Raw genomic sequence first — 55092 nt, 5'->3', positions numbered from 1 at the left:
GCTGGCCATGCGCTGCGCGCAGTTGGACCATCTTCGCCCGCTGCAAGCGGAAGGAAAATTACGCCGCGTAGTGGGGCTCACGCTGGAAGCCGTCGGCTGCGAGGCCCCGGTGGGCGCGCGCTGCATGGTGTCCGGCGCCGACGGCAACGAACTTGAAACCGAGGTCGTCGGCTTCGCCGATGGTCGCCTGCTGTTGATGCCCACGGGCCAGTTGCACGGCGTGCTGCCCAATGCGCGCGTGCGTCCGGTCGCCGGCACGTCCGGCGTGCCGGTGGGCGATGAACTGCTCGGCCGCGTGATCGGCGCCGATGGCGCGCCGCTGGACGGCAAGGGACCGCTGATGGTGCGCGAGCGCGCGCCGCTGCGTCGCGAGCCGATCAACCCGATGTCGCGCCAGCCGATAGACACCCCGCTCGATACCGGCGTACGCGCGATCAACGCCCTTTTGACCGTTGGCCGCGGCCAGCGCATCGGCCTGTTCGCCGGCTCCGGCGTGGGTAAATCAACGCTGCTGGGCATGATGACCCGCTTCACCGACGCCGACGTGGTCGTGGTGGGGCTGATCGGCGAGCGCGGTCGTGAAGTGAAGGAGTTCGTCGATCACACGCTGGGCGAGGAAGGCCGTCGCCGCGCCGTGGTAGTGGCGGCGCCCGCCGACGCGCCGCCACTCTCGCGGCTGCGCGGCGCACAGTTGGCCACCGCGGTGGCCGAGCATTTTCGCGACCAGGGCAAGCGGGTGTTGCTGCTGATGGATTCGCTCACCCGTTATGCCCAGGCACAGCGCGAGATCGCGCTGGCCATCGGCGAGCCGCCGGCGACCAAGGGATATCCGCCGTCGGTGTTCGCCATGCTGCCGGCGCTGGTGGAACGCGCCGGAAATGACGCTACCGGGACCGGTTCCATCACCGCTTTCTATACCGTGCTGACCGAGGGCGACGACTACCGCCACGATCCGATCGCCGACGCGTCGCGCGCGATCCTGGACGGCCATATCGTGCTCTCGCGCGACCTGGCCGAAGCCGGCCACTACCCGGCCATCGACATCGAAGCCTCGATCAGCCGCGTCATGCCCGCCGTGGTGTCGCGCGAGCACATGCGGTCGGCGCAGCGCTTCCGCCAGGTGTATTCGGCCTACCGGCAGCAACGTGACCTGATTGCCGTGGGTGCCTACCAGAAGGGCAGCGACCCGCGCACGGACGAAGCCATCGCCCTGTACCCGCAGTTGTCGGCGTTCCTGCAGCAGGAGACCGAAGAATCGGTGGGCCTGGCGGAAGCCGAAGCGGGCCTCGGCGCCGTGGCCCAGGTTGAGCGCGCATGACCTCGCGTGCCGATCGCCTGCAGCCGGTGGTGGACCTGGCTGAAAAACGCGAGCAGGAAGCCACGCTTGCCATGGCCGGCCAGCGTAACCAGCTGGCCATGGCCCAGCAACAGCTCGATGAACTGCGTCGCTACCGCGACGACTACGGCAGCATCCCTTCCGGCAGCAACGTTGCCGGCATCCTCAATCGCCAGAGTTTCCTGCAGCGCATCGACATGGCCATCGTCCAGCAGATGGCCGAGGTGGCCCGACGCGAACGCGCCGTGGCGGCATCGCAGCAGGCATGGATGGAAGCGCGTGGCCGGGCCAAGGCCCTGGACACCGTCACCACCCGCTACCGCGATGCCGAACGCAAGGCCGAGGACCGCCGCGAACAGAACCAGGCCGACGAGCGCTCGCAGACCAAGCGCAAGCCGGCCTAACGACGATGAGAACCTCATGAACACCCAGACGCCTTCCTCCATCCAGCTCAATCCGCCGCAGCGGGCGTCTACGCGGCAATCTGCGTCCACGCCCGACCGGGACGACGCACCGAGCTTTGGCGATGCGATGAAGCATGCTTCATCTGCGCTTGCGCCAAAAGCAGATCCGCCGCAGCATTCTGCGCCGGTACGCACGCAAGACGACACAACTGGACAGGCACAGTCACAAGCACAAGCGCCCCAGCAGGGCGGTGGCGCTCACCACGCCAAGGCCAAGGGCGACCGGGCCGACGCTGGCGATGCTGCTGATGCCACGGCTGCCGACGGCACCGGCGGCGTGGCCGTGGCTCTGGCCGACGCAGCTTCCGCGGCCGCACAAAACCCGGGTCCAGGTGCCGATGCCGACGAAGAACCCGCAGCCGACGCCAAGACGGCCAAAAGTGACCAGACATCCGGACCCGCACAGCCCGCGACCGACCCCGCCAACGGCCAGGCGATCGCCGCTGCCATGCTGGCGTTGATCCAGCAATCCGCGGCACCGGCGCCAGCTGCCACTACCGCTGCTGCGCCGGCCACAACGTCGGCCACGGCTACGATGGTCACGGCCACAAACGACAGCAAGTCCGCCATCGCCGACGACATCGGTGCAGCCATCACGGCGTCGTCGAAGATGGCCCAGGCCCTCACCAGTTCGCTCGGTGGTGCGGTGGCAGGTACCGTTGCCGATGCCGCCACGGGCGTGGTCGGCAAGGCAGTCGGCCTGGTCGGCGACGCCATGGCAGGGTTGCTGGGCAGTGGCGACAAGGCCGATGCGACCAAGGCGTCCCTGTTGCCTGACCCGTCGCTATTGGCCACGGGCCAGGTACCGCAAGCGTCCATTCCGGTATCGGCGCCGGCTGCCTTGCAAAGCACCCAGGTAGCCGGCACCCCCGCCTTTGCCAACGAGCTCGGCCAACAGATCGCCTGGATGAGCAATGGCGACATCAAGGAAGCGTCCATCCGCCTGCATCCGGAAGACATGGGCCAGCTGGACGTGAAGATCAGCGTGCACCAGAACCGCGTGGACGTGGCCTTTGCCGCCCAGCATCCCGCCGCCGTGCAGGCGGTGAACCAGACCCTCACCCAGCTGGACACCATGCTTGCCCACCACGGCCTGCAACTTGGCCAGGCGCAGGTCGGCCAGCAGCAGTCGGGGCAGGGCGGCCAGGACCATGGCAGGTCGTTCGCCCAGGTTGCGCAGGGCAGTGGCGAGCCTGGCGATGTGCCGGACGTGCAACAGGCGACCGTCCGGGCGCCCAACGCCCTGGTCGACGACTTCGCCTGACCGGCGGCCCCGGCAACGGAATATCGACACGCGTCGGGAAACCGGCGCGTCTGCTTTAAGGCAAACCCGCATTGCAAAGCCCTTCAGGGCGTGGCACGCGGCTTGCAACGAACATCATGACCGGCGTGGACGTTCCGCGCGAACGCTTTCGCCATTGCTATAACGCTTGAGGTTTTCCATGTCCGCAACCGCTGAAAACGCCGCTCCCGTCGTCAAGAAAAAGGGCAAGGGCGGCCTCCTTGCCATCCTCGCTGTGGCCGTCATTGCCATGGGTGCCGGCGGCTTCTTCCTGCTTCATAAGAAGGGCGCGGAGGAAGCGGCCAAGCCCGTCCATCGCGAGGCGCTGTACCAGGCGCTGGAGCCGGGTTTCGTGGTGAACTTCCAGGATGACCGCGCCCTGCGCTTCCTGCAGGTGGGGATCACCGTGATGTCGCACGATCCGGAAGCCATCCAGGCGGTGAAGGACACCGATCCTGTGATCCGCAACGCACTGGTGATGCTGTTTTCCGGCCAGGACGCCAGCACCCTGACCGACGCGAAGGGCAAGCAGAAGCTGCAGGCCGAGGCACTGGCCGCGGTGCAGAAGATCGTGGCTGACAAAACCGGCAAGCCCGGCGTCGACGCGGTGTATTTCACCAGCTTCGTGATGCAGTAACCCAAGGACCCGCCATGAGCGACCTGCTTTCCCAGGAAGAAATCGACGCACTGCTGGCCGGTGTGGAAGGCGGTGCGGTAGAGACCGAGGTCAACGAGCCTCTGCCGCCGGGCATGGCCGTCGAATACGACTTCACCCAGCAGGACCGCATCGTCCGCGGCCGGCTGCCTACGCTAGAGATGGTCAACGACCGATTTGCCCGCTATTTCCGCGCCAACCTGTTCAATGTGCTGCGCAAGGCATGCGAGGTATCCGTGCTGGGCGTGCGCATGGTGAAGTTCAACGAGTACGTGCATTCGCTAGCGGTGCCGTCGAATCTCAACCTGGTCCGCATCAAGCCCCTGCGAGGCACCGCCCTGTGCGTGCTGGAGCCGCGCCTGGTGTTTACCGTGATCGATAATTTCTTCGGTGGCGACGGCCGCTATCACGCGCGCATAGAAGGCAGGGATTTCACCCCGACCGAAAACCGCGTGATCCAGATCGTGCTGGGCGAGATTTTCACCGCCATGGGCGAAGCCTGGGCCCCGGTGTTGAAGATGGATTTCGAGTTCCTGAACTCCGAGATCAACCCGCAGTTCGCCAATATCGTCAGCCCCACGGAAACCGTGGTGGTCTCGCGCTTCCATATCGAACTGGACGGCGGCGGCGGGGAAATCCACCTCACCCTGCCGTATTCGATGGTCGAGCCGATCCGCGAACTGCTCGACGCCGGTGTACAGAGCGACCGCGCCGAACGTGACGACCGCTGGATCCATTCCCTGCACGAGGAAATTCTCGACGCCGAGGTGGAGCTGTCGTCGCTGATGGCCGAAACCCGCATCAGCATTGGTGATTTCCTGCACCTGCGCCCCGGCGACGTCATTCCCATCTCCGTGCCGGAATTCGCCTCGGTCTTCGCCGAGGACGTGCCGGTGTTCCGCGGCCGTCTGGGCAATGCCAATGGCCACAAGGCGATCCGCTTTGAGCAATTGATGCGTACGCGCGTGGCCAGGCACCAGGCCGAGCTGCTGCCGGATCCGATCCCGGCGTAACCGGGGGGTTGGCACACCCATTGCATTGCCTCTCGTGAGCCGCCGATAAACCGTCGCGCGGCAATGAACCATCACGAGAAGAAGCGCACATGAACAGTGAAGCCACCGCCCTTGCGGACGAGTCGAACGCCGGAGTCCTGGCCCAGGCCGGCATCTCCTCCGACGTCAGCCTCGACGTCATCCTGGACGTGCCGGTGACCATGGCCATGGAAGTGGGCCGCACCAAGATCTCCATCCGCAACCTGCTGCAGCTGAACCAGGGCTCGGTGGTGGAACTGGACCGCGCCGCCGGCGAACCGCTGGACGTGTTCGTCAACGGCACCCTGGTCGCCCACGGCGAAGTGGTGGTGATCAACGAGAAGTTCGGCATCCGGCTGACCGACGTGATCAGCCCGGCCGAACGGGTGCGCAAGCTGCGATGAAAACCGTGTTTGCCTCTTTCGGCGCCCTGCTGATGGCAGCCGCGCCGGGCATGCTGCGGGCCGCTCCCGCCGCCATGGCCGCTCCCGCCCCGATCAATACCGGTGCGGAGTTGCTGCGGGTGGTGCTGAGCCTGGCCGGCATCGTGGCCATGATCTTCGTCGCCGGCTGGCTTACCCGCCGTGCGCAGGCCCGGGTGCGTCCCGGTGGCCGGAAGATTCGCGTGATCGAGACGATGCCGGTGGGCGTGAAGGAAAAAGTGATGCTGATGGAAGTGGGTGGCACCCAGTTGCTGGTGGGTGCCTCGCCGTCGGGCCTGCGCACGCTGCATGTGCTGGCCACGCCGATCGTGGAGGACACCACCATCGCGTCCACGCTGCCGCCAAGCTTCCGCGACATCCTGGGCCAGTGGGGCAAGCGCTGATGAAGACGCTGCGCTGGATCCTGCTTGGCCTGCTGGTCTTGCTGCCGGGCCTGGCCGCCGCCGACCCCATCGGCATTCCGCTGGTGAACGTGGCGCCGGCCGCCAACGGCGGTTCGAACTGGACGCTGTCGCTGCAGATGCTTGCGCTGATGACGGCATTGACAGTGCTGCCGGCGATCCTTCTGATGATGACCTCGTTCACACGCATCATCATCGTGCTGGGCTTCCTGCGCCAGGCGCTGGGCACCAATACCACGCCGCCCAACCAGGTGATCCTGGGCCTGTCGCTGTTCCTCACCTTGTTCGTGATGGGGCCGGTGCTGAACCACTCCTACACCGAAGGCGTGAAGCCGTACATGGATGGCACGATGACGGCCGAAGCGGCATTGCCCGCCGCAGCCGCGCCGTTCCACCGCTTCATGCTGGACCAGACCCGCGAGCCGGACCTTCAGCTCTTCACCCGCCTGGCCGGCGATACGCCCTACGCCAGCAAGGAGGCCGTGCCTTACCGCGTGGCGCTGCCTGCGTTCGTCACCAGTGAGCTCAAGACCGCTTTCCAGATGGGCTTCCTGCTGTTCATCCCGTTCCTGATCATCGACCTGGTAGTGGCCTCGGTGCTGATGTCGATGGGCATGATGATGGTCTCGCCGATGATCATCTCGCTGCCCTTCAAGATCATGCTGTTCGTGCTGGTCGATGGGTGGACATTGCTGCTGGGCACGCTTGCCGGGAGCTTCTACACATGACGCCGGAAAGCGTGATCAATTTCGGCCAGCAGGCGCTGTACATCGCCATGCTGATCGGTGCCCCGTTGCTGCTCACCGCGTTGGCGGTGGGCCTGATCATCGGCATGGTGCAGGCGGCCACGCAGATCAACGAACAGACCCTGAGCTTCATCCCCAAGCTGATCGCCATGTCCCTGGTGCTGGTGGTTACCGGCCCCTGGATGCTGCGCACGCTGGTGCAGTTCACCCGGCAGCTGATCGAAAACCTCCCGGCCACGGTGCGCTGACCATGCCCGTCCAGGCCGCCCAGATCACCGCATGGATCGCCGCCTTCGCCTGGGCCCTCTCGCGCGTGGGCGGGCTGTTCCTGGTGGCTCCCGTACTCGGTGCCACCACGATCCCGGTGAATATCCGCGTCGGCATCGCCCTGGCGCTGGTGGTGGTGATCGCGCCGATGGCACCGATGGGCCTGGAGCCGATGTCAGGGCAGGGCATCGGTGTGCTGGCGCAGCAGATGCTGCTGGGCGCGCTGATCGGCTTCGTACTGAGAATTGTCTTCGAGGCGGTGGCCTTCGGCGCGCAGCTGATTTCCACCTCGATGAGCCTTTCCTACGCCGAGACGGTGAACCCGCTTGGCGGCGGCAGCTCGACGGTGGTGAGCCAGTTCTACACCGGCATGATCACCTTGCTGTTCCTGGCAATGGATGGCCACCTGCAGCTGATCGGCCTGCTCGCCGATAGTTTCCAGACCACGCCCATCGGCGGCGCGGGCGTGGGCACCGATGAAATCTGGGGCGTGCTTATGTGGACGGGACACCTGTTCTCCGGTGCCCTGCGCGTAGCCCTGCCGGCGCTTACCGCCTTGCTGGTGGTGAACCTGGGATTCGGCGCCATCAGCCGCTCGGCGCCATCGATGAACCTGTTCGCCGTGGGCTTCCCGATCACGGTGAGCCTTGGCCTGGTTGCCATCTGGCTGGCCCTGCGCCAGCTCCCCGGTGCCTTCGATTCGCTCTCTGCCGACGGATGGGCAACCATGCGCGGCCTCATTGGCGGAGGTTCGCCATGAGCGAGGAGAGCGACCAGGACCGCACCGAAGAAGCCAGTGAAAAGCGCCTTCGCGAAGCCCGCGAGAAAGGCGAGCTGCCGCGCTCGCGGGAACTCTCCACTGGCGTGGTGGTGCTGGCCGGCGTGTCCAGCGTGCTTGCCACGCGGGACGAACTGGCCGTGCATGCACGCAACATCATGATGCTGGGCGTGCACTACAACCGCGAGGACCTCTTCGCCGCCAACGGCATTTCCCATGTGATGTCCACCGCGGCGCTCGAGGCCTTGCGCATGCTCGGGCCGATGTTCGTGGTGACGATCGTTGCCGCCTTCGCCGCCCCGGCGTTGCTTGGCGGCCTTAATTTTTCCGGCCAGGCGCTGATACCGAAGTTCGACCGGTTGAACCCGATCTCAGGCTTCGGCCGCATTTTCTCCACCAACGGTTTCGTCGAGCTGGGCAAGTCGTTGCTCAAGCTGATCCTGATCGGCGGCGTGCTGGTCTGGTACATGATGAAAAGCCGTGCCGACATGCTGGGCACCGGCGCAGGCGACGTCGTTGCCGGCATCCACCGCTCGCTGGGCACCATCGGCCAGGCCTGCATGTACTTCGCCTGCGTGCTGGGTTTTCTCGGCCTGCTGGACGCGCCGTGGCAGAAATTCTCTTTCGCGAAAAAAATGCGCATGACCAAGCAGCAGCTCAAGGACGAGCACAAGGAAAGCGACGGCAATCCTGAGATGAAGGGACGCGTCCGCAGCATGCAGATACAGATGTCCCGCCGCCGCATGATGCAGGACATCCCCAAAGCTGACGTCGTCGTGGTCAATCCGAGCCACTTCGCCGTGGCGCTGTCCTACCAGGATGCCATGCGCGCGCCGAAGGTAGTGGCCAAGGGCATGGATGTGATCGCCATGCAGATTCGCTCGGTGGCCGGCGCGCACAAGATCCCGCTGGTGGAAGCCGCCCCGCTGGCGCGCGCGCTCTACAACACCACCGAAGTCGGCCATGAGATCCCCTCGCAGCTATTCGTGGCGGTGGCGCAGATCCTGGCCTACGTGTATCGCCTGAAGACCGCGCTCGCCCAGGGCGACGTAATGCCTGACAAACCGAACCCGGACGTCGATCCCGACCTGCTGGGCCGTTACCGCATGAACGACGAGAACTAAGCCATGGCCTCCCCGTCCACTTCAGGTTTCGCCGTGTTCGGCCAGATGGCCCGCCGCGGCATCGGTGCACCGATTGCCTTGCTGCTGGTGCTGGCGATGCTGATGCTGCCGTTGCCGCCGTTCATGCTGGACCTGCTCTTCACCTTCAACATTGCGCTGTCGCTGGTGATCCTGCTGGCGGTGGTGTACGTGATGCGGCCGCTGGAATTCGCAGCCTTCCCGACCGTGGTGCTGGGTGCCACCCTGCTGCGCCTGGCGCTTAATATCGCGTCGACCCGCGTGGTGCTGCTGCACGGCCACATGGGCCCGGGCGCGGCGGGCAAGGTGATCGAGGCCTTCGGCGAATTCGTCATCGGCGGTAATTTCGCCGTGGGCCTGGTGGTGTTCTGCATCCTCACCATCATCAACTTCGTGGTGGTCACCAAGGGCGCCACGCGCGTGTCGGAAGTGACTGCGCGCTTCACCCTCGATGCCATGCCCGGCAAGCAGATGGCCATCGACGCCGATCTGAATGCCGGCCTTCTCACCCAGGAACAGGCCCGCGAGCGTCGCCAGGAAGTACGCGAGGAAGCGGATTTCTACGGTTCGATGGACGGCGCCTCGAAGTTCGTGCGCGGCGATGCCACCGCCGGCATTCTTATCCTGATCATCAACATCGTTGGCGGCTTCTTCGTCGGCATGTTGCAGCATGGCCTTTCCGCCAGTGAGGCGGCGCGCAATTACACGCTGCTGACCATCGGCGATGGCCTGGTCGCCCAGGTGCCCGGCCTGATGCTTTCCATCGCCGCCGCGGTGATCGTTACCCGTGTGTCGAAGTCGCAGGACATGGGCCGGCACGTGGTGGGCCAGTTGTTCGGCCAACCCAGGGCGCTGGCGGTGGCCGGTGTGGTGCTGGCGGTGATGGGGCTGATCCCCGGCATGCCGAATATTGCCTTCCTGATGCTCGGCGCAGTCTGTGGCGCCGGTGCCTGGGCCTTGAACAAGCGCCGCCAGGAGGTGGCCGCGGCCACCCGGCGCGCCCTGGAGGCTCCGCCCGAGGCGCCGGTGTCCGGCGAGAAGCTGGAGCTGTCGTGGGAAGACGTGGCAAGCGTCGACACCATCGGCCTTGAGGTGGGTTATCGCCTGATTCCGCTGGTGGACAAGAACCAGGGCGGCGAGCTGATGGGCCGGATCAAGTCGGTCCGTCGCAAGCTCTCGCAGGAACTGGGTTTCCTGGTGCCGGCGGTGCACATTCGCGACAACCTGGACCTGGGCCCGCATTCGTATCGGATCAGCCTGATGGGCGTACCGATGGGCGAGGCGGAGATCCACAACGAACGGATGCTGGCGATCGACCCGGGCCGCGTGCACGGCGCGTTGAACGGTATCGCCACCACCGATCCTGCCTTCGGCCTGCCGGCGGTGTGGATCGAGCCGGGCCTGCGCGAACATGCGCAGTCGCTGGGCTACACGGTGGTGGATCCGGCCACCGTGATCGCCACCCATCTTTCGCACATCCTGGGCGGTCATGCCCATGAGCTCCTGGGTCACCAGGACGTGCAGCAGATGCTCGACCGCCTGGCGGCCACAGCGCCGAAGCTGGTGGAGGACCTCGTGCCCAAGCGCCTGTCGCTGGGCGTGGTTGTGAAGGTGCTGCAGAACCTTCTTGCCGAGCGCGTGCCGGTGCGCAACATGCGCGGCATCGTCGAATCCTTGGCGGAACACGCCGGCCAGAGTCAGGATCCCGGCGTGCTTTCGTCCGCCGTCCGCGTAGCCCTGGGGAGGCAGATCGTCCAGGAGATCGCCGGCATGGGGTCGGAGATCCCCGTCATTACCCTGGCGCCGGACCTGGAACAGATCCTCCTGGGCTCACTGCAAGGTGGTGGCGTGGCTGGCGCGGCGGTAGAGCCTGGCCTGGCCGAGCGCCTCCAGCAGAGCGTCGCCGAGGCCGCCCGGCGGCAGGAAATCGCGGGTGAACCTGCGGTTTTGCTGGTCGCCCCGAACCTGCGGCCGTGGCTCGCCCGCTTCACTCGCCACGTGGCACAGAACCTGCACGTACTTGCCTACAACGAGGTGCCGGACAACCGCCGCGTGCGGCTGGTCACGGCACTGGGACGCTAAGAGAAGGGGTAGGGCGAGCAATGAACGGCACACGACGGAAAACCCACGAGATGCGACGGAACGCCGCCGTTGCCGCCATTAACGCCAACGCCTTGACCCCCGCCACGCATTCCGGATCCACGCCATGAAGATCAAACGATTCGTTGCCGCCGACATGCGCCAGGCCATGCGGGAAGTGCGTGAGGAACAAGGTCCCGATTCGGTGATCCTGTCCTCCCGCCGCATCGCCGAGGGCATCGAGATCATCGCCGCGCTCGACTACGACGAGGCGCTGGTGCGCGAGGCTGCGGGACACAGCGCCGAGCGCGAGCCGGCTCCCTCGCCCCGGGCCGAGCTGCCGCCGATCGTCGCCCCGAAAGCGGCCCCCAGGGGCCAGGCCGAGGCCGAACCCGCCGCTGAGCGTCACCTTGCGCCCACCACCCCGCGCTCCGGGGCGACCCGCTACGGCACCGCGGCCCTGGCCGCTTCCGTCGCCGACGCCGTCCGCGCCGCTACCCGGGTGCCGGGTCAGGACATCGCCGTCAACGGCATGCGCGAAGAACTGAACCAGCTGAAGGAAATGCTGCAGATCCAGCTGTCCAGCCTGGGCTGGAACCAGCTCGACCGCGAGCAGCCCCTGCAGGCCCGCGTGCTGCGCGAGCTCACCCGCATGGGCCTGGATTCAGACGTGGCGCGCATGCTCACGGCGGAACTACCCGCCAAGATGACGGTTGAACAGTCGCGGTACCTGCCGCTGGGGCTGCTGTCCCGGCACATTACCGTCAGTGGCCGCGAGATCGACCAGCTCGGCGGCATCGTCGCCCTGGTCGGCCCCACGGGTGTTGGCAAAACCACCACTATTGCCAAGCTTGCCGCCCGCGCGGTGCTTCGCCATGGCGCGAATAACGTCACCCTGATCACCACAGACCAGTACCGCATCGGCGCCGCGGCCCAGATGGAGCACTACGGCCGCCTGCTTGGCGTGCGGGTGCACGCCGCCCACGACGCGGCAAGCCTGCGCACGGTGCTCGGCCAGTTGCGAGGCCACCACACCGTGCTGGTGGACACCGCCGGCCTTGCCGGCACCGATCCGCGCCTGCAAAGCCAGTTCGAGACGCTGAGGGCGGCGTCCGATGTGCGCGTTTGCCTGGTACTGGCGGCCAATGCCCAGGCCCAGGCCATGGAACATGCGGTACGCGCCTACCAGCCGTTGAAGCCCCAGGCGGTGATCCTGACCAAGCTCGACGAGTCCCCCCTGCTCGGTGGCGCGCTTTCTGCATTGATTCGCAGCGGGCTGCCCCTGGACTACACCACGGACGGTCAGCGTGTACCCGAAGACATCGCCACGGCGGATGCGCGAAAGCTCGTCCTCCGCGCGGCCCAACTGGTCAAGACCGGCCAGGCGGAACCCGACGATGTCCTGCTTGCCGACCGCTTCGGCGTCGCCCAACCCGCCCTGGCGTGAGCAACGGAATCCCCATGAACCTCGCAATCGGAAGTTACCTGCAGATGTCTTCGCCGCCCAGCAGCAACGACCTCGCCGTCGCCGCCCACCAGGCCGCGGGACTGGCCTTTATCGGCGACCGCCAGCCCTGCCGCACCATCGCGGTGGCCGGCGGCAAGGGCGGTGTCGGCAAGACCACCACGGCGGTGAACCTCGCCATGGCCCTGGCCATGGGTGGCCGCGACACCTTGTTGCTGGATGCCGACCTTGGCATGGCCAACGTCGACGTACTGCTGGGCCTGCAGCCCACGCGCCACCTGGGCCACCTGCTCGAAGGCAGCGCCCGGCTGGAGGAACTGATCACCGATTCACGCCACGGCCTGAAGGTGATCCCGGCCACCTCCGGCACCCGGCGCATGGCGCAACTGCCCAATGTCGAGCACGCCGCGGTGATCCGCGCCTTCGACGAGCTCACCGTCCGCCCTGAATTTCTCATCGTCGATACCGCCGCGGGCCTGTCCGACAGCGTGTCGATGTTCGCCGCCGCCGCCGACGACGTGGTGGTGGTGGTCTGCGACGAGCCGACCTCGCTCACCGACGCCTATGCCCTGATCAAGGTGCTCTCGCGCGAATTCGACGTCCCCCGTTTCCGCATCGTGGCCAACATGGTCCGTCATGCACAGGAAGGTAAACAGTTGTTCGAGAAGCTTTCCCGGGTGACCGGACGCTTCCTGGACGTGTCCCTGGACTTCATGGGGATGGTCCCCCACGACGAATACCTGCGCCAGGCGATCCGTCGCCAGGCGGCGGTCGTCGAAGCATGGCCAAGCAGCCGTTCGGCGCTCGGATTCAAGAATCTGGCACGTGCGGTCGATACATGGGGCGAACCCGAGCGTCGCGCCCAGGGTCGCATCGGCTTTTTCAGCGAGCGCCCCCGTCCGATGGGAGGGTTGCCGTCATGAGCGTCGCCACCGAATACCTGGAGGTTTCGCGTATCCCGGCGGATGAGCTGGTGCGTATCCACGCGCCGCTGGTCCGCAGGATCGCCTACCACTTGATGGGGCGCCTGCCGGCGAGTGTGGACGTGGGCGACCTGATCCAGGCCGGCATGATCGGCCTGCTCGAGGCGGCGAGGAATTTTTCGCCGACGCGCGCGGCCAGTTTTGAGACATACGCGGGCATCCGCATCCGTGGCGCCATGCTCGATGAGCTGCGCAAGACGGACTGGACGCCCCGCTCGGTCCATCGCAAGGTACGTGAAGTAGCGGAGGTGACGCGACAGATCGAGAACGAGACCGGCGCCGACGCCGACGACGCGGAAGTGATGAAGCGTCTTGGCATCGATGCGCTCGAATACAACCAGATCCTCGCCGATGCCGCGGGCGCCCGCCTGCTGTCGCTGTCGGCCCCCGAGGGTGACGAAGGCTCGGCCATCGATGTGGCCGACCCCGACGCCCAGGGTCCGGATGCGCTCTTCGAGCGCGAAGGCATGCGCGAGGCCCTGGCCGACTCGATCGACTCCCTACCCGAACGCGAAAAACTGGTCATGTCGCTCTATTACGAGCAGGAGCTGAACCTCAAGGAGGTCGGCGCCATCCTCGGCGTAAGCGAGTCGCGCGTGTGCCAGATCCACGGACAAGCCCTGATCCGCCTCCGCGCCCGCATGGGTGGCTGGCGCGAGCGGGCCTGAAAAGCCCCGACGAACAAAGAAGTAGCGCGAACGCATCGCGGAGAGACGTTTTGGACAAGAACATGAAAATCCTGGTGGTGGACGATTTCTCCACCATGCGCCGTATCGTCAGGAACCTCCTGGTCGAACTCGGCTTCACCAATACCGCCATCGCCGAGGCCGAGGACGGCGTCACCGCGCTCGCATCACTGCGCGCGGCCTCGTTCGACCTGGTGGTGACCGACTGGAACATGCCCAACATGACCGGCATCGAGCTGCTGCGCGCCATCCGCGCCGACGCCGCGCTCAAACACCTGCCGGTGTTGATGGTCACCGCCGAAAACAACCGCGACCAGATCATCGCGGCAGCGCAAAGCGGTGTGAACGGCTATGTGGTCAAGCCGTTCACCGCCGTCACGCTGAAGGAAAAACTCGACCGCATCTTCGAACGCCTCGCGGCCGCGAGCTAAGGCCAGCCATGAACACGATGATCTCCCCGTTGGGCCATGACGTGCCCCCGGCGTTGCGCGAACTGCTCGACTCAGGCGACCGCGCCGACTTCGAACAGGCCCTGGATACCCTCATCCGCAGCCGTGAGCAGCATCTTTTCCGTGCCATGGGTTGCCTTGCCCGCGACCTGCACGACGCCGTTCGCCGCCTGTCCTCGGACATATCCTCCAACGGCGAGCCCGGCAACATGGGTGACGCCCGCAAACATCTCATCGACGTGCTGGAGATGAGCGCCACCGCAGCCCATCGCAGCCTGGACTTCTCCGAACAGCTTCGCCCGCAGGTGCAGGCGCTTTCGCGCGAGGCCGACGAGTTGATGGCCGTGGACCCGGCCAGCACCGATTTCTCCGCCGCCGCTTTCGCCCTGGCTTCCCACGTCGATGAATTCGCCGTGGCCGCCGACGCGGGCCTGGGCGAGATGGTGGAAGCGCAGTCCTGGCAGGATCTTTCCGGCCAGCGCGTGCGCAAGGTTGCCGATTTCCTGGGCAAGGTCGACGCCTCGCTGCTCGAACTGGTGCGCCTGACCGGCACCCTTGCCGGCGCGGCCGCCGCGCCGGCGAACGACCGTGTCGCCCAGGACGAGGTCGATCGCATGCTCAGTGAATTCGGCTTCTAAGGAATAGAAGATGAGCGTCGAGCTGGACAGCGAGTTGGTCAATGTTTTCCTGGTCGAGGCCGGGGAGCTGTTGGACCGTCTCGGCGAACAGCTGGTGGAACTGGAAACCATGCCGGGCGACACGGAGTTGTTGAACGCGGTATTCCGTGCCTTCCACACCGTGAAGGGCGGCGCGGGATTCCTCGGTTTCGATCCGATGGTGGCGCTTTGCCATCGCGCCGAGGATCTGCTGAACCAGGCCCGTAACCACACCTTGCTCCTGAACTCAGCGCACATGGACGCGTTGCTGGAATCGCTTGACCTGCTCAACGACATGATGCGCGCCTGTGATGCGGGCGAGACCCTGCGCGAGGCACCGGCGAGCCTGTTGCGCCGCCTGGAGTCGCAGCAGGATGTCGACGCGGTAAGCGTGCCTGAGCCCGTGGCCGGGGCGGTGGCCGGCCCTTGTGCGGATCCGGTCTGCGTGGACCCGATCGACGATGAATTCGAGGCCCTGATCGCCGCCGCGCGCGTGGGCCGAGGCCACGAAGCAGCGGTCGCGCTCGTGCCAGCCAAACCGGTATCGGCCACCGGCGACGCGCCGATCGGTGACGATGAATTCGAAGCGTTGCTCGATTCCCTTTATGGCGCCGGTGGCGCACCAGGCACGGTCGAGGCCATCGCCGACGCGGCCCCTGCACCCGTGATGCCGGCCGCGAAGGCCCCGTCCAGCACCGCCATCGACGATGATGAATTTGAAGCCATGCTAGACGCCCTGCATGGCACGGGGAAAGGTCCGGGTAGTGTGGCTCCTGCCGCCGGTGCTGTTTCCCCCGCCGCGACGGCCGCGCCGGTGGATGCAGCCACGCCCGCGCGCGCTGCGGTCACCCCGGCCGCTTCCACCCCGGCTCGTTCAACCGCGACGGCCGATAGCACCGTCCGCGTCGATACCGCCCGCCTGGACGGCCTGGTCAATGCTGCCGGCGAACTGGTCCTGGTGCGCAACCGCCTTTCCATGCTGGCAGGCGGTGGCCAGGGCGAGGCGATGAACCGCGCCGTCGCCGAACTCGAACGAGTGGCAGCTGACCTGCAGAACGCGGTGCTGCGCATGCGGATGCAGCCGATCGGCAAGCTGTTCCAGCGTTTCCCGCGCATCGTGCGCGACCTTGCCCGCCAGCTGGGCAAGGACATCGAATTGAAGACCGAGGGTGAGGAAACCGATCTTGACCGCACCGTGGTCGAGGCGTTGGCCGATCCACTCATCCATCTGTTGCGCAATGCCGTCGACCACGGCATCGAGGATCCTGCCGACCGCACGCGGCTGAAGAAGCGCGCGCAGGGTACCGTGCGTCTAGCCGCAGCCCAGGTAGGCGACCGCATCATCATCACGGTGGCCGACGACGGTCGTGGCATGGACCCGGAAGTCCTGCGTCGCAAGGCGGTGGAAAAGGGTCTTCTGGACGAAGAACAGGCCGCACGCCTGGACACCACCGAATGTTTCGAACTGATTTTCCGCCCGGGGTTCTCCACCCGTGCCCAGGTGTCGGACATCTCCGGCCGCGGCGTGGGCATGGACGTGGTCAAGACCAAGATCGTCGAGCTTGGCGGCACCCTGGCGATCGATTCACTGGCCGGACGTGGCAGCGAAATCCGCCTGTCGGTCCCCCTGACCCTGGCCATCCTGCGCGTGTTGATGGTGCGCGTGGGCAACCGGCGGCTGGCGCTGCCGTTGTCCAACATCGCCGAGGTATTCGAGCTCGTGGCAGGGCAAGTGAGCGTGGTGGATGGTCGCGTCGTGGCCAGCCACCGCGGCCGTGCGCTGCCGCTATGCGATCTCGCCCAATGGGCCAACGCGCCCATCGGCGGCCGCCACGTGGTAGTGGTGCACATCGGTAGCCAGCGCGTGGGTTGCCTGGTCGACGACGTGCTGGGCCGTGAAGATGTCATGGCCAAGCCGCTGGGCAGCCTGCTGAAGGATGTCCCGGGCATTGCCGGCGCCACCATCACCGGCGATGGCGCCATCGCGCTGGTACTGGACCTTTCCTCGCTTGCCGATGGCAGCCAGTCGTGGCTGCCTGCACCGCGGGGGCTCACCTGATGAACCTGGTCAGCCTCGGCGGCACGATCCTCGCGTTCGTCGTCATCATCGTCGGGACCATCCTCAAGGGCAGCACGCTCGACGCGTTGTGGAACCCGGCAGCCTTCGTCATCGTCTTCGTCGGCACCACGGCTGCGTTGCTCGTGCAGACCTCCAGCGAAACGCTCAAGCGCGCCATGGCCATGCTGCCGTGGGTGTACCGCCCGCCTGTGGACGAAGCCCGTGAACTGGTCGGGCGTATTGTCAGCTGGAGCGAAGTGTCACGTCGCCAGGGCCTGCTGGGCCTGGAAAACGGCATCGAGCGTGAAACGGATCCGTTCGTGCGCAAGGGCCTGCAGTTACTGGTGGATGGCACCGAGCCCGACGCCATGCGCAGCGTGCTGGAAGTGGAAGTGCTCACGCGCGAACACTCCGATCTTGACGCTGCAAAGGTGTTCGAGAACGCCGGCGCCTATTCACCTACCATGGGCATCATCGGCGCGGTGATGGGCCTGATGGCCGTGATGCAGAACCTCACCGACCCGAGCAAGCTCGGCCATGGCATCGCCGCGGCATTCGTGGCCACCATCTACGGCATCGGCCTGGCAAACCTCCTGATGCTGCCGATCGCCTCCCGGTTGAAAAGCATTTCCCGCGGCCGGTCGCAGATGCGCGAGATGCTGGTGGAAGGATTGGTCTCCATTGCGCAGGGCGACAATCCGCGCCATATCGAGAGCAAGTTGCAGGGCTACCTGCCATGAAGCGCCGCCACCACGAAGAACACATCAACCACGAGCGATGGGCCATCCCCTATGGCGACCTGATCACCTTGCTGCTGGCCCTGTTCGTTGTGATGTACGCGGTCTCGGCCGTGAACGAAACCAAGTTCCGCGTCATGGCGGCATCGATCAACGAAGCCTTTCATGGCACCCCCCAGGTGATCCAGGCGCCGCGCGCGGGTGATCCTTCGGCCCAGGTGCCGTTGCCGAATAAATCACGCGTGGCCCAGGCCGCGCCCGTGGCGCGCATCGATGTGCCCATTCCGCCGCGCGACCTGCCGCTGCCGGGCCACGAGGGTGCCGCTGCCCAGGCCGGACCCACGGCCGACAACCTGCAGGCGGCAGCCGGTGCGAAGACGGGTGAAGCGGCCAACCTCGATGCCATCGCCGAGCAGGTACACAAGGCTTTGCAGCCCCTGATCGACAAGGATCTGGTGACGGTGCGGCGCACCGATGACTGGCTCGAGATCGAAGTGCGCACCGATATTCTCTTCGCCAGCGGCGCCGCGCGGCTTTCCGCGCCCGCTGAAGACGTGCTGCGCCACGTGGCTGGTATCCTCACGCCGTTCCCGAACCCGATGCGCATCGAGGGATACACCGACACCACGCCCATCGCCAGCGCGATTTTTCCGTCCAACTGGGAATTGTCCGCGGCACGTGCGGCCAGTGTGGCGCGGTTGCTTACCGGAAGCGGCATCGACCCGCACCGGGTGGGCATCATCGGCTGGGGCGAATTCCGTCCCGCAGCCGACAATGGAACCGTCGACGGCCGCAATCGCAACCGCCGCGTGTTGATCGTGGTGATGAGCGACAAGGCGGCGCCCGCGCGCTTCTACAGCGACGACGATCGCGTGGCTGGCAAGCTCGCCCAGGCGCCTGCCTCTTCACCTTCTGCGCCTCACGCGGCCAGCAATGAGCCAGCGGTGGTTGTCCCGGCCAGGCTCGAGGCCGCGTCCGAGGCCAGGACAACGGCCAGTGGCGCAGGTCTTGTGGCCCCCGTTGCGGCCACCATGGCGACCAGCCCTTCGTTGGGAGTCCACTGACGGTGCGTATCTGGGCCATCGCCAACCAGAAGGGTGGGGTAGGCAAGACCACTACCACGGTAGCCCTTGGTAGCTTGCTCGCCGAATCGGGCCAGCGCGTGCTGCTGGTGGACATGGATCCGCATGCATCGCTCAGCGGCTATGTTGGCGTGGAGGGCGGCGCCGGTGGCAGCGTCTACGATCTCTTCGGCGTCAACGGCGACGTGGTGGAGGCCGCGAGCCTGGTGCAGGCGACGACATTCGAGCGTCTTTCGGTACTTCCCGCTTCACCTGCCATGATCACGCTCGACCGCCAGCTGGGTGCCCGTTCGGGCATGGGCCTGGTGCTCAGTACGTCACTGGGCATGCTGGCTAACGATTTCGACTATGTGTTGATCGACTGTCCGCCGACACTCGGCGTGTTGATGGTCAACGCGCTGGCGGCCTGCCAACGCATGCTCATTCCCACGCAGACCGAAGCACTGGCCCTGGCGGGACTGGGCCGCATGCTGCGCAGCCTGTCGATGATCGAGCGCTCGCGCGGCATGCCGCTGCGGCGGCGAATCGTGCCCACCTTGTTCGATGCGCGCACGCATGCTTCGCGCGCATGCCTTGAGGAGCTGCGTGAGGTCCACGGCGACCTGGTGACGCAGAGCGTGATCCCGGTGGATACGCAGATCCGCGAGGCCAGCGCCGCCGGTGTGCCCCTGGCCTGGTGGCCTGCGGCGCGCCGGGGTGGCGAGGCCTATCGCAGATTGCTGCAGGAATTGCTTGCCCTCCAGGCAGCCCATGAGGTCTCCGGCGATGCACGCGCGGAGGATGCAGCATGAACTTGCGCGCCTTCCATGATGCCGATGAGCTGGTGGCCGATTATCTTTCAGCGCTGCTCAAGCCCGCGCCGTCCAGCCTGATCGAGCCTCCGCCGAAATCGCACGCCCCGCCACAGGCGAGGGCAGCCGTCCCTCTAACGGCGTCACCGGATCCTGTGTCACCTGAAAACGCCTCGCGCTATCTGCTGTGCGAGGCCGCCGGGGTGCGGCTGGCTCTGCCGATGGGCGAGGTGCGGCACATGGTGCCGTTGCCGCCGCTTCGGCCGGAGCCGGGTGACCCCGACATCTGCCTGGGACACTGGCGGCATCCCGGTGGCGAGGCGCGCGTGATCGACCTTGCCGCGCTGCTTGCCCCCGACATGGCCGGCGCCGAGGCCGATACCCTGCTATTGCTGCACGACCGTACCTGGGCGCTGGCCTGCACCGTCTACGAAGAATCAGTGGTGCTGGACGCCGAAGGCATCGCCTGGCGCACGCCGACGCAGTCGCGTCCGTGGCTGGTAGGCATGATGCGGGAGCTGCGCTGTGGCGTGATCGACGTGCCGGCACTGATCCATTCCTTCCGCACCCTGGCCGGGGAGGCCCCATGAGCATGCTCGCCGCCTCCACCGATGACAGCGTCTGGCTGGGTTTTGTCCTTGAAGGACAGCACTATGCGGTGCCGTTGCCTGCTGTGCGCGAAGTGATCCGCCTGGGTGACGTTACGCCCGTGCCGGGCGCACCGGATGAAGTGATGGGCGTGGTGAACCTTCGTGGCCAGATTGTCAGCGTGCTCGATGGCCGCCGCCGCTTCGGCCTGGTTGCCATCGATACCGGCCACGACGACGAACGCATCATGGTGATCGAGCACGGTGAGGAAACCATCGGCATGCGAATCGATGCCGTCGGCGACATGCTGGTGGCGGATCCTGCCGATATCGCCGCCCCACCGCCGGGCCGCGCCAGCCGCCGCGGCGATCCGGTCAGCGGCATCATTCCCCGTGCCGACAGTTTCGTCGCGCTGGTCGATGTCGAGCGGCTCTGCCGACTTTAGTACCTGCTGTCCCGGCATGGATTCTGCATGGAACCGGTTGTCCAACCGGAGCCCTGTCATGAACTACCCGCTTACCATCGCATTCGGCCTCATTTCCCTGGTCCAGCTGGCCATGCTGGTGTTCGTCTACCGTCGCCTGGGCCAGCTCAACGTCGGAATTCCGGCGCAGGCGCCTGCCTTCACGGCGCCCGAGCCTGATCTCGCTACCGATGTCATGGTCGGTGCCCTGCGCAAGCTCGACCAGCGCATCGACGATCTGGAGATCCAGGCCCGCCAGGTGCCCGCGGCCGTCGCCGATGTCGTTCCCGCCGACCGCTCCTACATGCTGGCCCAGCGCCTCGCCCGCCAGGGCGCCAGCGCCCAGCAGATCGCCGAAACCTGCGGCATCTTCCCCAGCGAAGCGGAACTCCTGCAGCGCCTGCACGGCGGCACCCGCCACTAGGTGTCAGCCACTAGGGGTCAGAGTCAATATGCGCGTCGCGCCCTCTAGTGAAATTGGCCATGGCGTGGCAGGCTCGGGTGGTGACCAGCAAAACTGACACCACCCAGCGCCTTCGTGACCTCGCGCAATTGCGGCGCGTCCGCGACCGGATCGACAGGGAATACGCCCAGCCACTGGATGTGGAGGCGTTGGCCCGCGGAGTGGACATGTCGGCAGGGCATCTGAGCCGCCAGTTCAAACTCGCCTTCGGCGAATCGCCGTATGCCTACCTCATGACGCGGCGTATCGAACGGGCGATGGCCTTGCTGCGGCGTGGCGACCTTAGCGTGACCGACGTTTGCTTCGAGGTGGGTTGTTCATCATTGGGCACCTTCAGTACACGGTTCACGGAACTCACGGGCATGTCGCCCAGCAGCTATCGACGCCAACAGGCACAGGCAACGGCGGGCATGCCCTCGTGCGTGGCGCGGCAGGTGACGCGGCCGATCAGGAATCGAGAAGCGCCCACACCTGAGCCTTCCCTAGACTGACCGCTCCTGACCCAACCTCATCGGAGTGATCACCATGGACATGAACATCCACGCCAGTTTCCTGCCGCAAATCGATCCGGAAGCCTCACTGGCCTTCTATCGCGATACGCTGGGTTTCGAAGTCCGCAATGACGTCGCCTATGGCGGCAACCGCTGGATCACGGTGGGTCCGGTGGGCCAGCCGGCGACATCCATCGTGCTGTACCCTCCGGCCGCCAGCCCGGGCATCACCGACGACGAGCGCCGCACCATCGCCGAAATGATGGCCAAGGGCACCTACGGCATGATCCTGCTGGCCACGCCCGATCTCGATGGCGCTTTTGCCCGCCTGCAAGACAGCGATGCCTACATCGTTCAGGAACCCACCGCCCAGCCCTATGGCGTTCGCGACTGCGCCGTGCGCGATCCCGCCGGCAACATGATCCGTGTGCAGGAACGGGGCTGAGGCCCGTGTCGCGCTGCGGGTCCGTCCGCAGCGCGGCCTTGCATATTCGGCAAGCCGTCGTGACATGACATGAGCGTTCTTTCATCGAGTGGCCAACGGTCGCCTGGCCGTGTTTAACTGTCTCGACAGGGAATGACTGATCGACGAGCGGGGGGTATAGCGCCGTGAAGGTGCAACTTAAGGGTTTTTGCAGCATCGGATTGCCGCCCGTATTCCGCGCTGCGGCCTTTACGCTGGCCGTGGTTTCGGCCGCGGCTGGCGCCCAGGACGTCCCGGCGAAGGCGCCGGTGCAGGCCGCGCCACCGAGCACCGAACTGCCACGCGTGACGGTAACCGCGCCATACACCACCACCCACGGCGGCTATGTCATTTCCAGCGATTTCCGCGTGGACCCACGCATGCCCTCGGTGGTCTTCCCGGCGCAGGCCCTGCAGCAGGATGACATCCTGAGCATCCGGCCGGTGCACCTGAATCCCGATGAATACCTGGTGTTGCAGGAATGCGCGCAGGCCGACTGCGCCCAGGCGGCCAACGTGCGTGTATGGAACAGCGCTGGCGCGGTCAACACTTACGTGGGTGCCAATCCCGAAAGGATCTGGATCAAGCATGAGAACAAGTACTTCATCTTCCTAAAACGCTTGCCCCTTGTGACCGGTGCATGTGGGGGGTGCGGCGATTCGTTCACCAGTTTCGAGCCGGTCAGCCCGCCCATGACGCTATATCCCAGGGGTCAGGCGGCATCGATGATGCAAGCGGAACTCGCAGGGCATGCTGAGGACCCCGCGATACCGGTGGTGTCGCAAAGCCACGAGGAAAGCGAATACGTCGTGCGGTTCGAAGGCGGTAGCGTGGTGCGGATCAAGCGCATGCATGCCGCAGCCGACGACAATGCAGCTCCGCTTTCGCGCGCGGGCCCCTGACCGGCCGCCATTTCACCCACCGGGCACCCTTGCATGGGAGCCGGATGTACCCACCGGCCTAGTCCATCCGGCGTGTGGCAGAGCGCGGGTCGATGCCCAATGATGTCGGCGCGGCCCTGGGAGGGCCGGGCAACGGCGGGGTCAAAGTAGTGAATATCCAGCGTTCCAGTGCCGTGGAGCTTTCGGCCCATCGCGTGCAGCCGACGGACGGAAAGGCGTTCTCGACCTTCCGTATCAACCGGCTTCGCCACGACTTCCACCTGCATCCGCTGCTGCAGCTTCCCGAACTTGCCAACCTGGCACGCGAAATGATGCCCATGGGCAAGTGCCGTTTCGTACGACCGGGCATGCAGCAGGACTCGAAATTCGACCATGCCGGCGAGCATCCCGATGGCCGCGGCATCGATGAAGTGTTCCGTCGTATCGAAGAAACCGGCTCCTGGATAGCGCTCTACAACATCGAGTCAGTACCGCGTTACGCCGCCTTGCTCGAAGACATCCTCGATACCGTGCGCGAGATCGTCGAGCGCGAGCAGCCGGGTGTGTTCAACCTTTCAGGCTTTCTCTTCATTTCCGCGCCGCCGTCGGTAACGCCATTCCATATCGACCGCGAGAATAACTTCTGGCTGCAATTGCATGGCCGCAAGGTGTTATCGGTGTGGGACGACTCCGACCGCGTGGCGGTACCAGCCGATTCGGTCGAGGATTTCATCGTCAACCACACCTTGAAGAAGGTGAAGCTGACCGATGCCAGCCGGCATTCGGCGCATGAATTCGACAGCGGCCCGGGTGATGGCGTGTATTTCCCGAGCACCTCGCCGCATGCCACGCGCACGGACAACTCCTGGGTGGTGCCCGGTGACGGCGTTTCGGTGTCGCTGGGCGTTACCTTCTATACCAGCCACACGCGGCGCATGGCCCGTGTGCACCAGGTGAACCGTGCGTGCCGGAAATACCTGCACATCGATCCGGCGTATCCGGGTGCGGCGCCCATCCGTGACCGGATCAAGGCACCGCTGGGGTTTGGCCTTGCCATGGCAAGGCAGTTCGCCCTGCGCCAGCTGCACGCCATACGGGCCTTGCGCGAAGGCGTGAAACCCGTCGAAGGCTGGTGGGGCGAGAAGGCCCCACCCGGTTCCTACTAGCGAAGCGTCGAGGCGAAGAAGGCCGTCGCCTGTTTGATGGCCACTTCATGCGTCACATCCTGCGCTACTGCGTGCTTGCATAAAGCTCCAAGCTGCGCGCGGCCGGCGTGGGTGCAGGTGGCAAGGAAATCGTAGTGCCCGACCTTGTCCAGTTCATGGATGGACGCATGCGGCAGCAACCGGGCCGCCAGCTCGCCGTTGGTGGCAGGCTGCGCCACCTCGTCGGCCTTGCCCAGCAGGATCGACACCGGTTGCTGCACGATCTTCAATCCTTCCGGGTCGAACGCCTCGATGATCCCGGGTGCCATCACGAATACCGAGCGGATACCGGGCACGGCGTGATCGTTCTTCGCCTGGCTCATGAAAGGGGCAAGCTCCGGCGTGGCCGCCGCCTTCAGATGGTCTTCGAATGTTACCCCCGGCGACTCCTTCTGCGGCATGCATGTGCTGTCGCCTGGATGCGCGCGGCAGAAGGCAATGAAGTGGTCCAGGTCGACGCGGGCACCGGCGGCGGCAAGCGCGGCAAACCCCCCGGCTGAGAAACCGGCAACGCCCAGTCGCGCGGTGTCCACGTGCGGCGCCAGGGTGCTATCGGCAAGAACGGCTTTCAACGCGGCCTTGAGGTCTTCGGCGCGCTCCCAGATCAGCGTGCTTCCCGCCACGGTCATGGGATCCATGCCGTTATTGCCCGGATGGTCCACGGCGATCACTAGGTATCCCGCGCGTGCCATGGCGATACCGAACCAGCCCATGACCCGCGCGGTGCCGCCATTGCCGTGAGACAGCAACAGGGTTGGAAATTTGCCGCTTGCGATGGAGGCGTCGGCAGCTGCGGAACCGACATTGAATAAGGGCGCGTCAGGCGGGCCAACGGTGATCGATGTTTCTTTTGAGCCATCAGCCGCCGGGTACCATACGGTATAGCGCACCACATCGCGGTGGGCGGCATCGCGCGCGGCAGCGCCTGGCGTATGCGTGGTGCCGTGGCGTTCGCCGACCGGCGTGGAAGGCCGCGCACAGGCGGCCATCGGTAAAGCCATGGCGAGGAGCGCCGGGACCAGCCATCGAATCATCGATCGCATCTTCTGTTTCCTTCAAGTGGATTGATTCACGGCCAGCGGAAGCCAGATCTCAACGCCGCCGTTGCCCGTGGTGTCGTCGAAGCGTTCGTCGTAGCGCTCGAATTCTGGAGCGTCGGCGAGGGTTAGGCCCGAACCGGGCAGGTAGTCGTTCAACAGCCAGTACCAGGTGGAACGGATGGTGCTGATATGCCCCTCATGCCAGCCCACCACGTAGCGCCGGGCCGGGATGCGTACGGTTTGCCACCCGGTGCGGATATGCGAGAACGACGGCACGGCAAAGCCTGCGATGTAGTCGAAGTTGCCTTCCTCGTCGCTGTTGCAGCACACGCCATAGGCGATCGGCCCGGCATCCCGGCTTTCGCCCAGCAGCCGCTGCCATTGTGAGGGGATCGATGCCACCGACGTGCCGCGGTGGCGAGCACCGATGCCGGCGATCAGCAGGGTATCGGCATCAGCCAGGCGCGGTTCCTGTGCGCATGGGGCGGAAACATCGTCCAGCTTGACCGCGTCCACCAGTGGCAGGCTGCGCAGGCCATGCTCGCGCACATCGTCGGGCGTGCGGCCGAACTGTTCGCCGAACGCGCGGGTAAATGCACCATGGGATGAATATCCGGCGACCAGCGCCACCTGGAGGATGTCGCCGGCTCCGGCAGCGAGTTTGCGCGCCGCCTCACTCAGCCGGCGTCCGCGCAGGTAGCGCACGATCGGGCTGCCGGTGCTGGCCTGGAACAACCGCGACAAGTGGAACGGCGAGACGCCCACCGCGTGTGCGATATCGGCCAGGGCGAGCTCTTGCTCGTAGTGGCTTTCGATGTACCAAAGGGCTTTGCCGGCGGCACCCATGCTGTCGTCTTCCGCGTTGATCCAAGGCCAGGGCGAAGGTTAGCCCAGGGCCGGCCATTCGCGTTTGACCGTTCTTGCGCCTAGCCCTCGCCTGCACCGTGGATGGCACCGAGCACCGCCGCCAGCAATATATAAAGCTGGTCGGGAATATCCTCCCGCAGACGCACCGCGGCGAGTACCGCGGCCACCTGTGGATCGACGTTGGGCGCCAGCCCCCTGGCATGGGCGCGCGCCAGCAGGGCCTCCACCTCTTCGGTACCGAGCTTCTGCGACACCGTAGCGCGTGCGGAACTTGAGAGGCGAAGCGTTACCTTGCGCCGTGGCGAGGGAAGGACCTGGGTCATGCCATGGCCTGCAGGAACACGGCGCTGCGTTGGCTTGCCACCTGCGGCAGGCCCTGCACGATGGCCAGGTGCTCCACCTGCATGCCGGCCTCTTCGATGAGGCGATGGAGTTTCGGTGACTGCGCCTCGAGCTGGCGCACGGCCGGTTCGAACTGCGCGTACACCCGTACCGTCGCCCGCAGTCCACGCAAGTGGATGTCGCCCTGCAGCGGCCCAAGGCTGGGCACATCGATGGTGAATCCCAGTGTCCAGCTGTCGCTGGAGGATTCACCCGCCGTGTTGGGTTCGCGTTCCATCTTCAATTGCAGCACGTCGTATCCGCGCACCCCGCGGACCGGCAGTTCGAGCATCCACGCGTTGGCCTGCGGTTGCGATTCGAGCTGGCTCACCTCCAGCCGGGCCACCGCGCCGCGCACGTTCGTGCGCAGGTGCTCGACCAGGCTGTCGACGTCAGTCTCGGCATCGACCACCATCCGCGCCTGCGTCAGAAGTGCCCGTTGCCGCAATGGCGGCGGTACTTCCTGCGCATCCTGTGCGGTGACGCGGTTGCCGGGCATCGGTTGCCGTGCCAGGGCGGCTACTACCTTGAGCAGGGCGGCTTTCCAGTCGTCGCCGTCTGCAGGTGCGGCGCTCCCACCCGGTAACGGCAGCGGCGCGGGGCGTTGCACCGGTGTGTCGGCCTGGCGGCCTGGCGTCCCGGTGGTTCCCGGACCCTGTCCCAGCAGTTGTCCAAGCGAGCGGCCAAGGGACTGCCCTAGCGCCTGTCCGAAACTTGGCGCGGGTCCGGCGTTGGCGCCGGCGCCCTGCGGCGTGCCGGCTGGCGTTCCCGTCGGCGATCCCGCTGGCGGTCCACTGTTCAGTGGTGCGCTGCCGTCCTGTTGCCGGGCTTCATCGAGCAGCGTCGACTCGAAGAACAGGCCGCTACGGGCAATCGCCTGCTGCAATTTGTCCGGTAGCGAGAGCTCATCGGGCGTGGGGATGGCCTGCTCGAGATTGGCCAGTGCCGTACGCAGTTCCGGCGGCAAATTCCTCGCGGCGGGACGACGCGAGAGCGCATCGAGGGTGCCGAGCAAGGGTGCGTAGCCCGCCTGTTGCGGCAGCCGGTCGCGCAGGGCCTGCATCAGTACCTGGTCTTCGGCGGCGTCCAGCACGACTTCGAGCTGGGGCAGGGGGCCGTTGCTTGCCACGCGCACGGTGAACTGAGAGGGCAGCGGCACGGAGGTCGCATCGGCCTCCACCGTCATGCCGGCGATCTGCAGCACCAGCAGGCCCTCGTCGTTCAAACCCAGCGATTGCGCCTGCATCACGGCGCCAAGGCGCAGGGCTTCACCGACACTGCTCGCGGCAGCGCCGGCCCAGACCTGGGCAGCGATCGTCGTGGGTTGGATGATCACCGTCGCAAGTTCCTGCATGGGATGAGGGGTTGTCCCCCACGGTATCGGCGGCGCCGTCGCGGTCTTTAGTGCAATCGGAGCTAAAGCTTCACCCCCTCGCGCCGATAAGCCCTGCAAGAGAAGCCCGGGTGCCGCCCGGGACGCACGGATTCCCATGGCCTCGCGCAAGTCCTTAGCCCCGATCACCCTCGATGCGGACCTCCGCCTGTCCCAGGCGCCGGCCCTGCGCGAGCGTTTGCTCAAGGCTTTGGGGGCAGGTAGCCCGGTGACGCTCGATGGCGGCGACGTGGCCCAGGTGGATACGGCGGCCCTGCAGGTGCTGTGCGCCTTCGCACGCGACGCGATCGGCGCGGGCCTGCCCGTAGGCTGGAGCCGGGTAAGCCCGGCCTTGCGTGAGGGCGCCGCGATGCTTGGACTGAACCAGACAATGAACTTGCCGGCGGCCTGATGCCGGCTTTGACGAGGTAGAAGATGGCTAAGATTCTTGCGGTAGACGATTCAGCTTCGATGCGCAGCATGGTGGCCTTCACCTTGCGTGGCGCAGGCCACGATGTGGAAGAAGCCGAGAACGGACAGTTGGCCGTGGAGGCGGCCAAGGGCCGCAAGTTCGACCTGGTGCTGGCCGACGTCAACATGCCGGTGATGGATGGCATCGCCATGGTGCGCGAGTTGCGCGGCCTGGCCGAATACAAGGGCGTGCCGATCCTGATGCTCACCACCGAGTCACACCCGGAGCGCAAGCAGGAAGGCAAGGCGGCCGGCGCCACCGGCTGGCTGGTCAAGCCGTTCGATCCTGACCAACTGCTGGCCACCGTCGGCCGCGTGTTGGGCTGACCCTCATGGCAAAGGTGGATCTGGCCCAGTTCCATCGGGCATTTTTCGATGAGAGCAACGAAGGCCTCGCGGCCATGGAAGCCGCGTTGCTGGCACTGGATGCCGGTTCCGATGACGGGGAATTGATCCACACGATCTTCCGCGCCGCCCATTCGATCAAGGGCGGCGCTGCCACGTTCGGTTTTGCCGACGTCGCCGCCTTCACCCACGTGGCCGAATCGTTGCTCGAGGAAGTGCGCTCGGGCCGCCGGGCGATCGATGCCGCGGCGGTGGAGTTGCTGCTGCGCTCGGTCGACGTGGTGCGTGTGATGCTCGAGCGTTCGGCCGCCGGCATAGCCGCAGCCGATGCCGAGAGCGAGGCATTGCGGTCCGCCCTGGCGGCCATGGTCGGGGGCGCGGTTGTCGCCACCGTCGGCCCGGCCAGCGCGGCCGTCGCGGGCGTGGCCGGCTGGGACGTCACCTTCCGTCCCTTCGACTACCTGCTAAAGACCGGCAACGAGCCGCTGCGCATGTTCCGCGAACTGACGGCCCTGGGCCGCCTTGAGACCCTCGCGAACCTCGATGCGCTGCCCTCGCTGGTGGCGATGGATGCCGAATCGGCGTACACGTCGTGGCAGCTCACCCTGCATGGGGATATTCCCCGCGCCAAGGTCGACGCCGTCTTCGACTGGGTCGACGGTGATTGCGAGCTTGCCGTCACCGAGCGCAAGAGCGCATCGCCTGCCGTGTCGTCCACGACGCCGGCTGCCGCAACGCCAAATGGTCCGCGCGCCGTGCGCGAGGTGGCTGCCAACCCCGATGCACAGTCCATCCGCGTGGGTACGGAAAAAATCGACCTGCTGATCAATATGGTCGGCGAGCTGGTGATCACCCAGTCGATGCTCAGCCAATTCGCCGACGGCGTTGATGCCGCCGGCCTTGAGCAGTTCCGCGCGGGCCTGGCCATGCTGGCGCGCAATACGCGCGAACTGCAGGAAAGCGTGATGGGCATCCGCATGCTGCCCATCAGCCACGTCTTCAATCGTTTCCCGCGACTGGTACGCGACCTGTCGCAGAAGCTGGACAAGAAAGTGAGCCTGGATCTGCGCGGTGAAACCACGGAGCTGGACAAGAGCGTGCTGGAGAAGATCGGCGACCCGCTGGTTCACCTGGTGCGCAATGCGATCGATCATGGCTTCGAATCCACTGCGCGCCGCCGCGAGGCAGGCAAGAACGAAACTGGCACGCTACGCCTGGAGGCCTTCCACCGGGGCGGGTCGATCGTGGTGGAAGTGGCCGACGATGGCGCAGGGCTCAACCGCGAGGCGATTATCGGCAAGGCCATCGAACGCGGCCTGCTGAGCTCCGGCGACGGGCTCTCCGACGACGATGTCGCCGAGCTGATCTTCGCCCCGGGGTTCTCCACTGCTGCCGCCACCACCGACCTTTCCGGCCGTGGCGTGGGTATGGACGTGGTGCGCCGGAACGTCAACGACCTGGGCGGTTCGGTAGCCATCCGCAGCGTAACGGGGAAGGGAACCACCTTCACCATCACGCTGCCGTTGACCCTCGCCATCATCGATGGCCTTACCGCCAGCGTCGCCGGCGAGACGTACATCGTGCCGCTGGTGTCGATCATTGAATCGGTGCAGATACAGGCCGATGGCGTGAAATCCGTGGCCGGCGGCGGGGAGCTGTTCCGCTTCCGCGATGCATGGCTGCCGATCGTACGCATCGCCGACGCTTTCGGTTGCGCCGGTTCGCGCCGCGGCATCGGCGAAGGCATCGTGATCGTGGTCGAGGGCGAAGGCGCCCGTTTGGGCCTGTTCGTGGACGAACTGATCGGCCAGCAGCAGGCGGTGGTGAAGTCGCTCGAAGCGAACTACCGGCGAGTATCGGGAATTTCCGGCGCCACCATCCTTGCCGATGGCGCGGTGGCGCTGATCGTGGATATCGCGGGACTGGTTCGCCAGCAATCGCGGCGCAAGGCGGCATGAATATTCAAGGGTAGCCCCCGGGCTGCCGATAGCTCGATGAACGAATCTAAGGGGCGGGCATGAACCCCGCAGGTGACGAACGATGAACGATGCAGCAAACCAGGCCATGGATGCCACGCAATACCTCACCGTGAACCTCGCCAACGAGGAATACGGCGTGGATATCCTTGCCGTACGCGAAATCCGCGGCTGGACTCCGGTTACCCGCATCCCGCAAGCACCGTCCTACGTGCTTGGCGTGCTGAACCTGCGCGGCGCGATTGTGCCCGTGCTGGACCTGCGCCTGCGCTTCGGCCTGGTACGCGAGGAATACACCGCCACTACCGTCACCGTGATCGTCGCCGTCGCCGGCAGGAATTTCGGCGTGGTGGTGGATGCGGTATCCGACGTGGTCGATGTCGAGGCTGCCGCGGTACGCCCGGTGCCCGACATGGGCACGGCGGTGGACACCGAATACCTCAAGGGATTGACCTCCGTCGGCGAGCGCATGGTGTTGCTGCTCGACGTGGACCGCTTGTTGCAGCCGCAGGACGCGCAGATGCTCGAGGCCGCGCTACCCGCGGCGGCCGACGTGAAAGCAGTGGCATAACAGGATCCATCATGAAGAAGCTGAAGTTAAAGTTGAAGATGCCCGCGTTGTCCGTGCGTAACCGCCTGGTCGGCGTGCTTGGGTTGCTGGTGGTGATGCTTGTCGGCGGCGCCGTCATCGGCCTGGGCTCGATGTACCGCCAGAACGAGGGTACGCGGCAGATCTACGAGGAAGAACTCGAGCCGGCGCAGCTGATCAGCGAGGTCAATACCAACGCCTTGCAGGCTTTCATCGTGCTCGGCGAGGCAGCTTCGCAGATCGCCAAGCCGGACCAGGTCAAGCAGAAGGTCGCCGAGTTCGACAAGCTGCAAGCGCGCCTGGACGTGATCAAGAAGAAGTTCGACACGTATCCGAAGTCCGCAAGCGTTGCAGCAGCTTACAAAGACTGGCATTCCACCGACCAGGACTATATCCAGGCCAAGGCCGACGTCGTCGATGCGCTCAAGCAGGGCGACGCCGGCGCCAGCGACTCGCTGGAACTGGAGATGCGCCCGCTGCTGATGCAGCGCCAGGAGGCGCTGGCCAAGCTGGTTGAAGCGCAGCGCGCCGATGCCGAGGCCATCTTCAACGCCCAGGTCTCGACCTACAAGAAGATCCGCGTGGTTTCCATCGCTGCCCTGGCGCTGGGCCTGCTCGTATCGCTGGTGATGGCGACCCTGTTGATCCGCTCCATCGTGCGCACGCTTGGCTATGCGGTGAAGGTGGCCAACGAGATTGCCGAAGGCAAGCTCGGCCATAACATCGAAACCCGTCGCGATGATGAACTGGGCCGCCTGCTCGAAGCCTTCCGCAGCATGGACCAGCGCCTGGTGGGCATCGTCGGCGAAGTGCGCCACGGTTCCACGGCCGTCTCCAGCGCCTCGCAGCAGATCGCCCGCGGCAACGACGACCTTTCCCAGCGCACGCAGGAACAGGCGTCCAGCCTTGAGGAAACCGCTTCCTCGATGGAAGAAATGACCTCCACCGTGAAGCAGAACGCCGAGAACGCCAGCCACGCCAACCAGCTGGCCCGCGGTGCCCGCGAGCAGGCCGAACGCGGTGGCGAAGTGGTGGCCCAGGCCGTCACTGCCATGCGCGAGATCAACACCTCCAGCCGCAAAATCGCTGACATTGTCAGCCTGATTGACGAGATCGCCTTCCAGACCAACCTGCTGGCTCTGAACGCGGCAGTGGAAGCTGCACGTGCCGGCGAGCAGGGCCGCGGCTTCGCCGTGGTCGCGACCGAAGTCCGCAACCTTGCCCAGCGCAGCGCCGGCGCAGCCAAGGAAATCAAGGGCCTGATCAACGACAGTGCCGAGAAGGTGCGCACCGGTTCGGAGCTCGTGGACCAGTCGGGCAAGGCGCTGGCCGAGATCGTCGACAGCGTGAAAAAGGTAACCGACATCGTTGCCGAGATCGCTGCTGCCAGCCACGAACAGTCCGCGGGCATCGACCAGGTCAACCACGCCGTGCTGCAGATGGACGAAATGACCCAGCAGAACGCGGCCCTGGTGGAAGAAGCCGCAGCCGCCGCGCGTGCCATGCAGGAGCAGGCCGGCGAGCTTTCACGCCAGGTTGGTTTCTTCCGCTTCGGCAACGAGGCCGAGGCCGCCGTGGCGGTTACCAGCCCGGTCGTCCGCGCCAAGGCCCAGGCCAATGAAGTCAGTGCCATCCTGGAAGCGGTGCGGCAATCGCAGCCGGCCCGCGCCACGCGCGCGGCCGAGACGGCCGATAGCGGCGCCTGGAAGGAATTCTAAGTGAATGCCCGGCCCCTGGATGACGGCGATCCCGCCGCGCCTGCGGGCGTGGGCGGGCCCGTGCTGGGCGATGCAGAGTTCGAGTTCCTGCGCCAGTTCGTGCTCACCCATTGCGGCATCAGCCTGGGCGACCACAAGCGGCAATTGGTGCAAGGGCGCCTGTTGCGCCGCCTGCGCGCGCTCAAGCTTGACGGGTTCGCGGCCTATTGCCAGCTACTGCGCTCCGATCCGGACACGGAGATGGGCGAACTGGCCAGCGCGATCAGCACCAACGTCACCTCGTTCTTCCGTGAGGTGCATCACTACGACTTCATTGCCAACGAGCTCTTGCCCCGTTGGTTGAACGAAAAGCGCCATGGCCGCCTGCGCATCTGGTCGGCCGGCTGTTCCACGGGTGAAGAGCCCTACGCCATGGCCATGGTGTTGGCCGAAGCACTGGAAAAATCCGGCGCACAGATCGATGCGAAGATCCTTGCCACGGATCTTTCGCCGCAGGCCCTGCGCACCGCGCGCGAGGGCGTGTACGCGATCGACCGCCTGGCTGGTGTCGAGGAAAGCCGCCGCCAGCGCTGGTTCCAGCGCGGCGAGGGCAGTTACGCCGGCCTTGCCCGCGTGCACCCGCGCCTGCGTGAGCTGGTGACGGTGCTGCCGCTGAACCTGTTGCACGAATGGCCGATGCAGCACGCCTTCGATGCGATCTTCTGTCGCAACGTGGTGATCTATTTCGACAAGCCGACCAAGCAGCGGTTGTTTGCGCGCTACGCGCGGCAGCTGGTGGACGGCGGTTACCTTTTCCTCGGGCATTCCGAATCCATGTATGGCCTCTCCGAGGACTTCGACCTGGTGGGACGCACGATCTACCGGAAGCGCACCGCATGACTCCCATGCCCCTGTCGCCGCCGCGCACCTTCGTCGGTTTCGACCCGCAACGCGTCCTGCCCGGCTTTGAGCACGTGCGGCGGTTCTGGGACCCGGCGCAGGACTGCGTGACGGTGAAGATCCTGCCCGGCGAGTTCTATGTCAGCGCCCAGCACGAGATGGTGTCCACGGTACTTGGTTCGTGCGTCTCGGCCTGCGTGCGCGACAAACGCCGCGGGATCGGCGGCATGAACCACTTCATGCTGCCCGAGCCGACAGGCCCGCGCGATGGCTGGACGGCCACCGTGAGCCGTGGCGCCCGCTATGGCAACGACGCCATGGAGCAGTTGATCAACTCCATCCTGCGTGCCGGTGGCCAGCGCCAGGATCTGGAAGTGAAGATCTTCGGCGGCGCCCGCGTGCTCGCCGCGATGACCGACATCGGCCAGCGCAACATCGATTTCGTCCGCAAGTACGTGGCGGCGGAGGGCCTGGAGCTGTGCGCTTCGGACCTGGGCGACGTCTATCCCCGCCAGGTGCAGTTTTTCCCCCATTCGGGGAAAGCCAGGGTCCGGCACCTGCGGGCGGTCCACGACACCACCCTGGTCGAACGTGAACGGCGCTACCTCAAGCGTTTGGCCAACGATCCGATAAAGGGGGAAGTGGAGCTTTTCTGAAGCTCCCCTTCGCCCGGGCATTCCGTAGCAAGGCAACAGGTACAGGCACTGGTAACCCATGCAAAAAGTCCGCGTCCTCATCGTCGACGACTCCGCCCTGGTGCGGCAGTTGCTGACGACCATGCTTTCCTCCGATCCGGCGATCGAGGTGGTGGGCGTGGCTGCCGATCCATTGATCGCGCGCGAGAAGATCAAGGCGCTCTCGCCGGATGTCCTGACGCTGGACGTGGAAATGCCGCGCATGGACGGCCTGACCTTTCTTGAGAACCTCATGCGGCTGCGGCCGATGCCGGTGGTGATGGTGTCCAGCCTCACCACCGCCGGGGCCGATGTCACCCTGCGCGCGCTGGAACTTGGCGCGGTGGATTTCTTCGCCAAGCCCGACAACGACCTGGCCAACAACCTGCCTGAGAACACCCTGGCGATCTGCCAGAAAGTCCGCCTGGCAGCCGCGTCCCGACCGAAGGCTCGTTCCGTGGACGTTGCCAGGCTCGAGGTACCCCCGCGCTTGACCGCCGATGCGGTGTTGCCGATGACCCAGGCGGCCGGAAGCCGCGGCGGCCAACGCGTCATTGCCATCGGCGCCTCCACCGGCGGTACCGAGGCGATCCGCGTGGTGCTGGAGGCCATGCCGCCCGACGCGCCGCCGATCGTCATCACCCAGCATATTCCCGCCGCGTTCTCAGGTCCCTTTGCCGAACGCATGGACAAGTGCTCGGCCATGCGCGTGGTGGAAGCCCGCGACGGCCAGCCGATACAGCCCGGCCATGCGTACATCGCACCGGGCAGCCACCACCTGCTGGTGGTGTGGAACGGTGCGAGCTATGTATGCCGCCTGCATGATGGCCCGCCGGTGAACCGGCACAAGCCGAGCGTCGACGTGCTGTTCCGCTCGGTGGCCGCCAGCGTCGGCGCCGCCGCCATCGGCGTGCTGCTGACCGGCATGGGCGACGACGGTGCCCGTGGCCTGGGCGAACTGCGCCAGGGCGGCTCGCCCACCCTGGTGCAGGACGAGGCATCCTCGGTGGTCTGGGGCATGCCCGGTGCCGCTTTCAAGGCAGGCGCCGCCGACCAGGTGCTGCCGCTGGACCAGATCGCCGCGCGGGTACTCGCGTTATCCCATCTTCCCATTGCCGCCGCGCCGACGCGCGTGGCGAGCTGAACCGTAAAGGCAACATCATGGACGTCAATCATTCCCGCGACAGGCTGGTCGGCTTCGTCATCAGCGCCCTGGCCATGGTGGCCGTGCTGGCCTTCCACGGCGCCTGGGTGGCACCGCTCGCGGTCGCCGTGCTTGCCGGCTGCTGGATCGTGCTGTTCCACCGCCGCGGTGCTGCCGTGGAGGTGGTGGAAGCCTCCTCCAACGATCCGGTCGCCGTGCGCGAGGCCATGGAAGAAGTGCGCAGCGCCATCGTCGACGAACTGGGCCACGCCAGCCGCGAGTTGCACCAGGCGCTGGACCTGCTGCGCGATGCCGTGGCGGAACTGGGCGGCGGCTTCGACGGTCTTTCCCGCAAAACCGGTATGCAGCAGGCGTTGTTGCGCCAGATCATCGAAGCTTCGGGCAAGGGAATTTCCGTACAGGACTTCGCCGCCCACACGGGCGATCTGCTCGAGCACTTCGTCGGCCTGATCGTACAGTTGTCCCGCGAAAGCCTGCGCATTGTCTACCGCATCGACGGCATGAGCCGTGAGATGGACGCGGTGTTCGCGCTACTGAAGAACGTCAACACCATCGCCGAGGAAACCAACCTGCTGGCGCTCAACGCCGCCATCGAGGCCGCGCGCGCGGGTGAGTCCGGTCGTGGTTTTGCCGTTGTCGCCGGTGAGATCCGCAACCTTGCCCAGCATTCGAACCAGTTCAACGAGAAGATCGGCACCCACGTGGAGCGCTCGCGCAAGTCCATGGAGCAGTTGCGTGAGCTGGTCGGCGCCATGGCCTCGCAGGACATGAGCGTGGCCCTGGCGGCAAAGGGCGGCATCGACGGCATGATGGTGCACCTGACCGAAAGCGATGCGCGCACCAATGCCGCCGCGGACGAAGCAGCCACCATCAACCGCGGCCTGGGCGCTGATGTATCGACCACCATCCGTTCGCTGCAGTTCGAGGACATCCTCAGCCAGCTGCTGCACCAGACGCGCACGCGCCTGGTGGAACTGCAGGAGATCACCGCGGACTGCACCCGTGACATCGAGGAGCTCGCCTGCGCCTCCACCGATGCCACCGAACTTACCGATCGTGCCCAGAAAATGCGCGCCCGCCTGGCCGAGCAGCGCGAGAAGGCCCGTCTTCGTTCGCGTGGCCCCGCTCTGCAAACCTCGATGACCGCCGGCGACATCGATCTGTTCTAGACATCAGGAGAACCCCATGTCGCTCGACGTCCACCATGATCCAGAACACAACTGCCTCACCCTGCACCTGGGCGAGCGCTTCGATTTTTCCATGCACCGTGCCTTCCATGATGCGTGCCTTGCCGAGGGCAACAGCGCTCGCAGCTATGTCGTGGACCTGGGCGAAGTAGGCACCATGGATTCCTCGGCGCTGGGCATGCTGATGCTGCTTCGCGAACACGCCGGCGGCGACCAGGCCGAGATCCGCATCGTCAATGCCAGCTCGGACCTGCGCAACACGCTGCGAATCGCCGGCTTCGACCGCCTGTTCACCGTCCACTAACCTTCCTTCCGCCGCCGCCACCGGCTGCGGACAGGCCATGGCTGGTGCGATATCCCACGGCGATCATGTCGCCGTGACCGAAGTTGTGCGTTAATGATCACGATGAACGCCCAGCTGCCCGACCAACACGGACGCACCAAGCGCAAGTTGCGGATTTCCCTCACGGATCGCTGCAATTTCCGCTGCACCTATTGCATGCCTGAACATCCGACGTGGCTGCCCCGGGCACAACTTCTTTCCGGACCGGAGCTGCTCAGGCTTGCCGGTCTATTCATCGACCAGGGCATTACCCAGATCCGCCTCACTGGCGGTGAGCCCCTGCTGCGGCCAGACCTGCTGCCCCTGGTGGATGAATTGCAGGGCCTGAGGTCCCGCGGCCTGGAGCGCATTTCCATGACTACCAACGCCTCGCGCATGGCGCCTGTGGCGTCCCGTCTTGTCCAGGCCGGCATCGATGATTTCAATGTCAGCCTGGACGCCATCGATGCAGACACGTTCAAGAACATGACCGGCCGCGGCATCGCACCGGTGCTCGAAGGCATCCAGGCGTTGCAGGATGCAGGCGCTTCGGTGAAGCTCAATGCCGTCGTGGTACGCGGGCAGAACGAACACCAGGTGCTGCCCCTGCTGGAATGGTCCATGCAGCAGGGCCTGCCGTTGCGTTACATCGAATACATGCCGCTTGATGCCCCCGGCCACTGGCAGCGCGAGAGCGTGGTGGGCGAAGACGATATCCTGGCGGCCATCGGCGTTGCCCACGACGTGGAAAAACTCCCGCGCGGCGCGGACCCGGCAAGTCCCTACCAGATAGACGGCCATTTCCCGCTGGGCATCATTTCCACCGTGACGCATCCGTTCTGTGCATCGTGCGATCGCCTGCGCATCACGGCCACTGGCGAGCTTTACACCTGCCTGTTTTCCCGGTTAGGCACCCCGCTCGGCGTGCGCATGCGCGCCGGCGATGACGATCAGGCGATCGTCCACCTGCTTCGCCGCGCAGTGTGGAACAAGGAACCCGGCTACGCGTCGACGCCAGGACCGGTGGACCGGCCCGTGCTGATGCATGCGATGGGTGGTTGACGAACACGCAATGGAACCCGCATGACAGCCGTGACCTTCGAATTCTTCGCCAACGTCGCCCGCCTGGCGGGTGCTTCCCAGATCGCCGTGGAAGTGGGTGACGCCGCCACGGTAGGCGATGCCATCGCCGCACTCAAGGCCTTGCGTCCGGACCTCGCCGGTGCCGTGGAGGCCTGTGCCTGCGTCAGCGGTGACGCCATCGTGCGCCGCCGTGATCCACTACCGGCTGATCGACGCATCGCCCTGCTGCCGCCCGTGGCGGGAGGCTAGGCCATGGCTTTCCTTTCGTACCAGCCGCTGTCCATCGATACCTTGCTGGAACTGGACGCCCATCCCGAATGCGGTGGCCTGGCCCTTTTCGTCGGCACCGTGCGCGACGAACACCTCGGCCGCAAGGTTGCCGGCCTGGCCTATACCGCACATGAAGGCGTGGCCTCGCGCCTGATCGGAGAGATCGAACAGCGTACGCGGGAGAAATTCGGCGTGCCGTACTGCCGCATCCAGCATCGGCTGGGAAAGCTTGCCATCGGCGACCTGGCGATCGCCTGCGTCGTGCGCGCGCCGCATCGAGCCGAGGCGTTCGAGGCATGCCGGTGGGCCGTGGATGCCGTCAAGCACGGCGTGCCGGTGTGGAAGGAAGAATTTTACGCTGATGGCAGCAGTGCGTTCGTCGAGGGCTGCTGCATCCGCGACGACTTCGACGATGACCCGACGCACCATCACCGGCATCCTCACCAGGACTTCAAAACAGCATGAAAGACGTCGGCATGAAGCCGGACTCGCTGCGCTCGGCGCAGGCGACGGCCACCCTGCATGCACCCGCGCACTGCATCGAGTTGCTGCGAAGCGGCAACACGGAAAAGGGCGACGCCCTGAAGACCGCGCGCGTGGCCGGCATCCTGGCCGCCAAGCGCACCGATGAACTCATCCCGCTTTGCCATCCACTGCCGATCCATGCCGCGGAGGTTACTTTCGAACTGGGCGATGGTTATGTGGTGGTGACGGCCCAAGTGCACACCATCGGGCCGACAGGTGTGGAGATGGAGGCGCTGACCGCCGCAAGCCTGGCCGCGCTAACGTTGTACGACATGTTGAAGCCCTACGCCGAGCCTGAGCAATTGCACATCGAAGCGTGCCGGCTGCTGGAGAAGAAGGGCGGCAAGTCGCATTACCGTCGCCGCCTGCGCGCAGCGAAGGCGGCGGCCATCGTGGTGCTGTCTGATACCGTGGCCCGGGGCGACAAGCCCGACACGGCAGGTGTCGCCGCACGACAGGCACTGCAAGCGGCCGGCTTCGATCCCATCGACTACCGGCTGCTTGCTGACGACACGACGGCACTTGACTCGGTATTGACCGAACTCACTGGAGCGGGCGTACCCCTGGTGTTGACGGTGGGTGGTACCGGGGCGGGACCGCGCGACATTACCGTGGACGTGGTCGGAAATAGGCTCACCATGGAGCTTCCCGGCATCATGGAAGCCGCCCGCGCCTTCGGCCAGCAGCGCATGCCCTTTGCCATGCTTTCTCGTGGTACGGCGGGCTATATCGGCCAGACCCTGGTGGTAACCCTGCCGGGCAGCCGCGGGGGAGCCGAACAATCGCTGGCGGCGATCCTGCCCGGATTGGTGCACCTGCTCGACGACGCCCGTGCCGGCCACGCACATCCCGGCGGTTATGCCTGAGCGCCGCCTGCTATCCCTGGCTGAGGCGCTGGCCATGTACGAGGGTGTCGGCGCCTTGCCGACGGTCAAGCTCGATCTGGCCAGCGCTTTGGGCCGCGTTCTTGCAGACCCCTGCCGGGCCGCCGTGGACCTTCCTTCCTTCACCCAGAGTGCGATGGATGGCTATGCCATCCGTGGTGGCGAAACCGGCGATGCCACCCCAACGCGCCCGGTGGTGATGCCGGTGGCAGGCACCGTTGCCGCGGGGGAAGCCCTGACGCCACCGATGCTTCCGGGCACTGCCTTTCGTATCTTTACCGGTGCGCCGTTGCCGGTGGGTAGCGACGCGGTGGTTCGCCAGGAAATCGTCGAGCGCAGTGGCAACGACATGCTGCTGCGCGAAGCTGTTCCGGTCGGTGCCAACGTGCGCTACCGCGGCGAGGAATTGCAACGCGGCGATACCGTTGCCGGCGCCGGCCAGCGCATCAACGCTGGCTTGCTCGGCGCATTGGCGATGGCCGGGGTACATGAGGTCATCGTGCATGGCGCCCCCCGGGTGACAGTGCTGGTGACCGGCGATGAAGTGGCACGTGAAGCCGATGACACCCCGGCTGGCCGCATCCACGATGCCAATGGTCCGATGATCACCGCGTGGCTGGTGGAAAGGGGCTACCCGGCGCCGGTGCGCATATACGTGCCTGACGATCCCGCCGCCGTCCACGACGCGCTGGCACAGGCACTGGACAGCTCCGACCTCGTCATCACCACCGGCGGCGTGTCGGTAGGTGATCGTGACTACATACCATCCACCGCCGAGTCGCTCGGTGTGGAAAAGAAATTCTGGAAGGTGGCGCAGAAACCGGGCAAGCCGCTGTGGTTCGGCCGGCGGGGATCGAGCTGGCTGATGGGCATGCCGGGGAACCCGGGCGCCGTGCTGGTGTGCCTGGCGGTCCATGCCGCGGCGGTACTTGCACGCCTTGAGGGTGAGGCACGCGCCATACCTGACTGGAGCATGGGTGAGCTTGCGCAAGAAGTGGAAAGCGATGACGGACGTGACCGTCTGCTGCGCATGAGCGTCATCGCCGACGATGGCCGGCTTCGACTCGTGCCACTGCCGCGGCAGGAGTCACACATGCTTTCCAACCTTGCCAGCGCCTCGGCGCTGGTGTGGTTGCCGCGCCGCGACCAGACATACGCGGCGGGCGAGTTGCTGCGCTATATCGCGCTGTAGTGCCTTACCAGGTACGGACGTCGGACACCGTCACCGTGTAGTTGGCCATTTCGCTCTGGTAGCGGAACAGGCGGCCGAGGTCGAAGTCGACGCTCTGGCCCGGGGCGATGTTCGAGGTGCCGGCGGGCCAGCCCTGCTTGGTCTGCAGGACGTTACCGGCGGCATCCTTGGCCTCGATCTTGACCTGGGCGGCGGCAGCTTCCGGACACTTGTTCACCAGCTGGCCCTTCATGTTGAAGCGCGGCTGGCCGGCACCAGCTACCAGCTTGACGGCGAAGCCGTCGACGGTGAAGTCCTTCGCGGCGCAGGCAGCGTTGGCGGCAACCGGGGCCAGGAACAGCAGGGCGGCAATGGCGGCGATTTTCATGGTTGGAACCTTGGGCGATGGGGAAACGGCGGGGGCGCGTGCCCTCGTAGCCTCCTCATCGGCAGGTTCGGCCAGACCTTTAGGCCTCTAATCGCACGATGTGCCGGTGTCGGCGCAATGATCGATGAACCAGAGACCGGCAAAAAGCTTCGGATCGATCGAATACCCCTCGGCGGCCCTTGCGAACAACCAGGCCCCGGCTTCGGCCCTGGGTACCTCGTGCACCAGGATATTTTCCGTCTCGTCGCCACCCCCGTTGCCGACTTTTTCCAGGTCGTAGGCGCGGACGAAGGCGATCATCTCGGTGCTCATGCCTGACGAAGAAGGCCCGGCGTGGATGAATTCAAGCCGGCCGCAGCGGTACCCGGTTTCTTCCTCCAGCTCCCGGCGGGCAGCGTCCATGGCGTCCTCGGTGCCGTGGGCTTCAAGGTCGCCGACCAGGCCCGCGGGCATCTCGATGGTATTGGCCAGGATCGACACCCGGTATTGCTCGACGAACAAAACGTTGTCCTGCGGCGTGAGGGCCACGATGATCACCGCGCCACCCTCGTTGTTGCGCTCGACATATTCCCATCGACCGCGCCGGCGCATGGACAGCCACCGGCCCTCGTATAACGTTTCAACCGGGGCGCGGGCGTCCTCGGGTGCGCGGGGGTGGTCGATCGTCATGCGATGTCTCCTGGATCCTTCGGCTACGCCCATGATGGATGCATCACGTGACGGCGAGATCACGCAAGCGTGCGCGTGTGAGCGGACCGAAACGCAGCTGTTGGCACAGGGCCTCGATGCCGGCGAGATCGCCGGCCTGGCGACGCAGGGCCTCGGCATGGCTGGCGACCGCGACATCGAGCGCGATGCGAGTAAGTCGCCGGTACAACCGGGCAAGTTCTGCGTGTTCCTTCAGCCGCACGGCACAGGCCGCCGCCCCGCGCATGCGCAGGAAGGGCACTTCCTCGACGCGGTCGAGCAGGCTGTCCAGGTCGCCGAAGTGGGCCAGCAGGGCGGCTGCCGTCTTCGCGCCGATGCCAGGCACGCCGGGGATGTTGTCTACCGCATCGCCGCACAGGGCCAGGTAATCGGCCACCTGGTGCGGATGCACGCCGATCTTGTCGAACACGCCCGCGGCGCCCCAGCGGATGTTCTTGGCGAAATCCCATTGCTCGTCGTGCTCGCCCAGGAGCTGGCCGAAGTCTTTGTCGGCCGAAACGATGACGCTGCGGAAACCATGCGCGCGCAGCGAGAAATGCGCGCTGCCGATGAGGTCGTCCGCTTCATATTCGTGGTCGTTCATCACCACCAGCCCCAGCGACTCCGCCACGCGCCGGCACCACTGGAATTGCCGGACCAGGGCCGGTGGCGGCAATTCCCGGTTCGCCTTGTACGCCGGGTAGATGGCATTGCGGAACGAGGTGGTGAGGGAGGCGTCGAAGGCCACCGCCACGTGTTCGGCGCGCGTGCGCTCGAGCAACTCGCACAGAAAGCGGGTAAAGCCGTGCACGGCGTTGGTAGGCTCGCCGTCGACGTCGTGGAATTCATCGGGCATCGAATGCCACGCGCGGAAAACGTAGAGGCTGCCATCCACCAGATGGGCGATGGGGCGGCTCACGGCGTCCACGTCGACACCACCTCGTCCACGGCGGGGCGCTCGCGTTCGGGCGCCTGCATGAGGGGTGTGCCGATGTGCACGAAACCGACGATGCCCTCGTTGGGAGCAAGGCCAAGCAGTGTTGCCACTTCTTCGTCATAGGCAGCCCAGCCGGTGAGCCACTGTGCACCGAAATTGAGCGCCTGGGCGCCCAGCAGCAGGTTATAGGCCACGTTGCCGGCGGCATGCTGTTGTTCTATGGCGGGCACGCTGCTGCCGGGATCGACGCGGCTGACCACCGCCACCACCAGTGGAGCATGTTCGTAGCGGCGGCGTTCCTTTTCGCGCTTGGCGTCGGAGAGGTCGGGACGACGGCTTTCCAGTAGCGTTGAAAGACGCTTGCCAAAGGCGATTTTGGCTTCGCCTTCCAGCAGGATCATGCGGAAGGGGACCAGCTTGCCGTGGTCAGGCACGCGCACCGACACTTCAAGGAGCTGGCGCAACGCCTGGGCATCGGGACCCGGCGCGCCAAGCTGGCTGGCGGGGACGGAGCGGCGGTCCCGCAGGGCGCATAAGGGTTCGTGGTTCATCCGTCGATTTTAGCAACCTCCTGTACGATGCGCGTGGTGCCTCTTCACGGGAGTGTGATCCATGGCCTTTACCGTTGCCGCCCTTCGCGAAACCGCCGCGGGCGAACGCCGGGTGGCGATCACCCCGGAAACGGCGCGAAAATGGCAGGCGGCGGGTGCCCTGGTGTTACTGGAGGCAGGGGCCGGAGAAGCCGCTGGATTCCCCGACGACGCCTATCCGGACGCGACGTTCGCCCATGCGCCGGAGGTCTCGGCGCGCGCCGATATCCTCCTGTGTGTACAACCGCCGTCACCGGCGTGCCTTGAGGCCCTGAGACCGGGCTCGGTGCTGGTGGGTGCGCTGCGGCCACACAACCGGCCCGCGTGGCTTGAGGCGCTCGGCGTCCGGGGCGTTCGCGCGCATTCGCTGGAATTGCTGCCGCGAACCACACGGGCGCAGGCCATGGATATCCTGAGCTCGCAGGCCGCAGTGGCGGGCTATCGGGCGATGCTGATCGCCGCCACGTCGGCGCCGAAATTCTTTCCCATGCTCACCACCGCCGCCGGCACCATCCGTCCCAGCCGCGTGCTGGTGATCGGCGCGGGTGTGGCAGGGTTGCAGGCGATCGCCACGGCGCGGCGCCTGGGGGCACAAACCGAGGGGTACGACGTTCGTCCGGAAACGCGCGAGCAGGTGGAATCACTCGGTGCGAAATTCCTTGACCTGGGTGTCACCGCCAGCGGCACAGGCGGTTACGCTCGTGAATTGTCGGCCGAAGAACGCGCCTCGCAACAGCAGGCCCTGTCCGACCACTTGCGCCAAGTGGACGTCGTGGTGACCACGGCCGCCGTACCCGGGCGGCCGGCGCCGAAGATCATCACCCGGCAGATGCTGTCGGGGATGAAGACGGGGGCCGTGGTGGTGGATCTGGCTGCCGAGAGCGGCGGCAACTGCGAGGCTACTGAAGCTGGGCGTGAGGTCCGGGTGGGCGGTGTGACGGTGATCGGGCCGACGGATCTTGCCGCCGGCGCACCCCTACATGCTTCGGAAATGCTCGCGCGCAACTACCTCAACTTCGGCGTGTTGCTGCTCAAGGATGGCCAGCTCATGGAAAGCCCAGACGACGAACTGGTGACCGCAACCCTGGTCGCGGGGCAGGCCACGTCAGTAGCGTGATGGCTTTGCCCGCCGAACGCCTGCCCGGGCCACCCGGGTTTCATGGCTAGAACGGCTCGTCGCCGGACGGCGGGGGCGGGGGCCCGTGCCTGTCACCGGGACCATGCGGTGGCCGGCCGTCACCCGGTGGCGGACCCATGTCACGCGGCGGCGGCACGGCGGCGTCGGGTCCGACATTCTCCAGGCCGTTGCGCATCTGCTCGGGTGATTGCGCCCGCCAGCGTGCGATCAGTGCCGCCTGCTGGTCGGGCGGAAGGCTGCGGAAGCGATCGAAAGCCGCATGCAGGCGTTGCCGCTGCTCTGGCGTGAGCTCCTTGAAGCGGTTCATGTTCTGTCGCGCCGCTGCCCTTTGCTCCGGTGTCATTGCCTGCCAGCGCGCCACGCGTTCGCGGATCGCCGCCTGGCGGTCGGGCGGCAGCTGCGTCCACTGGTCGGCTCGCTCGAGAAGGCGTTGCTGCCGGCCGGGAGGCAGGGTGTCCCATTTATCCTGGAAAGGCGCCAGCAGGCTGCGCTGGGCCGGGCTGAGGCTCAACCATGGGCGTGCCGGCATGTTGGCATCGGGCCTGGCCATGGAGGCTCTGGGTGGTGGACCAGGCGGGGGCGGCTGGGCGTGCACGGCCAGGGTCGGTACGGCCAGCAGGAGGGCAGCCACGCCGCCGCGCAGGCAAGGGACAGTGCGACGCATCAACGCTGCGACGCCTTGCCAGTGTCGTCGGCGAGCCAGGCATAGAACTGCAGGTGCTCGACCATCGCCGGGTCCGCGCTATCGGCATCCGGCGGCAGGTCGCTGTCTGCATCACCCAGGGCGATCGTGGCCATGGCAGGTGCCATGGTGCTGGCTGGACGCGGCGCTTGCGGCCAGATCAACAGCGCGGCCAGCGCCAGCACCGCGAAGGCGCCGGCAGGCAGCAGCAGCCGGCCGGCCGTGGAGGTCGACGGGCCAGCCATGGCTTCGCGGCGCGCGGCGCGCAACCGCCCGGCAACCGCCGGGTCGATGTCGTGGCTGGCGCGTCGGTAAAGGTCGCGGGCACGACGTGCAATGTGTTCGGAGCGATCGTTCATCGCCATTCCTCGAGTTGGTCGCGCAGGCTTTGCATCGCGCGCGACAGGTGTGTCTTGACGCTTCCTTGCGAGCAATCCATGGCGGCCGCCGTTTCGGCAACGTCCAGGCCTTCGAGCACGCGCAGCATGAAGGCTTCGCGCTGGCGGCGTGGCAGCTTGCGCACGGCCTGGCTCATCTGCGCGTAGGCCTGGCTGTCTTCCAGCCTTGCCGCCGGGCCAGGTCCAGTGTCTGCCGGTTCCCAGGCGGGTAGGTCATCGCCATTGTCGTCCTTGCCGCCGCCCAGCCAGCCGACCACCACCGAGCGCACTTTCCTGCGGCGCTGCAGGTCGACGATGCGCCGGCGCAGGATGCCCCAGAACAGCGGCGACCATTCTGCGGCGGGCTTGTCGCGGTAGTGCCGGACCAGTCGCAGCATGGTGTCCTGTACCGCGTCCATGGCGTCCTCACGGTTACCCAGGTTCAGCTCCGCCATCCGCCACGCACGCCGCTCTACCTGGGCCAGGAAGGCCTCCAGGGTGGCAGGAGCCGCTGCGACATGCTCCTCGAACGCAGTGTCGACGACGGCACCGGCGGTATTCAAGGCTTTGTCGTCCTTCGCAGTGGGCTCCCGCGGCGGCGCATGTTTGTACTCCATGGCATCTACCGGGGAAATAACGCAGCAGCCAGTGTAAGCGTTGACAGGGAAATCCGTATGATGGACGGGACTTGGCCACTGCGGATGGGGGATCGATGGACGGTTTCGTGGCGCTTTACGTATTCATGCTGGCGGCTTTTACCGGGTATGAAATCATCGGCAGGGTCCCGGTGATCCTCCACACCCCCTTGATGTCCGGCTCCAACTTCATCCACGGCATCGTTCTGGTAGGCGCCATGATCGCCCTGGGGCATGCCACCACGCCGCTGGAAACGGCCATCGGCTTCATCGGCGTGCTGCTGGGCGCCGGCAACGCCGCCGGCGGCTACGTGGCCACGGCGCGCATGCTCGAGATGTTCAAGTCCAGCACCCCGGCCGGCCGGGGTAAGCACTGATGGCCTGGCTCGGGATCGCCATCAGGGCCTGCTACTTCCTCGCTGCACTTCTTTTCATCCTCGGCTTGAAACGCATGAGTTCCCCGCGCACCGCGCGCGGTGGCATCGGCTGGGCCGGCGTAGGCATGGTGCTGGCGGTGCTGGCCACTTTCTGCCTGCCGGACCTCGGCAACCGCTGGCTGATGGTGGCGGCCGTGGTCCTGGGCACGCTGGGCGCGTGGTGGTCCGGACGCCGCGTGGCCATGACCGCCATGCCGCAGATGGTGGCCCTGTACAACGGGATGGGCGGCGGTGCTGCCGCGGCGATCGGCGCCGCGGAGCTGCTCGCGGTGAGCGGTCACGTGGTGGAACTGATGGGCGGGGGCACGTTTGCCGCGGCCAACTACACGCCGCCATCGATGCCGCAATTGGTCCTGGCCCTGCTCGGTGGCTTGATCGGCGCGGTGAGCTTTTCAGGCTCGCTCATCGCCTTCGGCAAGCTGCAGGGATGGATCGACCGCCGCTACGTTTTCCCGGGGCAGCGCACGGTCAACGCGCTGGTGTTGCTGGCGGCGTTGGCGCTGGGGGGGTTCATGACCGCCACCGGCCCGACGATGCCGCTGGTGTGCGCGTTCTTCGCCCTGGCCCTTTTCCTGGGCGTGATGATGACACTCCCGATCGGCGGCGCCGACATGCCGGTGGTGATCTCGCTTTACAACGCGCTTACCGGCTTGGCGGTGGCCTTCGAGGGCTACGTGCTGGGGAACGAGGCCATGGTGATCGCCGGCACCGTGGTGGGCGCGGCGGGTACGCTCTTGACCCAGCTGATGGCGCGGGCAATGAACCGTTCGCTCGGCAACGTGTTGTTCGGCAGCTTCGGCGCCGTGTCCGGCACTGCTACGGCGCTTGCAGGTGCGCAGAAGCCCATCGACGCCGCGGACGCGGCGGTGATGCTTGCCTACGCCGAGCGCGTGGTGATCGTGCCCGGTTACGGCATGGCCGTGGCCCAGGCCCAGCACAAGGTATGGGAGTTCTCCCAGCTGCTGATTGCCCGCGGGGTGAAGGTACGCTTCGCCATCCATCCGGTGGCCGGCCGCATGCCCGGGCACATGAATGTGTTGCTGGCCGAGGCCGGCGTGCCCTATGACCTTATCGTTGACATGGACGATGTGAATCCCGAACTGCCCACGACGGATGTCGCCGTGGTAATCGGTGCCAACGACGTGGTCAATCCCCTTGCGAAAACAGATCCCACTTCGCCGATCTACGGCATGCCCATCCTGGACGTGGCGCAGTGCCGACAGGTGATCGTGGTCAAGCGCGGGCAGGGCACCGGTTTCGCAGGCATCGAGAACGCGCTGTTCTACGCTGACAACGCCCGCATGCTCTATGGCGACGGCCAGGCCGTGGCCGGCCAGCTGGTGGCCGGTATCAAGGCGCTGGACGACTGACCACCGCGCGTCCGGCACGGCCGGCGGCCCAGGCGGCCAGCGCCAGGGCCAGCGCGTAAAGTACGCCGTCGGCCGTCGACAAACCGATCCGTGCCAGGCCCACGGTATTGGCAAGGCCCGCATCGCGCATGGCCTGGACGAAACCGATGCCGAAGGCGTTGGCGATCCTTCCCCAGGTCACCAGGCAGTTGGCGTAGACGGCGGCGATCATCAGGGACGCTGCGCCAAGCACCGCGCGTGGCATGGCACCCAGCTGCACCCAATGCCTCAAGCCGATGCCCAGGAACCACCCTGCGGGCAGGGCAAGCCAAGCCAGAGGGTGGGCCATGAGGCCCCCGGGAAGGCCCAGCAGCCGGCCCAGGGGCAGGGCGAACATGGCAAGCACCGACAGGGCGGCACCACCGGCAAGGGCAAAGAGCACGCAGCAGAGCACCCCGTAGAACAGGCGGCTCACGCCGGAAGGATCCGGCGGGAAGGCGTTGGCATGGAAGAATCCTTCGGGCTTGGTGGCAAACGGCCATGATACCGGGCCGGGTTGAGATCGGCGCCGCGCGGCCCGATTTCCATTGGGTGGCGTCATAATGGGCGACTTTGCCGTCGCTGATCGGGTGGCTTTCGGGAATTCCATGAGCGGTTTCAGTCTTAGCAGCGAGCCTTTCACCCTCGAACGCGATTGCGTGGCGGTGATGGTTCCCCAGGGCGAGCAGGTGACCTTGCCCGCTGGCCAGATCGGTTACATCACCCAGGCCCTGGGTGGCAGTTTCACCGTGTACGTCGAAGGCAACCTGTTCCGCATTGCAGGTAATGATGCCGATGCCCTGGGCAAGGACGCACCGCCAGCCATCGAGCTTCCGGCCGACGCGGGTGATGAAGATGTCGAAAAGCTCGTGTGGCAACAGCTTCGTACCTGCTTCGATCCGGAAATTCCGATCAATGTGGTGGAACTGGGTTTGGTCTATGACGCCACCCTTGAGCGCACCGAAGCCGGGGACCGCAAGGTGTACGTGAAGATGACGCTGACCGCGCCCGGTTGCGGCATGGGCGACATCCTTGTCGACGATGTGCGAACCAAACTCGAGCTGATTCCCACCGTCAGCGAAGCCGACGTCGACCTGGTCTTCGACCCGCCGTGGAACCACTCCATGATGTCCGACGCGGCCAAGCTCGAAACCGGCATGCTCTGACAACCTTCGGGGCTTAGGCTCGCTCGATATTTCCTACGCGCGCACGTCGGGCGGCGTCATTGCCTACGGCAGCGAATGGTCGTGCACGGCTGCATGGATGGCCACGGGAAGTCCACAGTTTCCAGGCGGGCAATGTTGCCTGCAGGCGCCCCATGGCGCCATTACCTGGAGAGCCTCACTTGCATACGAATCATCCGCGCGGTTCCCTTGGCCGGCTCGCACTTGGTGCGTGCGCCATTGCGCTCGCTTTGCCGGCATCCATTTCCCATGCCGCCCAGTCCCAACGCATTGATGGGGAATCGTTACACGGCCGTGTTCTGCCCCGTATGTCACGGGCCATCGGCGCGGACCCCGGAACCGACTGGCGGGTCGAGGCTTCCGCTGCCACGGTCCATGGCACCCGCACCGTCAAGCTGCAGCAGTTGAAGGATGGTGTACCGGTCCTCGGAAGCATCGCCACGGTCGAAATGACGGACGACGATGAAACCATCGTCAGCGCCACGGGGACATTCACCCGTGGCGTCGCCACGCTTGCTTCGTCGAAGCCGAAACCGCAGCTCGACGCCGCCGCCGCACGCGGCATCCTTCTTGGAGGGATGTCATTGACGGGCGATGCGGAAGTCACCGAAGGCGCCAGTGAGCTCCTCTACCACGTCGGCAAGGACACCATCGCGCGGCTGGCGTGGCGGGTGTCGGTAGGCATCGGCGGCGAGCATCCCTCGGTGCCGGCGGGTATCGTCGATGCCAGTGACGGCACGGTGCTTGAACGCTGGGACGACCTGATGCATGCAAGTGATGCCGCCAACGGTCCGGGCGGCAACGTCAAGTCGGGTGGCGTGACCTATGGCGTGGACAAGCCCTCGCTGCGGGTCACGGCCAACAACGGAACCTGCACACTACAGAACGAAAGCATCATTACCGTTAACCTGAAGCAGACCACCAACACCGGCAACCGCACGCCGTGGTCGTTCGTCTGCCCAACGAACATCGGCGATGGCATCAACGATGGATATAGCCCCCTCAACGATGCCCATCATTACGGGTCCGTGCTGTTCGCCATGTACCGCGAACTCACCGGCCAGCCGCCGATATCCACGCCGCTCATTGCCCAGGTTCACTACTCGCGGAGCTACGACAACGCATCGTGGAATGGCGCCAGCCGCACGATGCAGTTCGGTGACGGCGGCACTGTCTTCTATCCCCTTACCGCGCTGGATGTGATCGCCCACGAAGTCAGTCATGGCTATACCGCCGACAACTCACGCCTTATCTACAATAGCGACCACTCTGGCGGCATGAATGAGGCATTCTCGGACATGGCGGGCGAGGCAGCGAAGTTCTATGCGAATGGTTCCAACGATTTTCTCGTTGGCGCCGAGATCACCAAGACCGAGCCAGCGCTGCGGTACATGTGTGAACCCGGGCGCGATGGCCGATCCATTGATCATCAGCGCGATTTCAAACCCATGAACAACCACTATTCCAGCGGGGTCTACAACAAAGCGTTCTGCACGCTGGCCAAAACGGAGGGGTGGAATGCTCTCTCCGCTTTCGAGGTGTTCGCACGGGCCAACAAACTGTATTGGTCGTCCAACAGCACGTTCAATGCAGGCGCTTGTGGTGTCGTGGCTGCAGCCAACGACCTTGGAGATTCCGTCGACGATGTCGTCAACGCGTTCGATGTAGTCGGCGTGCATTGCGGGTAGTGGTTCCAGACGGACACGCGCGCATCGCGTGTCCGCTTTTTCTTTCGGACCGAATTGCCTCGTGATAAAAGTACAAACAAGCGTCAATACAATCGCTTGCCTTCATCGCGAAAACGATTTCGTAAATAGTTGCCTGACAGCAAGAGCTTGCGAACATGAGAACTGCCTCACGGTACACCGTGGTCAACCTGATAGTTTGATTCCTGTCGACGGGCGGGGAGCCTGCGCGACACTCCGTGGCGCCGGTGGAGGCCGGCGACGCAACTTGAAGAATCCGCGCTAGCCCGGAAGGAGAGGGGCCGGGCTGCGTCGTCGATCCTCTCGGAGGTCAAAAAAACCACCGGAGCCGCTGAATGCGGCATGTCGTGATGTGGCCGCCGCGGTCGCAATGGGCGAGTGCGCGCGCCACCTTGGGAGGAAAACATGGCAAGTTCATATCGTTTGAACGCACTCGTCGTTGCGCTGGCGCTCGCCGCCGCATCGCAGGTGAACGCTGCGACCGAGCAGAAGATGGTCGCCCAGAGCCTCAATGCAACACCCGTGGTAAGCCTGGCCGCACGACTTGGCCTGGACAATCGATCAGGCCTGGTCGAGAAAGCCTCGCTGCCTACGGCGCATGGCACGCGCACCGTGCGCATGCAGCAGACCTACATGGGTGTACCTGTGTATGGAAAAACCATCGCCGTGGAACAGGACAGCCGTGGCAATGCACTGCTGGCGACGGGGGTGGTCGCTACAAGTCTGAACGCAGAGCTCGCCTCGGTGACGCCGAAGCTCGACCCCGCGGCCGCCCTCGATGTCCTGCAACGACGCAACGCCTTGATCGCCGCCCCAGGGGCGAAGGCTGAGAACACACGCGCCGACCTCTATGTCTATCCCCAGGACAACGCTCCCGCGCGCCTGGTTTACCTTACCTCCTACGTTCTCAATGGCGACCATCCGTCGCGGCCCACGGCCATCATCGATGCCAATACCGGCGAAGTGATCGCGCAATGGGAGGGGCTGACCAATGCCGAGGTGAATGCCACCGGGCCCGGCGGCAACACCAAGACGGGCCAGTACACCTACGGCACGGACTACCCCGCGCTCCGAGTGACGCAATCGGGCAGCACGTGCACGGCGCAGAATGCCAACGTAAAAACGTACAACCTCAATCACAGGACCAGCGGCGGCACGCTGTGGAGCTTCACCTGCCCGACCAGCCAGGGCGATGCCATCAACGGTGCATATTCACCGATCAACGATGCCCATCATTTCGGCGGTGTCGTACACGACATGTACGTGGCCTACACCGGCGCCGCACCACTGAACCAAGTGCTGCTGATGAAGGTGCACTACGGCAACAGCTACGAGAACGCCTTCTGGGACGGCACCCAGATGAGCTTCGGGGACGGCGCCAGCACGTTTTACCCGCTGGTGGCGATCGACGTTACCGGCCATGAGATCAGCCACGGTTACACCGAGCAGCACTCCAACCTCGCCTATACCGGGCAATCCGGTGGCATGAACGAGGCGTACTCGGATATCGCCGGCGAGGCGACGGAATTCTTCGACCGGGGAAGCAACGACTTCCTGGTCGGCGCCGATATCGTCAAGACCAGCGCCGGCATCGGCGACGCCCTGCGCTACATGTGCAATCCGCCACAGGACGGTGGCTCCATCGACAACGCCGCCGATTACACCTCCGGGCTGGACGTCCACTATTCCAGCGGTGTCTACAACAAGGCCTTCTGCCTGCTGGCCAAGACCAGCGGCTGGGATACCGAGAAGGCATTCAAGGTATTCGCGCGCGCCGATGCGCTCTATTGGGGTGCGAACGAGACCTTTAACAACGGAGCGTGCGGCGTGGCCAGTGCCGCGACCGACCTCGGCTTCTCCTCAGCGAACGTTGCCACCGCCTTCACCGGCGTGGGCGTGACCTGCGGCAGCAACGGCGGGGGTGGCGGTTCGGCGCTGGCCAATGGCGTGGCAAAGACAGGCATTTCAGGTGCGAAGGGAAGCGAAACGACCTACACGGTGGTTATCGCCGCCGGGGCCAGGAACCTTACCATCGCCATGTCCGGCGGCACGGGTGATGCCGATCTGTACACCCGTTTTGGATCAGCGCCCACTACCACGACCTACGATTGCCGCCCGTACAAGACTGGCAACGCCGAGACATGCACGGTGGCAGCGCCGAAGGCGGGGACCTACTACGTCAAGATCCGCGGCTACGCTGCGTACTCCGGCGTAAGCATCAAGGCATCGTGGACGCCGTGAAGCCTGATCGATGACGGCCCGCCGGCATGATGCCGGCGGGCTTCTCCCGCGGGGAAAAACCATCTTGCGGACGACGGCGCATTCGCAACGCGTGAGGGAAATTCCTTTCGACGCAAGCACGATGTGCCCACGGGAACTGAGGTGGGCCGCCGCCTCAACCGGATCGCTCCACGACGTAGCCTGATTGCGCCGCCATTCCGTGCGGTGTGTTCATCATCTACATGGAGCGTTCCCATGCCTGTCCGATCCTTTCTCAAGCCGCTCGCCGCGGCTACCGCGTCGTTTCTTGCCTTTTCCGTCGTTGCCCACGCCGGCGACCGGCTTGCCGATTCCACCGCGCGGGTCGCGTTAGCCACCGCTGATGCCGAAGTCGTCGGCATCGTCGTTGAACCGGCCGGCGATGGCTCGTCGTTGGTGGCACGCCTTGCGTCGCGCCTGAACGGCATCCGCGCCGGGTTGGAACTTTCCTATGTGCGAACGCTGGCTACCGGTCATCTGGTATTTCGCGCGTCCGGTGACAGCGCCATTCCGTTTACGACGGCAAACCAGATCATGCAGGACCTCGCCAACGAAGCGGGTGTTGCATCGGTCGAGCCGGATCTGATCATGCACACCATGTCGACCAACGATCCGTACTGGCCGCACCTGTGGAGCTACCGTGCCGATCGCACTGGTATCGATGTGGCAAAGGCATGGACACATTCCCGTGGTGAAGGCGTGGTGGTAGCGATCATTGATACGGGCATCACGAATCATCCCGATCTCCAGGGCCAGATCCTTCCGGGATACGATTTCATCTCCGATGCCTCGATGGCTGGCGATGGCAACGGCCGCGACGGCAATGCCTACGATGAAGGTGATTTCAGTCTTGGCAGGCCATCAAGCTGGCATGGCACGCACGTTGCGGGCACCGTTGTGGCCTTGGCGGACAATGCACTTGGCGTGGCGGGTATCGCTCCCGGCGCCAAGGTCGTTCCGGTGCGCGTACTCGGCAAGGGCGGCGGCTACGGCTCGGATATTGCCGACGGGATCATCTGGGCGGCTGGCGGAAGCGTTCCGGGCGTACCCGACAATCGGAATCCAGCGAAGGTGCTCAACCTCAGCCTCGGCGGCACAGGCGCATGTAGCTCGGTCTACTCCCGTGCGATCAACATGGCCCGGGCGCTTGGCAGCGTCGTCGTGGTAGCTGCCGGCAACGAGAACCGCGATGCAACAATGGTTACACCTGCCAACTGCCCCGGCACCATCACCGTGGCCGCGTCCAATCCGTCCGGTGGCAAATCCTCTTTCTCCAATTTTGGCCGCATGGTGAACATCACTGCCCCCGGTGGCGCAGGCGGCGGCGGGCAAGGCGACATCTATTCGACAGTCAACGCTGGCCAGACACGGCCTGCCGGGCCGGCCTATGCCGCATACGCCGGCACGTCGATGGCCGCGCCGCACGTGGCGGCAGTGGCGGCTCTCGTGTTGGCTGTCGCTCCTTCCCTAAAGCCTGACGAAGTACAGGCGCTGCTTATCGACAACGTCAAGCCCTTGCCTCAGCCGTGCCGACAAGGTTGCGGTTCTGGCTTGCTCGATGCCGGCACCTCCGTGGAAGCCGCGGCGCAACGCGCGGTCCGTCCTTCATGAACGTTCCAACGGGTCCTACGAATCCTGGCCCTTCAGGCTGTGACGACGGGCACCGTCGGGAAGTGGCG

General features: G+C 65.6%; 62 protein-coding genes. 50 read left to right on the top strand and 12 right to left on the bottom strand.

The window, feature by feature from the left end; genetic code table 11:
- Positions 1-7 precede the first annotated feature (7 nt).
- The 28 genes from fliI (at position 8) to VGM61_RS03035 (ending at position 24047) form a co-directional block, all read left to right on the top strand.
- Positions 8-1318 carry a flagellar protein export ATPase FliI gene (fliI, locus tag VGM61_RS03170; protein WP_414694793.1) on the top strand — a complete coding sequence of 437 codons (1311 nt, stop codon included), beginning with the start codon at positions 8-10 and terminating at the stop codon, positions 1316-1318.
- On the top strand, positions 1315-1740 hold the full coding sequence (fliJ, locus tag VGM61_RS03165; protein ID WP_331521266.1) for a flagellar export protein FliJ: 426 nt from the start codon (positions 1315-1317) through the stop codon (positions 1738-1740). The genes fliI and fliJ overlap by 4 nt, the downstream gene beginning before the upstream one ends.
- Positions 1741-1756: 16 nt before the next feature.
- Complete coding sequence (locus VGM61_RS03160) at positions 1757-3064, top strand: flagellar hook-length control protein FliK (RefSeq protein WP_331521265.1); 1308 nt, start codon at positions 1757-1759, stop codon at positions 3062-3064.
- A gap of 178 nt (positions 3065-3242) precedes the next feature.
- Complete coding sequence (locus tag VGM61_RS03155; protein WP_331521264.1) at positions 3243-3719, top strand: flagellar basal body-associated FliL family protein; 477 nt, start codon at positions 3243-3245, stop codon at positions 3717-3719.
- 14 nt (positions 3720-3733) lie between these two features.
- Positions 3734-4750 (top strand): flagellar motor switch protein FliM, encoded by a 1017-nt coding sequence (fliM, locus tag VGM61_RS03150; RefSeq protein ID WP_331521263.1) that lies wholly within the window; start codon positions 3734-3736, stop codon positions 4748-4750.
- 89 nt (positions 4751-4839) lie between these two features.
- The gene (gene fliN / locus VGM61_RS03145; protein WP_331521262.1) at positions 4840-5172 is read left to right on the top strand and encodes a flagellar motor switch protein FliN; all 333 of its coding nucleotides are present in this window, start codon (positions 4840-4842) and stop codon (positions 5170-5172) included.
- Positions 5169-5594 (top strand): flagellar biosynthetic protein FliO, encoded by a 426-nt coding sequence (gene fliO / locus VGM61_RS03140; protein ID WP_331521261.1) that lies wholly within the window; start codon positions 5169-5171, stop codon positions 5592-5594. Before fliN ends, fliO begins: the two co-directional genes overlap by 4 nt.
- Positions 5594-6340 carry a flagellar type III secretion system pore protein FliP gene (gene fliP, locus VGM61_RS03135; RefSeq protein ID WP_331521260.1) on the top strand — a complete coding sequence of 249 codons (747 nt, stop codon included), beginning with the start codon at positions 5594-5596 and terminating at the stop codon, positions 6338-6340. Before fliO ends, fliP begins: the two co-directional genes overlap by 1 nt.
- Positions 6337-6606 carry a flagellar biosynthesis protein FliQ gene (fliQ, locus tag VGM61_RS03130; RefSeq protein ID WP_331521259.1) on the top strand — a complete coding sequence of 90 codons (270 nt, stop codon included), beginning with the start codon at positions 6337-6339 and terminating at the stop codon, positions 6604-6606. The genes fliP and fliQ overlap by 4 nt, the downstream gene beginning before the upstream one ends.
- A 2-nt stretch (positions 6607-6608) precedes the next feature.
- Positions 6609-7385, top strand: coding sequence for a flagellar biosynthetic protein FliR (fliR, locus tag VGM61_RS03125; protein ID WP_331521258.1), 777 nt, complete (start codon positions 6609-6611; stop codon positions 7383-7385).
- Positions 7382-8527 carry a flagellar biosynthesis protein FlhB gene (gene flhB / locus VGM61_RS03120; protein WP_331521257.1) on the top strand — a complete coding sequence of 382 codons (1146 nt, stop codon included), beginning with the start codon at positions 7382-7384 and terminating at the stop codon, positions 8525-8527. The genes fliR and flhB overlap by 4 nt, the downstream gene beginning before the upstream one ends.
- A 3-nt stretch (positions 8528-8530) precedes the next feature.
- Positions 8531-10627: a flagellar biosynthesis protein FlhA gene (flhA, locus tag VGM61_RS03115; protein WP_331521256.1), complete on the top strand. Its 2097-nt coding sequence runs from the start codon at positions 8531-8533 to the stop codon at positions 10625-10627.
- A 124-nt stretch (positions 10628-10751) separates the two neighbouring features.
- A complete protein-coding gene (gene flhF, locus VGM61_RS03110; protein WP_331521255.1) occupies positions 10752-12071 on the top strand; it encodes a flagellar biosynthesis protein FlhF in 1320 nt (439 codons plus the stop codon).
- Positions 12072-12181: 110 nt separating this feature from the next.
- On the top strand, positions 12182-13012 hold the full coding sequence (locus VGM61_RS03105) for a MinD/ParA family ATP-binding protein (protein ID WP_414694792.1): 831 nt from the start codon (positions 12182-12184) through the stop codon (positions 13010-13012).
- Complete coding sequence (locus tag VGM61_RS03100; protein WP_331521253.1) at positions 13009-13740, top strand: RNA polymerase sigma factor FliA; 732 nt, start codon at positions 13009-13011, stop codon at positions 13738-13740. The genes VGM61_RS03105 and VGM61_RS03100 overlap by 4 nt, the downstream gene beginning before the upstream one ends.
- 50 nt (positions 13741-13790) lie before the next feature.
- Complete coding sequence (gene cheY / locus VGM61_RS03095) at positions 13791-14189, top strand: chemotaxis response regulator CheY (protein WP_331521252.1); 399 nt, start codon at positions 13791-13793, stop codon at positions 14187-14189.
- Positions 14190-14197: 8 nt separating this feature from the next.
- Positions 14198-14845 (top strand): protein phosphatase CheZ, encoded by a 648-nt coding sequence (locus VGM61_RS03090; protein ID WP_331521251.1) that lies wholly within the window; start codon positions 14198-14200, stop codon positions 14843-14845.
- A gap of 10 nt (positions 14846-14855) precedes the next feature.
- Positions 14856-16922: a chemotaxis protein CheA gene (locus VGM61_RS03085; RefSeq protein WP_331521250.1), complete on the top strand. Its 2067-nt coding sequence runs from the start codon at positions 14856-14858 to the stop codon at positions 16920-16922.
- Entirely contained in the window at positions 16922-17662 is a 741-nt protein-coding gene (locus VGM61_RS03080; RefSeq protein ID WP_331521249.1) for a flagellar motor protein, read from the top strand. Before VGM61_RS03085 ends, VGM61_RS03080 begins: the two co-directional genes overlap by 1 nt.
- The gene (gene motD / locus VGM61_RS03075) at positions 17659-18723 is read left to right on the top strand and encodes a flagellar motor protein MotD (RefSeq protein WP_331521248.1); all 1065 of its coding nucleotides are present in this window, start codon (positions 17659-17661) and stop codon (positions 18721-18723) included. Before VGM61_RS03080 ends, motD begins: the two co-directional genes overlap by 4 nt.
- A 2-nt stretch (positions 18724-18725) precedes the next feature.
- Entirely contained in the window at positions 18726-19532 is an 807-nt protein-coding gene (locus VGM61_RS03070) for a ParA family protein (RefSeq protein ID WP_331521247.1), read from the top strand.
- The gene (locus VGM61_RS03065) at positions 19529-20122 is read left to right on the top strand and encodes a chemotaxis protein CheW (RefSeq protein WP_331521246.1); all 594 of its coding nucleotides are present in this window, start codon (positions 19529-19531) and stop codon (positions 20120-20122) included. The genes VGM61_RS03070 and VGM61_RS03065 overlap by 4 nt, the downstream gene beginning before the upstream one ends.
- Positions 20119-20565: a chemotaxis protein CheW gene (locus VGM61_RS03060; RefSeq protein WP_331521245.1), complete on the top strand. Its 447-nt coding sequence runs from the start codon at positions 20119-20121 to the stop codon at positions 20563-20565. The genes VGM61_RS03065 and VGM61_RS03060 overlap by 4 nt, the downstream gene beginning before the upstream one ends.
- 58 nt (positions 20566-20623) lie before the next feature.
- A complete protein-coding gene (locus VGM61_RS03055; protein ID WP_331521244.1) occupies positions 20624-21007 on the top strand; it encodes a DUF2802 domain-containing protein in 384 nt (127 codons plus the stop codon).
- Positions 21008-21087: 80 nt separating this feature from the next.
- Positions 21088-21537 carry a helix-turn-helix transcriptional regulator gene (locus tag VGM61_RS03050; protein ID WP_331521243.1) on the top strand — a complete coding sequence of 150 codons (450 nt, stop codon included), beginning with the start codon at positions 21088-21090 and terminating at the stop codon, positions 21535-21537.
- A gap of 34 nt (positions 21538-21571) precedes the next feature.
- Positions 21572-21982 carry a VOC family protein gene (locus tag VGM61_RS03045; RefSeq protein WP_331521242.1) on the top strand — a complete coding sequence of 137 codons (411 nt, stop codon included), beginning with the start codon at positions 21572-21574 and terminating at the stop codon, positions 21980-21982.
- A gap of 164 nt (positions 21983-22146) precedes the next feature.
- On the top strand, positions 22147-22902 hold the full coding sequence (locus VGM61_RS03040; protein ID WP_331521241.1) for a hypothetical protein: 756 nt from the start codon (positions 22147-22149) through the stop codon (positions 22900-22902).
- Positions 22903-22994: 92 nt separating this feature from the next.
- Positions 22995-24047 carry a JmjC domain-containing protein gene (locus VGM61_RS03035; protein WP_331521240.1) on the top strand — a complete coding sequence of 351 codons (1053 nt, stop codon included), beginning with the start codon at positions 22995-22997 and terminating at the stop codon, positions 24045-24047.
- Here VGM61_RS03035 and VGM61_RS03030 read toward each other — a convergent pair.
- The 4 genes from VGM61_RS03030 to VGM61_RS03015 all read right to left on the bottom strand — a co-directional run bounded on the left by VGM61_RS03030 (position 24044) and on the right by VGM61_RS03015 (position 27710).
- On the bottom strand, positions 24044-25129 hold the full coding sequence (locus tag VGM61_RS03030; RefSeq protein WP_331521239.1) for a hypothetical protein: 1086 nt from the start codon (positions 25127-25129) through the stop codon (positions 24044-24046). The two genes, VGM61_RS03035 and VGM61_RS03030, sit on opposite strands and share 4 nt — an antisense overlap.
- 12 nt (positions 25130-25141) lie before the next feature.
- On the bottom strand, positions 25142-25972 hold the full coding sequence (locus VGM61_RS03025; RefSeq protein ID WP_331521238.1) for an AraC family transcriptional regulator: 831 nt from the start codon (positions 25970-25972) through the stop codon (positions 25142-25144).
- Between the two features lie 80 nt (positions 25973-26052).
- Complete coding sequence (locus VGM61_RS03020; protein ID WP_331521237.1) at positions 26053-26316, bottom strand: flagellar biosynthesis protein; 264 nt, start codon at positions 26314-26316, stop codon at positions 26053-26055.
- Positions 26313-27710, bottom strand: coding sequence for a flagellar hook-length control protein FliK (locus VGM61_RS03015; RefSeq protein ID WP_331521236.1), 1398 nt, complete (start codon positions 27708-27710; stop codon positions 26313-26315). Before VGM61_RS03015 ends, VGM61_RS03020 begins: the two co-directional genes overlap by 4 nt.
- A 154-nt stretch (positions 27711-27864) precedes the next feature.
- Here VGM61_RS03015 and VGM61_RS03010 point away from each other — a divergent pair, with 154 nt between their 5' ends.
- From VGM61_RS03010 to glp, 15 genes are all read left to right on the top strand, one after another.
- Complete coding sequence (locus VGM61_RS03010; protein ID WP_331521235.1) at positions 27865-28158, top strand: STAS domain-containing protein; 294 nt, start codon at positions 27865-27867, stop codon at positions 28156-28158.
- Positions 28159-28181: 23 nt separating this feature from the next.
- Entirely contained in the window at positions 28182-28544 is a 363-nt protein-coding gene (locus VGM61_RS03005) for a response regulator (RefSeq protein WP_331521234.1), read from the top strand.
- Between the two features lie 5 nt (positions 28545-28549).
- The gene (locus VGM61_RS03000; RefSeq protein ID WP_331521232.1) at positions 28550-30520 is read left to right on the top strand and encodes a chemotaxis protein CheA; all 1971 of its coding nucleotides are present in this window, start codon (positions 28550-28552) and stop codon (positions 30518-30520) included.
- Positions 30521-30602: 82 nt separating this feature from the next.
- A complete protein-coding gene (locus VGM61_RS02995; RefSeq protein ID WP_331521231.1) occupies positions 30603-31109 on the top strand; it encodes a chemotaxis protein CheW in 507 nt (168 codons plus the stop codon).
- Positions 31110-31120: 11 nt separating this feature from the next.
- Positions 31121-32845, top strand: coding sequence for a methyl-accepting chemotaxis protein (locus VGM61_RS02990; RefSeq protein WP_331521230.1), 1725 nt, complete (start codon positions 31121-31123; stop codon positions 32843-32845).
- Positions 32846-33724 carry a protein-glutamate O-methyltransferase CheR gene (locus VGM61_RS02985; RefSeq protein ID WP_331521229.1) on the top strand — a complete coding sequence of 293 codons (879 nt, stop codon included), beginning with the start codon at positions 32846-32848 and terminating at the stop codon, positions 33722-33724. It begins immediately after the preceding gene.
- The gene (cheD, locus tag VGM61_RS02980; RefSeq protein ID WP_331521228.1) at positions 33721-34380 is read left to right on the top strand and encodes a chemoreceptor glutamine deamidase CheD; all 660 of its coding nucleotides are present in this window, start codon (positions 33721-33723) and stop codon (positions 34378-34380) included. The genes VGM61_RS02985 and cheD overlap by 4 nt, the downstream gene beginning before the upstream one ends.
- A 58-nt stretch (positions 34381-34438) precedes the next feature.
- Positions 34439-35542 (top strand): chemotaxis response regulator protein-glutamate methylesterase, encoded by a 1104-nt coding sequence (locus tag VGM61_RS02975; RefSeq protein ID WP_331521227.1) that lies wholly within the window; start codon positions 34439-34441, stop codon positions 35540-35542.
- Between the two features lie 17 nt (positions 35543-35559).
- The gene (locus VGM61_RS02970; RefSeq protein ID WP_331521226.1) at positions 35560-36732 is read left to right on the top strand and encodes a methyl-accepting chemotaxis protein; all 1173 of its coding nucleotides are present in this window, start codon (positions 35560-35562) and stop codon (positions 36730-36732) included.
- 16 nt (positions 36733-36748) lie between these two features.
- Positions 36749-37054 (top strand): STAS domain-containing protein, encoded by a 306-nt coding sequence (locus VGM61_RS02965; protein WP_331521225.1) that lies wholly within the window; start codon positions 36749-36751, stop codon positions 37052-37054.
- A 102-nt stretch (positions 37055-37156) separates the two neighbouring features.
- The gene (gene moaA, locus VGM61_RS02960) at positions 37157-38134 is read left to right on the top strand and encodes a GTP 3',8-cyclase MoaA (protein WP_331521224.1); all 978 of its coding nucleotides are present in this window, start codon (positions 37157-37159) and stop codon (positions 38132-38134) included.
- 21 nt (positions 38135-38155) lie between these two features.
- Positions 38156-38404, top strand: coding sequence for a MoaD/ThiS family protein (locus VGM61_RS02955; RefSeq protein ID WP_331521223.1), 249 nt, complete (start codon positions 38156-38158; stop codon positions 38402-38404).
- A 3-nt stretch (positions 38405-38407) separates the two neighbouring features.
- The gene (locus VGM61_RS02950) at positions 38408-38890 is read left to right on the top strand and encodes a molybdenum cofactor biosynthesis protein MoaE (RefSeq protein WP_331521222.1); all 483 of its coding nucleotides are present in this window, start codon (positions 38408-38410) and stop codon (positions 38888-38890) included.
- Entirely contained in the window at positions 38887-39816 is a 930-nt protein-coding gene (gene moaCB / locus VGM61_RS02945; RefSeq protein ID WP_331521221.1) for a bifunctional molybdenum cofactor biosynthesis protein MoaC/MoaB, read from the top strand. Before VGM61_RS02950 ends, moaCB begins: the two co-directional genes overlap by 4 nt.
- On the top strand, positions 39809-41026 hold the full coding sequence (glp, locus tag VGM61_RS02940) for a gephyrin-like molybdotransferase Glp (protein WP_331521220.1): 1218 nt from the start codon (positions 39809-39811) through the stop codon (positions 41024-41026). Before moaCB ends, glp begins: the two co-directional genes overlap by 8 nt.
- 4 nt (positions 41027-41030) lie before the next feature.
- Here the strand turns inward: glp and VGM61_RS02935 are convergent, their stop codons facing one another.
- The 4 genes from VGM61_RS02935 to VGM61_RS02920 form a co-directional block, all read right to left on the bottom strand.
- Positions 41031-41393, bottom strand: a complete 363-nt coding sequence (locus VGM61_RS02935; protein WP_331521219.1) for a hypothetical protein — start codon at positions 41391-41393, stop codon at positions 41031-41033.
- A gap of 87 nt (positions 41394-41480) precedes the next feature.
- Positions 41481-42062: an NUDIX hydrolase gene (locus VGM61_RS02930; protein ID WP_331521218.1), complete on the bottom strand. Its 582-nt coding sequence runs from the start codon at positions 42060-42062 to the stop codon at positions 41481-41483.
- A 43-nt stretch (positions 42063-42105) separates the two neighbouring features.
- Positions 42106-43008, bottom strand: coding sequence for a 5'-3' exonuclease (locus VGM61_RS02925; RefSeq protein ID WP_331521217.1), 903 nt, complete (start codon positions 43006-43008; stop codon positions 42106-42108).
- Positions 42996-43568 carry a nitroreductase gene (locus VGM61_RS02920; protein ID WP_331521216.1) on the bottom strand — a complete coding sequence of 191 codons (573 nt, stop codon included), beginning with the start codon at positions 43566-43568 and terminating at the stop codon, positions 42996-42998. The genes VGM61_RS02925 and VGM61_RS02920 overlap by 13 nt, the downstream gene beginning before the upstream one ends.
- A 61-nt stretch (positions 43569-43629) precedes the next feature.
- On the opposite strand from VGM61_RS02920, the gene VGM61_RS02915 reads away from it, so the two are divergent.
- Positions 43630-44724 (top strand): NAD(P) transhydrogenase subunit alpha, encoded by a 1095-nt coding sequence (locus VGM61_RS02915; RefSeq protein WP_331521215.1) that lies wholly within the window; start codon positions 43630-43632, stop codon positions 44722-44724.
- Positions 44725-44770: 46 nt separating this feature from the next.
- Here the strand turns inward: VGM61_RS02915 and VGM61_RS02910 are convergent, their stop codons facing one another.
- From VGM61_RS02910 to VGM61_RS02900, 3 genes are read right to left on the bottom strand one after another with little or no spacing between them, the layout of a single operon-like run.
- Positions 44771-45409: a DUF3106 domain-containing protein gene (locus VGM61_RS02910; RefSeq protein WP_331521214.1), complete on the bottom strand. Its 639-nt coding sequence runs from the start codon at positions 45407-45409 to the stop codon at positions 44771-44773.
- Entirely contained in the window at positions 45409-45786 is a 378-nt protein-coding gene (locus VGM61_RS02905) for a hypothetical protein (protein ID WP_331521213.1), read from the bottom strand. The genes VGM61_RS02910 and VGM61_RS02905 overlap by 1 nt, the downstream gene beginning before the upstream one ends.
- Positions 45783-46421: an RNA polymerase sigma factor gene (locus VGM61_RS02900; protein WP_331521212.1), complete on the bottom strand. Its 639-nt coding sequence runs from the start codon at positions 46419-46421 to the stop codon at positions 45783-45785. The genes VGM61_RS02905 and VGM61_RS02900 overlap by 4 nt, the downstream gene beginning before the upstream one ends.
- A 95-nt stretch (positions 46422-46516) precedes the next feature.
- Here VGM61_RS02900 and VGM61_RS02895 point away from each other — a divergent pair, with 95 nt between their 5' ends.
- Both VGM61_RS02895 and VGM61_RS02890 read left to right on the top strand, forming a co-directional pair.
- Positions 46517-46816, top strand: coding sequence for an NAD(P) transhydrogenase subunit alpha (locus VGM61_RS02895; protein WP_331521211.1), 300 nt, complete (start codon positions 46517-46519; stop codon positions 46814-46816).
- A complete protein-coding gene (locus VGM61_RS02890) occupies positions 46816-48246 on the top strand; it encodes an NAD(P)(+) transhydrogenase (Re/Si-specific) subunit beta (RefSeq protein WP_331521210.1) in 1431 nt (476 codons plus the stop codon). Before VGM61_RS02895 ends, VGM61_RS02890 begins: the two co-directional genes overlap by 1 nt.
- Here the strand turns inward: VGM61_RS02890 and VGM61_RS02885 are convergent.
- Positions 48227-48700 carry a hypothetical protein gene (locus VGM61_RS02885; protein ID WP_331521209.1) on the bottom strand — a complete coding sequence of 158 codons (474 nt, stop codon included), beginning with the start codon at positions 48698-48700 and terminating at the stop codon, positions 48227-48229. The genes VGM61_RS02890 and VGM61_RS02885 overlap by 20 nt on opposite strands.
- 172 nt (positions 48701-48872) lie before the next feature.
- Between VGM61_RS02885 and sufT the strand changes: the two genes are divergently transcribed.
- From sufT to VGM61_RS02865, 4 genes are all read left to right on the top strand, one after another.
- Positions 48873-49430 (top strand): putative Fe-S cluster assembly protein SufT, encoded by a 558-nt coding sequence (gene sufT / locus VGM61_RS02880; protein ID WP_331521208.1) that lies wholly within the window; start codon positions 48873-48875, stop codon positions 49428-49430.
- 326 nt (positions 49431-49756) lie between these two features.
- Positions 49757-51136, top strand: a complete 1380-nt coding sequence (locus VGM61_RS02875; RefSeq protein ID WP_331521207.1) for a M4 family metallopeptidase — start codon at positions 49757-49759, stop codon at positions 51134-51136.
- 423 nt (positions 51137-51559) lie between these two features.
- On the top strand, positions 51560-53395 hold the full coding sequence (locus tag VGM61_RS02870; protein WP_331521206.1) for a M4 family metallopeptidase: 1836 nt from the start codon (positions 51560-51562) through the stop codon (positions 53393-53395).
- A 234-nt stretch (positions 53396-53629) separates the two neighbouring features.
- A complete protein-coding gene (locus VGM61_RS02865; protein WP_331521205.1) occupies positions 53630-55024 on the top strand; it encodes a S8 family serine peptidase in 1395 nt (464 codons plus the stop codon).
- The last annotated feature ends 68 nt before the right edge of the window (positions 55025-55092 follow it).

Source organism: Pinirhizobacter sp. (assembly GCF_036499745.1).
In the GTDB taxonomy this organism is placed as follows: Bacteria; Pseudomonadota; Gammaproteobacteria; order Xanthomonadales; family Rhodanobacteraceae; genus Pinirhizobacter.
This window is presented reverse-complemented; position numbering and strand designations above follow the sequence as displayed.

Bases quoted from the DNA above. Each gene is read 5' to 3' on its own strand.
- VGM61_RS03100 (WP_331521253.1), top strand. From the start codon at position 13,009: ATGAGCGTCGCCACCGAATACCTGGAGGTTTCGCGTATCCCGGCGGAT.
- VGM61_RS03160 (WP_331521265.1), top strand. From the start codon at position 1,757: ATGAACACCCAGACGCCTTCCTCCATCCAGCTCAATCCGCCGCAGCGG.
- VGM61_RS03080 (WP_331521249.1), top strand. From the start codon at position 16,922: ATGAACCTGGTCAGCCTCGGCGGCACGATCCTCGCGTTCGTCGTCATC.
- VGM61_RS02965 (WP_331521225.1), top strand. From the start codon at position 36,749: ATGTCGCTCGACGTCCACCATGATCCAGAACACAACTGCCTCACCCTG.
- VGM61_RS02995 (WP_331521231.1), top strand. From the start codon at position 30,603: ATGAACGATGCAGCAAACCAGGCCATGGATGCCACGCAATACCTCACC.
- fliR (WP_331521258.1), top strand. From the start codon at position 6,609: ATGCCCGTCCAGGCCGCCCAGATCACCGCATGGATCGCCGCCTTCGCC.
- VGM61_RS03035 (WP_331521240.1), top strand. From the start codon at position 22,995: ATGCCCAATGATGTCGGCGCGGCCCTGGGAGGGCCGGGCAACGGCGGG.
- VGM61_RS03055 (WP_331521244.1), top strand. From the start codon at position 20,624: ATGAACTACCCGCTTACCATCGCATTCGGCCTCATTTCCCTGGTCCAG.
- VGM61_RS02935 (WP_331521219.1), bottom strand. From the start codon at position 41,393: ATGAAAATCGCCGCCATTGCCGCCCTGCTGTTCCTGGCCCCGGTTGCC.
- fliN (WP_331521262.1), top strand. From the start codon at position 4,840: ATGAACAGTGAAGCCACCGCCCTTGCGGACGAGTCGAACGCCGGAGTC.
- VGM61_RS03085 (WP_331521250.1), top strand. From the start codon at position 14,856: ATGAGCGTCGAGCTGGACAGCGAGTTGGTCAATGTTTTCCTGGTCGAG.
- VGM61_RS02930 (WP_331521218.1), bottom strand. From the start codon at position 42,062: ATGACGATCGACCACCCCCGCGCACCCGAGGACGCCCGCGCCCCGGTT.
- VGM61_RS03090 (WP_331521251.1), top strand. From the start codon at position 14,198: ATGAACACGATGATCTCCCCGTTGGGCCATGACGTGCCCCCGGCGTTG.
- moaCB (WP_331521221.1), top strand. From the start codon at position 38,887: ATGAAAGACGTCGGCATGAAGCCGGACTCGCTGCGCTCGGCGCAGGCG.
- VGM61_RS03060 (WP_331521245.1), top strand. From the start codon at position 20,119: ATGAGCATGCTCGCCGCCTCCACCGATGACAGCGTCTGGCTGGGTTTT.
- VGM61_RS03045 (WP_331521242.1), top strand. From the start codon at position 21,572: ATGGACATGAACATCCACGCCAGTTTCCTGCCGCAAATCGATCCGGAA.
- glp (WP_331521220.1), top strand. From the start codon at position 39,809: ATGCCTGAGCGCCGCCTGCTATCCCTGGCTGAGGCGCTGGCCATGTAC.
- VGM61_RS02970 (WP_331521226.1), top strand. From the start codon at position 35,560: ATGGACGTCAATCATTCCCGCGACAGGCTGGTCGGCTTCGTCATCAGC.
- VGM61_RS02865 (WP_331521205.1), top strand. From the start codon at position 53,630: ATGCCTGTCCGATCCTTTCTCAAGCCGCTCGCCGCGGCTACCGCGTCG.
- VGM61_RS02905 (WP_331521213.1), bottom strand. From the start codon at position 45,786: ATGAACGATCGCTCCGAACACATTGCACGTCGTGCCCGCGACCTTTAC.
- VGM61_RS03010 (WP_331521235.1), top strand. From the start codon at position 27,865: ATGGCCTCGCGCAAGTCCTTAGCCCCGATCACCCTCGATGCGGACCTC.
- VGM61_RS02890 (WP_331521210.1), top strand. From the start codon at position 46,816: ATGGCCTGGCTCGGGATCGCCATCAGGGCCTGCTACTTCCTCGCTGCA.
- motD (WP_331521248.1), top strand. From the start codon at position 17,659: ATGAAGCGCCGCCACCACGAAGAACACATCAACCACGAGCGATGGGCC.
- cheD (WP_331521228.1), top strand. From the start codon at position 33,721: ATGACTCCCATGCCCCTGTCGCCGCCGCGCACCTTCGTCGGTTTCGAC.
- VGM61_RS03005 (WP_331521234.1), top strand. From the start codon at position 28,182: ATGGCTAAGATTCTTGCGGTAGACGATTCAGCTTCGATGCGCAGCATG.
- VGM61_RS02870 (WP_331521206.1), top strand. From the start codon at position 51,560: ATGGCAAGTTCATATCGTTTGAACGCACTCGTCGTTGCGCTGGCGCTC.
- VGM61_RS02920 (WP_331521216.1), bottom strand. From the start codon at position 43,568: ATGAACCACGAACCCTTATGCGCCCTGCGGGACCGCCGCTCCGTCCCC.
- moaA (WP_331521224.1), top strand. From the start codon at position 37,157: ATGAACGCCCAGCTGCCCGACCAACACGGACGCACCAAGCGCAAGTTG.
- VGM61_RS03030 (WP_331521239.1), bottom strand. From the start codon at position 25,129: ATGCGATCGATGATTCGATGGCTGGTCCCGGCGCTCCTCGCCATGGCT.
- flhA (WP_331521256.1), top strand. From the start codon at position 8,531: ATGGCCTCCCCGTCCACTTCAGGTTTCGCCGTGTTCGGCCAGATGGCC.
- sufT (WP_331521208.1), top strand. From the start codon at position 48,873: ATGAGCGGTTTCAGTCTTAGCAGCGAGCCTTTCACCCTCGAACGCGAT.
- VGM61_RS03155 (WP_331521264.1), top strand. From the start codon at position 3,243: ATGTCCGCAACCGCTGAAAACGCCGCTCCCGTCGTCAAGAAAAAGGGC.
- VGM61_RS03025 (WP_331521238.1), bottom strand. From the start codon at position 25,972: ATGGGTGCCGCCGGCAAAGCCCTTTGGTACATCGAAAGCCACTACGAG.
- flhF (WP_331521255.1), top strand. From the start codon at position 10,752: ATGAAGATCAAACGATTCGTTGCCGCCGACATGCGCCAGGCCATGCGG.
- VGM61_RS03065 (WP_331521246.1), top strand. From the start codon at position 19,529: ATGAACTTGCGCGCCTTCCATGATGCCGATGAGCTGGTGGCCGATTAT.
- VGM61_RS02910 (WP_331521214.1), bottom strand. From the start codon at position 45,409: ATGCGTCGCACTGTCCCTTGCCTGCGCGGCGGCGTGGCTGCCCTCCTG.
- fliI (WP_414694793.1), top strand. From the start codon at position 8: ATGCGCTGCGCGCAGTTGGACCATCTTCGCCCGCTGCAAGCGGAAGGA.
- VGM61_RS02975 (WP_331521227.1), top strand. From the start codon at position 34,439: ATGCAAAAAGTCCGCGTCCTCATCGTCGACGACTCCGCCCTGGTGCGG.
- VGM61_RS02990 (WP_331521230.1), top strand. From the start codon at position 31,121: ATGAAGAAGCTGAAGTTAAAGTTGAAGATGCCCGCGTTGTCCGTGCGT.
- fliO (WP_331521261.1), top strand. From the start codon at position 5,169: ATGAAAACCGTGTTTGCCTCTTTCGGCGCCCTGCTGATGGCAGCCGCG.
- VGM61_RS03000 (WP_331521232.1), top strand. From the start codon at position 28,550: ATGGCAAAGGTGGATCTGGCCCAGTTCCATCGGGCATTTTTCGATGAG.
- VGM61_RS02955 (WP_331521223.1), top strand. From the start codon at position 38,156: ATGACAGCCGTGACCTTCGAATTCTTCGCCAACGTCGCCCGCCTGGCG.
- VGM61_RS02900 (WP_331521212.1), bottom strand. From the start codon at position 46,421: ATGGAGTACAAACATGCGCCGCCGCGGGAGCCCACTGCGAAGGACGAC.
- fliJ (WP_331521266.1), top strand. From the start codon at position 1,315: ATGACCTCGCGTGCCGATCGCCTGCAGCCGGTGGTGGACCTGGCTGAA.
- VGM61_RS02915 (WP_331521215.1), top strand. From the start codon at position 43,630: ATGGCCTTTACCGTTGCCGCCCTTCGCGAAACCGCCGCGGGCGAACGC.
- VGM61_RS02950 (WP_331521222.1), top strand. From the start codon at position 38,408: ATGGCTTTCCTTTCGTACCAGCCGCTGTCCATCGATACCTTGCTGGAA.
- VGM61_RS03020 (WP_331521237.1), bottom strand. From the start codon at position 26,316: ATGACCCAGGTCCTTCCCTCGCCACGGCGCAAGGTAACGCTTCGCCTC.
- flhB (WP_331521257.1), top strand. From the start codon at position 7,382: ATGAGCGAGGAGAGCGACCAGGACCGCACCGAAGAAGCCAGTGAAAAG.
- VGM61_RS02895 (WP_331521211.1), top strand. From the start codon at position 46,517: ATGGACGGTTTCGTGGCGCTTTACGTATTCATGCTGGCGGCTTTTACC.
- fliM (WP_331521263.1), top strand. From the start codon at position 3,734: ATGAGCGACCTGCTTTCCCAGGAAGAAATCGACGCACTGCTGGCCGGT.
- fliP (WP_331521260.1), top strand. From the start codon at position 5,594: ATGAAGACGCTGCGCTGGATCCTGCTTGGCCTGCTGGTCTTGCTGCCG.
- VGM61_RS02875 (WP_331521207.1), top strand. From the start codon at position 49,757: ATGTCACGGGCCATCGGCGCGGACCCCGGAACCGACTGGCGGGTCGAG.
- fliQ (WP_331521259.1), top strand. From the start codon at position 6,337: ATGACGCCGGAAAGCGTGATCAATTTCGGCCAGCAGGCGCTGTACATC.